Here is a 57,671-nt window from a genome sequence, read left to right on the forward strand (position 1 = left end):
GAATATATTCGTTTGGCAGATGATAAAAAATCTGCAGAAAAAATTGCTAAAAATACCTTTACTTTTGAAGAGTTTTTAGCTAATGAGTTAAAAAAAGAAAATATTGATCTTTCACTTTTTACTTCAGCGTCTAAAAACTTGAAAATTCACGGACATTGTCATCAAAAAGCATTGTCTGGAACTCATGCAAGTTTTCAAATATTGAATTTGCCAAAAAACTATTCTGTAGCCATCATGAATACTGGGTGTTGTGGAATGGCAGGTTCTTTTGGGTATGAAAAAGAACATTACAACGTTTCTATGCAAGTTGGTGAAGATACCTTATTCCCGAAAGTAAGAAATACACCAAAAGAAACAGAAATTGTAGCAGCTGGTACAAGTTGCAGACATCAAATTTTTGACGGCACAAAACGTATTGCAAAACATCCTATTACCATTCTAAAAGAAGCTTTAAAATAATTATTATGAGTAAAAAAAATAAATATGTAGCAGATGAAAATCGTTACGAAAAAATGAACTACAGAAGAACAGGAAATAGTGGATTACTTTTACCTGAACTTTCTTTAGGTTTATGGCATAATTTTGGAAAAAATGATGATTTTAAAAATGCGAGAAATCTTTTAAAATGTGCTTTTGATAATGGAATTACACATTTTGATTTGGCAAATAATTATGGTCCACCTTATGGATCTGCAGAAACTACATTTGGTAAAATCTTGAAAAAAGATTTCAAAAATTATAGAGATGAATTAATTATTTCTTCAAAAGCAGGTTATGATATGTGGAAAGGACCTTATGGAGATTTCGGTTCAAAAAAATATTTAACAGCGAGTTTAGACCAGAGTTTAAAAAGAATGGATTTAGATTATGTGGATATTTTTTACCATCATAGGCCAGATTACGAGACACCTTTAGAGGAAACTATGGGTACTTTAGATCTGATGGTTAAACAAGGTAAAGCACTTTATGTAGGCTTATCTAACTATCAACCAGAAAGAGCTGAAAAAGCTTTTAAAATCTTAAAAGATTTAGGAACTCCATGTTTAATTCATCAGCCAAGATATAGTATTTTTGATAGATGGGTGGAAAATGGTTTGCTAGATTTACTTGGTAATGAAAAAGTTGGTGCTATTTGTTTTTCTCCATTGGCACAAGGTATGTTAACGGATAAATACATTAACGGATTACCAAAAGATTCTAGAGCTGTAAAAGATGGACGCTATTTACAAACAGATAAGGTACTTGAAATGGTTCCTAAAATTAAAATGTTGAATGATATTGCTAAAAAAAGAGATCAAAATTTAGCACAAATGGCAATTTCTTGGATATTGAAAGATGATAGAATTACTTCCGTTTTAATTGGAGCTAGTAAAACCTCACAAATTTTAGATAGTTTAAAAGCAATTAAAAACACTAAATTTACAAAAGAAGAATTAGTAGAAATAGATACTATTGCTAGTTCATAAAATAGAATACTAAAAAAATAAATGAAAAAAAAGCCCTCCAAAATTAGCGCAATGGTTACCTTAATTATTGCTGGAGAGGCTATTTTTTTGCTACCTTTTATATTAATTCGTGTTTTTAAACCAGTTATAAGAGAAGTTTTTTTAATTTCTGACGCTCAAATTGGTGAAGCACAATCTTTATACGGTATTACAGCTGTAATGTCATATTTTTTTGGTGGCTTTATTGCAGATAAATGGGAACCCAGAAAACTACTATCTATTTCTATTATTTTAACAGCATTTGGTGGTGTTTTTATGACATTTATACCGTCTATAAATAGTTTAAAAATATTATATGCGTTTTGGGGAGTTTCTACTATTTTACTTTTTTGGGCTTCCTTAATTAAAGCTACAAGATTATGGGGTACTAAAAATAATCAAGGTTTATCTTTTGGTTTATTAGATGGTGGTAGAGGTTTATTTGCTGCTTCAATTGCATTATTTGGCGCCTCTATTTTAACATTTTTCTTCCCTAAAAAAGGAGTGGAAATTACATTTGAAAATAAATTAGAAACGCTACAATACATTATTGGTACAATTACATTTGTGGTACTGTTAGTTGGTTTTATTGTTTATAAAGTAATTCCAAAATCGGAGATAAAACAAAATAACAGCAAAGAATTTCAATTTAATTTTAAAGAAGCTTTTCTTTTAATGAAACAGCGCAAAGTTATATACCACTCAATTATTATTTTTTGTGCTTATTGCGCTTACAAATTAACAGGTGTTTATGGTACTTACGCAAAAGATGTTTGGAATTATAGTTTAGAACAAGCTACTTATTTTGCAGTTTTTATTCAATATTTACGTCCAATTGCTGCTATTTTAGTAGGATATTTAGCAGACAAACTTATTCCTTCTAAATTATTAATACCTGCTTTTTCCATACTAATTTTTGCCTCACTTACTTTAGGTTTGGGCTTTTTTTATGATGAACCCATTTACTTATCTTTTGTAACCTTTATTTTTATGGCATTTGGTACATATTCTCTAAGGGGTTTGTATTTTGCTATTATTGAAGAAACAAAAACACCACTACAATTAACAGGAACTTTGGTTGGTATTATTTCTGTAGTTGGTTTTACTCCAGATATTTTCATGTCGCTTTTTATTGGATATATGTTGGGAGAAAACCCAACAATTACGGAGTATAAAAACTTATTTAGCCTATTTTCTTTAATACCAATTATAGGTTTATTAGCTTCAATCTTGTTTCGTAAATCACTTTTAAAAGCTTTTTGATTTTTACCTAATTTATACAAATAATTTACAATTATATAGTATAATAATAGTACCTTTAAATTGTATTATAAATATTATTATTTTTGATTTTTAGTAAGAAACTTCTCCTCCAATTTTTCTTCCTATTCTTTATGAATAGCGTTGTGTCATATAGTCAAAATGCACTTAATTTTTCTTTACATCAAGATTTAAAACTTTTAGCTATTGGTGATAATAGAGGAAACGATGCAGGTACTATAAATTTTGTAGCTCGAATAAAGTATGAGGGTAAAGATAATAGCTTAGGATATTTTGTTTATGGATTGGAGTATGAAAATGCTTTTTTAACCACTAAATATACAAGATACGCAGCTTTTACAGGATTTACTTTTATGGATATTTTTAATGATTATAACTTACAGGTTACCCCAAGTGTTGGTATTGGAAATATTCACAGAGAAAACACCAATTTACTTAGTTTTTCTGCCTCTTTACAACTAGAATATTTTTTAAGCGAAAGAGTAAGACTTAGTTTTTTAAATCAAATTACAGAAAGAAGTGATTTAGAATTTTTATATGGTAAATTAGAGTATAGATATAGTTTTTTCTTTGGTATAGAAATTCAATTATTTAAGTTCAAACCAAAATATTAAGAACTCCAAAACTCACGCTTTTTATTTAACTCTTCTTCTTCTCTCATATATTCTTCAGCCTCTTTTGGTGATAAAACTTTTAAGAAAGATGGATGTTGTTCGATTGCGTATTCAATTTTACTCACAATATCTGCAACACTTTCATTTTCATAATCAATATCTAAAGGTTTTTTTATAACCATTGATTGTAAAACGTTTCTTTTTTTAATATTTAAACCTTTTTTATCAAAAGAACGTCTAAAACCATCAATAACAATAGGTACTACAATTGGTTTACACGTTTTTATAATGTGTGCTGTACCTCTTCTAATTGGTTTAAAAGGTGTTGTTGTACCTTGTGGAAAGGTTATTACCCAACCATCTTTTATGGCTTTGGAAATATTAGAAATATCAGAGTTTTTCACTTGCCTGTTTACATCTTTACCAGCACTTCTCCATGTTCTATCAATAGAAACAGAACCTGCATAAGCAAACAATTTTGGTAACAAACCTGCACGCATAGTTTCACCTGCTGCTACAAAGTAAACATTTAATTTAGGATTCCAGATATAACCGATATTTTTAATAGAATCGTCTCTACCACTTAATGAAGCATTAAAAACATGAAACATTGCTGCAACATCTGCAAAATAGGTTTGGTGATTGGAAATAAAAAGTACGTTATTATCAGGTAATTGCCTTATTATTTCTGAACCTTCAATTTGTAAGTTATTAAATTTACGATATCTTCTATGAGAAATTAGTCCAAAAATTCGAATGATCCATTTCTTTATAAATAAAATATGACCAAAAGGATTTCTTTTAAATAAAGGCATTATAAACTAGGTTTAATACTTGGTTAATGACAAATTTACGAAACAAATCGCAAAACTTAACACTTTAATAATTCTTTAATTTCTGAAAGCATCATTGCTGTAGCACCCCAAACTATATAATTGTTTAATTTAAAACAGGGCACGTCTATATTTTCCATATAAGATGTAGATAAATTAACGGTAGATAAAGAAGTGTCATTCAACAAATCTTTCACCAAAACTTCAATTGTTTTTTCTACTTCGTAATTCGTTGTTAAGTTGGGTCTTTTATCAGTAAAACCAATAAAAGGAGTTGCTAAAAAGTTACTTGGCGGAATAAAAACATCTGTTAATTCTCTTATAATTGTTATGGATTTTTGGGGTATACCAACTTCTTCAAAAGCTTCTCTTAATGCTGTGGTTTCTAAATCTGCATCTAATTTGTCTTTTTTTCCTCCTGGAAAACTAATTTGAGCTGAATGTGTGCCTTTATAAGTAGCTCTTTCTGTTAGTAAAAAAGTGGTTTCATTGTTTTCATTAGGATAAAATAATGCCAAAACTGCAGCTTTTCTGGGGTTGCTTGCTTTTATTTTATCGGCATCATATTGCAAACGAAGTTCTGGTGCTAATTTAAATTGAGCGTTTAAACCTCCTAACTTTAAAGTTTTTAATAAGTTTATTTTATTTTTGAATTGATTAAATTTCACTTGATTATTTATTTTTACTTAATTATATTTTTTTTGCAAAAAAAAGAATTCATTTTGGCAAGAATTTTGAACATGACATTGTATGAATGAAAAATACAAAAAATTATTAGCAAGTATTGTTTTAGATGCGATTGGTTTTATACCTTTTTTACCTTTTGATATTTTTTGGGCTCCAGTTTCTGGATATATTATGACCAAAATGTATAAAGGAAAAGAGGGTAAAATTGCTGGTTTTATTAGTTTTATTGAAGAGATTCTTCCTTTTGATTTTATACCTACTTTTACAATTATGTGGGTTTACAGTTATGTGATTAACAAAAGAAAGAACGAAACGTTGATTGAGAATTAATTCGGTTTTTTTAATACTATCTGTAATTAAAAAAGTGCGTTAGGGATTGAGCGACTTGTTTGAGCTCTTTTTTCTTTTTCAGAAAAAAAGCGAGTAGCGAAAGCCCGTTAAAACGCCCAAAGAAATACTATTCTTTTTCTGTTTTAAATAAAAAACCTAAACCTAACCTGCTTAAAAATTTCTTTTCAAATTCCCAAAAGAATTTAAATTGCCCAAATAACCAACCAACAATTGGTAGGGTTAATTGATATATTGGGAAAATTAATAAAATTCTTAATGGCCAATAAATAAACCCTGAAATTGTGTCGGGATTTAAACCTATAAAATTTGTAACTGGTTTTGCAACCCAAGCTGCAAATGAACCGTTAATTGCGAAAACTATCAAAATTGCTAAAAGAGACCAATTGCTTTCAATTCCCCATCTTTCTTTTAATTTTTCCATAACCTATTGAACTTCTTTTTTAGATTTTCTTAGCATTAACCAAATTCCAATTAAAACTAATGGAATACTTAAAACTTGCCCTGTGTTTAAAGGGCTGAAAAACCATTCTTCTCCTCTTTGTTGAACCTGTGGTTCTTTTAAAAACTCAATTACAAAACGTAAAGACCATAAAACTGTCATAAACAAACCAAATAAGAAACCAATATGTTGTTTTTTATCTGTTTTCCAGTATAAATACCACATTACAAAAAACAATGATAAATAACTAAACGCTTCATATAATTGTGTTGGATGTCTTGGTACAGTTTCGCCAGCTGCTTTAAATATTACTCCAAAGTCAGACCCAGTTTCTTTACCGTAAATTTCTGAGTTAAAAAAGTTACCAAACCGAATGAAAAAACCAGCTAAAGCAACCATTATGGCTAATCTGTCTAAAATAAATAACCAAGGCTTTTGCAGGTGTTTTTTAGCATAAAAATACAAGGCAATTGGAATTGCAATGGCTGCTCCATGACTTGCAAAACCTGTATAACCTGTAAATTTCCAACCTTCTGCTGTATTTTTAAATGGTAAAATAATTTCTAATAAGTGATTTTGGTAATAATCCCAACTATAAAAGAAAACATCTCCAAGACGCATTCCTACTAACATTGAAATAAATACATACATAAATAATGGATCCATTTTTTCTACTGGAATTTTATCTTCTATATATATTTTTTTCATTAGTCTTAGACCTAAAATAAATGCGGTCACAAACATTAGACTATACCAGCGTATTACAAAAAAACCTAAATCTATTCCTATAGAAGGATTCCACTCTATTGCTAAAAAACTCATACTCTTGTATTCAAGGTTTAAAATTTATAATTCAAAGTTAACATATAACTTCAATTCTTTGTTTATTATTTTCTTTTGTTCAACTTTTCCGGAACAGGATCATAACCACTACCTCCCCAAGGATGGCAGCTAAAAATTCTTTTTAAAGCCAACCAACCTCCAGAAAACAACCCGTGTTTTTGTAATGCTTCTATGGTGTAATGCGAACATGTTGGACTGTATCTACAAGTTGCTGGTGTAAATGGTGATATTGCTGTTTGATAAAAACGAACTAATAAGATAAATGGATATGATAGTATTTTTTTCAAATTAATTTATTGAAAAAGTAGTTCCTTCTTTACCATCTTTTAATTGAATTCCTAACTCAATTAACTCGTCTCTAATTTGGTCTGATAATGCCCAATCTTTGTTTTCTCTTGCTTCTTTTCTTAATTTAATTAGCAATTCTACAACGCCATTTATTTTTTCTGAATTGTCTTGTGAATTTTCATTCATTAAACCTAAAACATCAAAAACAAAACTGTGGATTATTGTTTTAAATTCCGACAAATCTTCTACAGTTAAACTTGCGTTTTTCTCTTTAATTTGATTGATTAATTTTACGGCTTCAAACAAATGAGAAATTAAAATTGGTGTATTAAAATCGTCATTCATGGCTGCATAACAAGCAGTTTTCCAATTTTGAACGTCAAATGTTGATGTTTTACCAGCTTCAATCTTTTCTAAAAAATTAACTGCTTCCATTAATTTGGCATGTCCTTTTTCTGATGCTTCTAAAGCCTCTCCAGAAAAGTCTAAAATGCTTCTGTAATTGGCTTGCATGTTAAAAAACCTAACTACAGATGCTGAAAATGCTTTTGGTAAAATATCGTTTTCTCCTGATAAAATTTCGTTCGGTAAAATAAAATTGCCTGTAGATTTTGCCATTTTTTGGCTATTTAACAACAACATATTTGTATGCATCCAATAATTTACTGGTTTTACACCAGAGCAAGTTTGCGATTGTGCAATTTCACATTCGTGATGAGGAAATTTTAAATCCATTCCTCCTCCATGAATATCGAAACTTTCGCCTAAATATTTTGTACTCATTACAGAACATTCTAAATGCCAACCAGGAAAACCATCGCTCCAAGGTGAAGGCCAACGCATAATGTGACGTTCTTCGGCTTTTTTCCAAAGTGCAAAATCTTGCGGATTTTTCTTATCTGATTGCCCATCTAAAGCTCTGGTATTATGAATTAAATCTTCTACTTTTCTTCCAGAAAGAATTCCATAATGGTTTGATTTGTTGTACTCTAATACATCAAAATATACAGAACCATTTACTTCATATGCCAAACCTTTTTCAATGATTTCTTTAATCATTTCTATTTGTTCCACAATATGACCTGTTGCTGTAGGCTCTATACTTGGTGGTAAAAAGTTGTAATTTTTTAAAACGTTATGAAAATCGACAGTGTAACGTTGTACAACTTCCATAGGTTCAATTTCTTCTAAACGTGCTTTTTTTGCGATTCTGTCTTCACCTTCATCTGCATCATTTTCTAGATGACCAGCATCTGTAATATTACGCACATAACGTACTTTATAACCTAAGTGTAACAAATATCTATACACAACATCAAAAAACATAAAGGTTCTTACATTACCTAAATGCGCGTTGCTATATACAGTTGGACCACAAACGTACATGCCAACATATCCGTCTGTTATAGGTTTAAATTCCTCTTTTTGTTTGGTAAGAGAATTGTATACTTTTAATTGATTTTCTTTGTAGCGTTCCATTAAAAAAAGTGACTATTTACAGTGGATAAAGATAGGCACTTTATAGAGAATAGAGAAATGGAATTTAAGTGAAGTTTTTTTTAAAATGACCAAGCATTTTACTTGATAACTATACTACTATATTCACCGTTAACTTTCAGCAAATTAGTTGTTTTGACATCGTTTTTAAATTTTTTTAAACGTTCGTTGTTTAATTTTACTTTGTTTACTTGGTATTTGAATTTTGAATGCACCTCTCCGAAATTAAGAATTGCTTCAGAATTACTTAAATTTAAAATGAATTCTCCAAAATTAGGATTGAAACTTCCAACAGTAATTTTACCGAATTTATCTGAAAAATTTACATCATTGTTTACTTTAATAATTTCTACTTCCGAAGAATTATTATTTAAAGTTGTATTGGTAACTGATGCTATTTTAGCATCAGTTACATTGTTTAAAAATAAAGTACAAGCGTTTAGACTGTTTATGTTTACTGGAGAATAATCTATTGTTAACTTACCTCCTATTAAATCGTTTGCATTAAAAGCACCGTATTTTACATTTCCAGAAGCTACTGTATTTGGTAATTTTACTTTACAGTGTCTTGTATTTAAATCGAAAGTTGCATTTTTTGGTGCTTTAATTTCCAATCGTTTTTTAATTTTTACTTTTTTTCCATTAATAGTTATATCATTATTATTAATATTATTGGAATTAAAACTGAATTTCATGTTTTTTAATGCCTCTCTTGCCTTTTCTAACCCTAATTTAATTTCTTCTTTATTGATGTTTTTCATTTCAAGTTTTGCCTTTTCTAAAGACAATTTTATTTTTTTCTTATCAATAACAGAAATATCTTTTTTCATTTTTTCAAATGATTTTTTCAGCTCTTCGTATTTATCACTTTTCTTAAATTTCTCCCATTCTTCTTTTGACTTGATAATAATGTGTTCATCATCATTATGATATTCAAAGTGATATCTTCCATTTCTTTTCATGTTTTCTTCTATTTCTTTCATTGAATCAAAATCAATGTCGAAATCAAAATCATAATCAAAATCGAAATCCATATTAGGAATTACAATTGCATCGATATCTGGCATGTTAATCTCTGGAATTTCGATATCAAAATCCATATTATTAAAAATAACAAAATCGTCTTTTAGTGCAAAAGAGTTGGTTCCTTTCGAGGTAATTTTCACTTTTTTACTATTTCCTAAGGCTTCAAAATTCCAGTTTTTAAAATACTTTTCTGCTTCTTCTTTTGAAATTCCTTCGATTTCTATAAATGCATTTACTTGAACTTCATTTTTGTTCCAAGTAGTTACATTAATATCTGTATTTGTGGCATTTATAGCAACTTTTACATCTTTATTTACTTTGAAATTTTCAGTAAATTTTTTATCAAACTTTTGCGCAAATGCTGTTCCTAGAAAGCAAATGGCTAAAAGTGTTAAAATTGGTTTATATGATTTGTGTTTCATTTTGTGTTTTGTTTAAATTTTTAAGTTCTTTTAATTGTTTTTTCAAACGTTGTAACAGCTGTAAGCGCAATTGTAAATTACTAATTAGTGCTTCTATTGTAGAATCGTTAACTCCTTTTGTACTGAGCTCTTTGGTTAACGATTTGTACTCTTTTGTTAATTCTCTAATTTTTGATAAATAGCCATCTATAATTTCTTTATTATCTTCTGTTAACTCTAACTGACTAATTTCTAAATTGATACTATTTTTATAATACTTTTCAATGGTTTCAAATTCTGGCGAAATGCTTCCTAAGCTGATATCTTTTGCAGGTTTTTCTACTAGTTTCGGGTTTTCTTTTGGGTAAAATTTAATTCCTAAACTAATTAGTAAAACAATGGATGCTGCAATGGACAGCCATTTAAAACTTTTCTTTTTTGGTTGTTGCTGATGCAATTCTGCCATCAATAATTTTTCGAATTTGTTTTGATGATTTGCAGATAACTCTACATTCGGCTCTTTATAATCTTTTAATTCTTCTCTAATATCTTTCTGCATAACTCATATTTTTTAATTGTTCTTTCAATATTTTTTTTCCTCTTAGCAAATGCGTTCTAGAAGTATTTTCTGTAATATTTAAAATTTTAGATATTTCTTGATGATCATACCCTTCTAACAAATAAAGTGTTAAAACCAATCTGTATTTTTCTTTTAAACTGTTTATTTTTTCTACAATTACATCTATAGAAATCTCAGAACTTACATTCCAGTCATTCTCTTCATCTTCTTTTTTATAAACTTCTTCGTTAATAGAAACCAACTCTAATTTATTTTTCTTTAAATAATCGATACTTTGATTGATTACTATTCTTTTTAACCATGCTCCAAAAGCAACTTCATTTTTATAGTTTTTTATATTTTTAAATGCTTTTATAAAAGCATCTTGCATTACATCTTCAGCCAAAAAACGATCTTTTACAAATCTGTTTGCAACTAAAATCATTCCTTTACAGTATAAGTTATATAGCTGCATTTGTGATTTTGCACAATTGTTTTTGCATAAATCAATAATAGGTTGATGTATTTGTTTGGTTGGTTTCATTAAAACTTTCTTACCTTAAAGACGATACATTTTGGGCTGTGTTGCATTTTAGTAAATATTTATTTCTAAATTTACAGAATTACTTTTTATAATGAGCAAAAAAAAATCTGCATTACAAGAAAACAAAGGAGTTTCTCAACCAGAAACTACTAGTAAATTAAGCGCAGAAAAAATAAAACTAAATAGAGGTAAACAAAATTCCGTTCAAGAATTTGTTACAAAAATTTTAGAAGGAAACATTACTTTTTTAAGCAAAGCAATTACGTTGGTAGAAAGTACAAATGCAAAACACCAGCAAAAAGCCAACGAAATATTAGAGCAGTGTTTGCCTTATGCAAACAAATCTGTAAGAATAGGTATTACAGGGGTTCCTGGTGTTGGAAAAAGTACATTTATTGAAGCTTTTGGAAAGCACTTAACTTCAAAAGGAAAAAAAGTAGCTGTTTTAGCTGTAGACCCAAGTAGTTCTGTAAATAAAGGTTCTATTTTAGGTGATAAAACTAGAATGGAACAATTAGTTACCGATAAAAATGCATTTATTAGACCTTCGCCTTCTGGAACTTCTTTAGGTGGTGTTGCTCAAAAAACACGAGAAAGTATTATACTTTGTGAAGCTGCTGGTTTTGATACAATTATTATTGAAACTGTTGGTGTTGGACAGTCTGAAACTGTTGTTCACTCTATGGTAGATTTCTTTTTATTGCTAAAATTAGCTGGAGCTGGAGATGAATTGCAAGGTATTAAACGTGGAATTATTGAAATGGCAGATGCCATTGTAATTAATAAAGCTGATGGTGAAAATGAAAAAAATGCAAAAATTGCAAAAGTAGAATTTAACAGAGCATTGCATTTATACCCTTTAAAAGAAAGCAAGTGGCAACCAAAAGTACTAACTGCAAGTGCACTTCATAACTTCGGGATTGAGCAAATAGACCACATGATTATTGATTATATTACTCTGACAAAAGAGAATAATTACTTTTATAAAAAAAGAAATGAGCAGAATAAATATTGGCTATTATCTACTATAGATCAACAATTAAAAGCTAATTTTTATCAAAATGAAAAAATTAAAATTGCTTTAGTAAAAGAAATCGAGAATTTAGAAAACGCTAAAACAACCCCTTTTAATGCTGCCAAAAAACTATTGAACCTATAGTTTTAAAGTTTAATTATTTTAAAAAATCACAAACTTCTTTGTAAAACTGTTTTGGGTTTTCAGCATGTGCCCAATGACCTGCTTTTTTAATTTCTGAAATTTTGTAATTAGGAAAATGTGCTTCAATTAATGGTATTTCCTGTTCTGTAATGTAATCTGATTTTTCACCTTTTAAAAATAAGGTTTCTTTTTCGTAAGTGGTAAAAGATGGCAATGCTTCACCAACTTCAATATTGTTATCTGTTAAAGATTGTAAGTTAAATCGGTAATCTAATTTTCCTTTTTCTTTCCAATAAACATTTTTTAATAAAAACTGGCGCACACCTAATTCGGGTATAAGTTCTGCTAATTTTTTATCTACCAAACTTCTGGTATTATCTACAGAAAAATCAACTGCATTTAAACCTGCCAAAATTGCATTATGGTGTGGCGCATATTGTCTTGGAGAAATATCTACAACAATTAATTTATCTACTAATTCTGGATAAGTAACTGCAAACAACATTGCTGTTTTTCCACCCATAGAATGTCCCATTAAGTACACTTCATTTAATTGATAGTATTGTATATAATTATGTAAATCTTCTACTAAAACTTCGTAGTTAAAAGTATCTGCATGAAAACTTCTTCCATGATTTCTTTGATCAATTAAATGCACTTGAAAATCTTCTGAAAATTGATTTCCTAAGGTTTTCCAATTATCACTCATTCCGAAATAACCGTGTAAAATCAATAATGGTTTTCCTGCTCCAATAATATTAGAATGTAAAATTTTATGAGACATTTTAACTTTTAAATTAAGAAGTTTTGAGGTTGAAATAAAATTATTTCTCTATTTTAAACGATGTAAATACATGTTTACAACGTTTTCTAATCCTAAATATAAACTTTCAGCTATTAATGCATGCCCTATAGATACTTCTGCCAAATTCGGAATGTTTTCTTTGAAAAACTTTATATTATCTAAACTCAAATCGTGACCTGCATTGATACCTAAGCCTAATTTATTTGCTAAAATTGCAGCTTCTGTATAAGGTTTTACAGCTTTTTTATTTCCTAAATCAAATTGTGTTGCAAATTCTTCAGTATATAATTCAATTCTATCAGTGCCTGTTTTTGCAGCTGCTTCAATTAACTTTAAATCAGTATCAATAAAAATTGATGTTCTAATATTGTTTTGCTGAAATTCTTGAATTACTTCTTTTAAAAAAGATTGATGTTCAATGGTATTCCAACCTGCATTAGAGGTAATTGCATCTACAGCATCTGGCACCAAAGTAACTTGTGTTGGTTTGGTTTCCAAAACCAAATCTATAAAAGATTTAATAGGGTTTCCTTCAATATTATATTCCGTTTTAACTACTGAAACCAAATCTCTAGCATCTTGATAACGAATGTGCCTTTCATCTGGTCTTGGATGAATGGTAATACCTTCTGCACCAAAACTCTCTATATCTGCAGCAACTTTTAGTAAATTGGGCACATTTCCTCCACGAGAATTTCTTAAAGTTGCAATTTTGTTAATATTTACACTTAACTTTGTCATTGTCTAAAATTAGACTGCAAAGATAACAGATTTAATCATTTTATCCTATATTCGTAACGAATGAACATAAACGATTACATATTAAATGAGATAAAAGCACTTAGCTTAAAAAACACTGTAAAAGAAGCAAAAAATTTGTTTGATAATTTTCCAATTACTCATTTTCCTGTAATAGAAGACAACAAACTATTAGGCTCTTTTGCAGAAGATGATATACACACTATTGAAAATAAAAAAGTAGAATTAGTTTCTTTTAATCATTTACTAAATTCTTTTTTTGCCGATGAAAAAGCCACTGTTTTAGAGCTTTTAAAAATTTTTGCAGATAATGATACCAATATTATTCCTGTTTTAAACAAAGAGAAAGAATATATTGGTTATTACGATTTGTGTGACGTTTTGGATGTTTTTTCTACAAGTCCGTTTATGATTGAAGATAGCGAAACACTTATCATAGAAAAAATTGAAAATGATTATTCTATGAGTGAAGTTGCTCAAATAGTTGAATCGAATGGAGGAAAACTATTAGGAATTTATATTTCTGAAAGAAAAGACCATTTTATACAAGTAACTCTAAAAATAATTACAGAAGATATTAATGAAGTAATGCATACTTTTAGGAGATATGATTACAAAATAATTTCTACTCATGAGAATGATATTTATTTAGAAGATTTAAAAAACAGATCAGATTATCTTCAGAAATATTTAGAAATGTAATTTCTACAAATAATTAATTTTACATTAGAAAAAAAACAAAAAGTTTGAAAAAAGTAGCAGTTTACGGACAGTCATATTCAATTTCAGCAGAAAAAGAAATTCAAATTTTATTGAATGTCTTAGAAGAAAATAATGTTGTTTGTTTTATTGAAAAAAAGTTTTACGACTTATTAATCGATGGAAACATCTTAAATAAAAAATATCCAACTTTTTCTCATTTTTCAGATTTAGATACTTCTTTTGAAACGATGTTTACTTTAGGGGGTGATGGAACCATTTTAAGAGCAGTAACCTATATTAGAAATTTAGGCATTCCTATTTTAGGCATAAATACTGGTAGGTTAGGCTTTTTAGCGACTATTAATAAAAAAAGTATCAAAGAAAATGTTGAACTTATTATAAATGGCGAATATTCTTTACAAGAACGAACTCTTTTAACCGTAAAAACATCACCTAAAACTAAAGAATTTGCTGAACTAAATTTTGCTTTAAACGAAGTAACAATTGCTAGAAAAAACACTACTTCTATGATTGGTGTTACCACAAATTTAAATAATGAATATTTAACTAATTATTGGGCAGATGGTTTAATAATAGCTACACCTACTGGTTCTACAGGATATTCTTTAAGCTGCAATGGCCCTGTAATTTCTCCAGATTCTAAAAACCTAATAATCACACCTATTGCACCTCACAATTTAAATGCAAGACCTATGGTTATTTCCGATGAAACTTCCATACAATTAGAAGTAGACTCAAGAGAAAAAGAATTTTTAATTTCTTTAGATTCCAGAATTACTTCTGTACCAGAAAACACCAAAGTTTTCATAGAAAAAGCAGCATTTACCATACAAAGCATAATTCCTAAAAATCAATCTTTTTTACAAACCTTACGCAGCAAACTTTTGTGGGGAGAAGACACTAGAAATGAAACCAATCTTTAACGGTTTTACTACAATAAATTTATAAAATAGTTGTTATTCAAAAAAGACTAAATATTAACTTTACAAAGCAAATTGAATTTCCTATATTTGCACGCTATTTTTTAGAATGAAAAACCGTATATTATTTATCATATTTATTAGCTTTTCTCCAATATTATTGGGGCAAGTGTATGAAATTGGACTCAGCTTAGGAGGTACAAATTATGTTGGCGATATTGGTAGAACTAATTACATCTACCCAAACAAACCAGCAGGCGCTTTATTTTTTAAATACAACTGGAATCCAAGAATAGCTTTACGAGGCACATACAGTTATTTACCAATTGAAGGAAATGACAAAAATGCAGATACCGATTTTAAACAAAATAGAGGTTTGAGTTTTAAAAATACAATTCACGAATTGGCAGTTGGTATGGAGTACAATTTTTACGAATTTGACATGTCATCAGAAGATAAAACCTGGACACCATACATCTTATTAGAGCTAGCTGCTTTTAACTACAAAACACCCGAATCTGAACCCCAACCAAGACAATATATTTATTCAAATAAAACATCTTATGCAATTCCGTTTGGAGTTGGCTTTAAGTCTAAATTATATGGTACATTAGCATTTTCTGTAGAAACAAAAATTAGATATACTTTTGAAGACGACTTAGATTATTCTACATCTAGAATACCTTCATTAGATTTTGAAGGAACAGGAAACGACTGGTACATGTTTACAGGTTTTTCTTTAATATACACGTTTGGAAGACCAGCCTGTTACACACAAGGTTTATAACTATGGATAAAAAACTACGCATTAACTTACAGAAAGTTCCAAAACACGTTGCCATTATTATGGATGGAAATGGACGTTGGGCAAAAGGGCAAGGAATGAATAGAATTTTTGGTCACAAAAATGCCTTAACAGCTGTAAGAGAATCTGTAGAAGCAGCATCTCAAATTGGTGTAAATGCAATAACTTTATATGCATTTTCTACAGAAAACTGGAAACGCCCAAAGTTAGAAGTAGACGCTTTAATGAGTTTACTCATCAATTCTTTAAAAAAAGAGTTACCAGGTTTTCAAGAAAATGGTGTAAAAGTTAACGCCATTGGAAACATAGAAACACTTCCAAAAAAAGCACAAAAAGTTTTAAAAGATGTTATTTTTGAAACCCAAAATAACACCAAAATTGTATTAACCTTTGCATTGAGCTATGGTTCAAGAGAAGAAATTGTTAATACTATCAAAAACATATCTAAAAAAGTTGTTAATAAAGAACTTTTAATTGAAGAAATTGACGAAAATACTATTAATAACCATTTATATACGTTTAATTTGCCGGAGGTAGATTTAATGATACGCACAAGTGGTGAACAACGTATTAGTAATTTCTTATTATGGCAAATGGCCTACGCCGAATTATACTTTACTGATATACTTTGGCCAGATTTTAGACAAGAGCATTTTTACGATGCCATTATAGATTATCAGAATAGAGAACGAAGATTTGGAAAAACAAGCGAACAAATTACAGAATAAATTTTTTATGAAATTATTTTCTGCCACAATAGTGTTTTTAGCACTAATTTTCACTTACAACACTAATGCACAAGTCAAAAAAGACAGTCTATTAGTTACACAGAAAGATACTATTACTAAAAAGGAAATAGCATTCGAAACTGGAAAAGAATACATTTTAGGTGGTATATCTGTAACAGGTCTTCAAAAATTTAGTGAAGAAACTGTAAGAGTGTTTACAGGTTTAAGATATGGGCAACCCATAAAACTTCCAGGAGATAAACTAACAAGCGCCATTAAGAAACTGTATGAAAGTAAACAGTTTAGTGATGTTGATGTATACTTAGCTAAAATAGATGGTGAAACTGTTTATTTACAATTCGATGTTAAAGAACTTCCACAATTAAATCAAGTAAAAATTACTGGTGTAAAAAAATCGAAAGCAAAAGAACTTATTAAAGAAGCAGAGTTAACATTAGGAAAACAAGTAACAGATAACTTAATTGTTACCACAAGAAACTACTTTACAAAAAAATATACCGATAAAGGTTTTTTAAAAACCAAAGTTTCTTTAGACGTAAAAAAAGATACTGCAGACGTAAACATTGTAAACATGTCTGTTTTTATTGACAAAGGAAAAAGAATAAAAATTAAAGACATTATTTTTACCGGAAACAAAGCCCTTTCTGGAAGAAAGCTTAGAAAAGCAATGAAAAACACCAAAGAGAAATTTTTTGGACGTTTTTGGAAAACATCAAAATATATTGAAGAAGATTATCAAGAAGATTTAGAGAGTATTTTAGATAAATATAGCAGATTAGGTTATAGAGATGCTCGTATTTTAAGTGAAGGTATTTCTTGGAATGAAGATAATACCATAAACATTAACATTCAGTTAGAAGAAGGAAAACAATATCGATTCGCAGAAATACTATTTGTTGGTAATAAAGAATATACAGATGAACAATTACAGCAAATTTTAAGAATTGATAAAGGAGATGTATATAATGGAGCTGTTTTAAAAGAACGTGTAAAAGGTGATGGAACACCTACATCTTTCGATATTGCTTCAGAATATCAAAACAATGGTTTTCTATTCTCTCAAGTAAATGCGGTTGAAACAAAAGTAGAAAACGACTCAATTACAGTTGAAATTAGAATTAGAGAAGACGAAAAAGCTCGTATTAAAAAAGTAACTGTTTCTGGTAACGATAAAACAAATGATCACGTAATTTTTAGAGAATTACGTGTAAAACCAGGAGATTTATTTAGTAGAAGAGAAATTATTAGATCTATTAGAGAAATTGGTCAATTAGGTTTCTTTGATCAAAACGTGGTTCCAGATGTAGTTCCAGATTATCAAAATAAAACAACCGATATTAATTTTAACGTTGTAGAAAAAGGTGGTAGCCAAATTGAATTACAAGGTGGTTATGGTGGTGGTTCTTTCATTGGAACACTAGGTTTATCTTTCAACAACTTTTCTATTAGAAACATATTTAATAAAGAAGCATACAAACCATTACCAATGGGAGATGGTCAAAAATTATCTTTAAGACTACAATCTAGTAGAACTTTTAACACCTATAGTTTCTCTTTTACAGAACCATGGTTAGGTGGTAGAAAACCAAAATCTTTATCTTTTTCAGTTTATTCATCAAATCAATTTCAGTTTGATTTCCAAACTGGAAATGTAGATAGAAATCAAAAATTAGGTATTGTAGGAGCCTCTATTGGTTTAGGTGAACGTTTAAAATGGCCTGATGATTATTTTCAATTATCACAAACCATTTCATATCAAAGTTTTAATTTAAAAAATTATGGATTTAGAGTAGGTTCAGACGTACTTAATAATGGATCTTTAAACAATTTATCATACAGTGCAAATATTTCTAGAAATTCTGCTGGACCAAGTTTAATTTTTCCAACTTACGGATCAGAATTTTCTGTAGGAGTAAAAGCAACATTACCATACTCTTTGCTAAACAATAAAGATTATTCTACCTTAGATCCTGCAGAAAAGTATAAATGGTTAGAGTACTATAAATTTAACGCAAAAGGTAAATGGTATACCTCTTTTACAGACAAATTAGTTTTAATGTCAAATGCAGAAATGGGGTATTTAGGTTTTTATAATTCCGAATTAGGTCAAAACCCTTTTGAACGTTACTTTGTTGGTGGTGATGGTATTGCACAATTTCAATTAGATGGTAGAGAAACTATTGGTTTAAGAGGATATGAAAATAACAGGCTATCTTCCATTGAAGGTGGTACAATTTATAATAAATTTCAGTTAGAACTAAGATATTCAATCACAGATTCTCCATCTGCATCTATTTATACTTTAGGTTTTTTAGAAGCTGGTAACTCTTATGACAATTTTCAAGAATTTAATCCGTTTCAAGTAAAACGTTCAGCCGGTTTAGGTATTCGAATATTTATGCCTGCATTTGGTTTATTAGGTATTGATTTTGCACATGGATTTGATCCATTACCTGGGCAGAATGAAAAATCTGGCTGGCAAACACATTTTATTATCGGAAGACAATTCTAGGAAAACTGTACATTTGTAATGTCAAAAGTTTTTTTGGCACGGTTTTTTCTAAACACTTTATACAAATGAGAAAAATATTTTTATCAATCGTTCTTTTACTTACTGTAAGTATTTCTTGGTCGCAGAGAAATCAAATTATTGCTTATATAGATATGGAATACATTCTAGAAAATGTTCCAGAATATTTAGAAGCACAAAATACTTTAGATGAAAAAGTTGTAAAATGGCGAAAAACCTTAGACAAAGAAGCTCGTTTTATCGAAGTTTTAAAAAGTGATTTGGCAAATGAAAAAGCAATTTTAACAAAAGATTTAATTGAAGAGAAAGAAGAAGAGATTGCTTTAAAACAAGATGAGCTTAGAAGGTTAGAATCTTTATATTTTGGCCCTAATGGTGATATGTTTTTATTAAGAAAGCAATTAGTTAAGCCAATTCAAGATCAAGTTTATAATGCCATACAAGGTATAGCTGCAAGAAAAAAATACGATTTCGTTTTTGATAAATCAAGCGAATTAGTAATGCTATATTCAAATAAAAAATACGATATTAGCGACCTCGTTTTAGCGACCATTGACAGAACAAGGTTAATAGACAATAAAAATGCGAAAAGAGAAGAAAAAAAGAACGCAACAAAAGAGCTAACGCCACAACAAAAACAAGCATTAGCAAAAAAAGAAGCAGCTGTTGAAAAACAACTTTCTGACAGAGAAGCAAAAAAGAAAGCTTTAGAAGAAAGAAGAAAAGAATTGATTAGAAAAAGAGAAGAAAAAAGAGAGCTTTTACGTAAGAAGAAAGAAGCGCTAAGAAAAAAGAAAGAAGATCAAAAGAAAGAACAAGAAAAAAAAGACGAGAATAATAATTAAATTAAAAACAAGAATGAAAAATTTTAAAACATTACTATTAATTGCTGTATTTACTTTGGGGGTAGCTGGTATTGCAAATGCTCAAAAAATAGGTCATATAAATTATCAAAGAGTAATTGATAACATGCCAGAAACAAGAGCATTGTTTGTTACTTTAGAAAAAGTGGGTAAATCACACCAAAGCGATATAGAAGGGTTGAGAAAAAAAATGGAGGCAAAATATCAAAAGTATTCTGCTGAACAAGCAACTCAAACTCCAGAAACTAACAAAAAAAGAGCTGAAGAAGTTCAGTTAGACAATGCTAGATATGAACAAGCAAGACAAACTGCTGCACAAGATATGCAAACGAAACAAGCAGAAGGTCTTAAGCCAATTGTAGAAAAAGCAGAAAAAGCAATTCAAGAGGTTGCAGATGCTAAAGGTATTTTATATGTTTTTGAAGAAAACTCTTTAATTGTAAAAAAGGGTGAAGATTTATATGAAGCTGTTAAGGCAAAATTAGGTTTATTAAAAGATAGACCAAAGCCAACAGAGCAAAAAAAATAAAAATATAAACTATTTATTTTAAAAAAACCTACTTATTTTTAAGTAGGTTTTTTTTATTTTTACAAGAATGGCTTTTAATAAATATCCTATTGGTTTTTTTGACTCTGGAGTTGGTGGAACTTCTATTTGGAAAGAGGTAATTTCTTTACTTCCAAATGAAGATACCATATATCTTTCCGATAGTAAAAATGCACCTTATGGTGAAAAATCAAAAGCTAAAATTTTAGAATTGTGTATCAAAAACACTAATTTTTTATTAAATAAAAACTGTAAGTTAATTGTAGTTGCTTGCAATACTGCAACCACAAATGCTATTGATTTTTTAAGAGCCAATTATAAAATACCTTTTATAGGTATAGAACCAGCAATTAAACCAGCAGCATTAACAACCAAAACCAATACGATAGGTATTTTAGCAACAAAAGGAACATTAAACAGTAGTTTATTTGAAAAAACGTCAAGTAACTACAGAGCAAACATTCAAATTGAAGAAATCATAGGAAAAGGCCTTGTTGAATTAATTGAAGGAGGTAAACTTCAATCTAACGAAATGAAAACCCTTTTGGAATTTTATTTGAAACCGTTGCTTAAAAAAAATATTGATTCTTTGGTTTTAGGCTGCACACATTATCCATATTTAATTCCTCAAATTAGAGAAATTGTTGGTCATAAAATAAATATTATAGATTCTGGTGAAGCCGTTGCTAGACAAACAAAAGCTATTTTAACAAAGTTTGATTTATTGCAACAAAACACTCAAAAAGCAAATCATACCTTATACATTAATAAAGAAAAAGAAGTTTTAGAACAACTTGTTTCTGATTTAAAATACAATGTTAAAGTAGTTGAGAAAGATTTTTAAAAACCTCCGTAAATAGAGTTTATGTTTGGACACGCAGCTGCTCTTGGTTCTCTAGTCCATAAATTAATACCCAAACCTATTTGATGAAAGCCCGAATTAGAAAAAACAATGTCGTTTAATTGTTTTGTATGTGTATAAGAAAACATAAAGTTTTTATAATTTAAACCAATAATTGGTGAAATATAAGAACTATTATCTATTCCATTTGCATCAAAATTTCTTCTGTAAGATAATGCTGCCCATATCTGTGTTTGAGAAAAAGTTTTGTATGCTTTTAAGTTAAAATCAGCAATTCTTTCTCCTGTACCTTCTCTAAACTGCAACATTATAGAAGGCTCTAATTGAACAAAGTTATTTTCTCCGAAATAATATCCAGCTGAAAAAATATAGTTTCTTAAATCTAAAGGTTCTTGAACATTTAAATTGTTTTTGGCTGTAAGCAATAAATTTTTAACGGTAAAATATGTACTTAAACCACCTCTATGATAAGCAACACTAAAGTCGGCATTATAATAACTTGTGCTTTCTACAATTGCAGCAACAGCAGGATCGCCTGTAAACGTTCTTTGATCTGATTGATTTTGAACAAAAGTAAATGCTAAACCAAAAGAAAGTTGTTCAAAAAAGCGTCCATCACTCATTTGTAAATGGTAAGCATAAGTTCCTTGTAAACCTTGTTGAGAATGAAAACCATTTTTATCGTTAAATAAAACCAATCCATAACCAGCATTAGACTCTTCACCGAATTTTGTATGAAAACTAACTGTTTGTAAAGCTGGTGCATTTGGTACACCTGCCCATTGTTGTCTTGCTGTAAAACGAAGTTTACTAGAATTACCAATTCCTGCAGCAGATGGATGCACTAAAAAAACATTATCAGACAAGTAATCTGTATAAATTGGTAAAGTTTCTTGAGCTTGATTTTTTATTGTAAAAAAAACAATGCTTAAAAGGCAAAATCTAATGTAAATTAACTTCATTAAAGTTAGATTGTTTTATAAGAATTCAAATATATTATTTTTATTGTTAGAAATACTTTTTACATTAAAGATTTAACATAGTTGTATAACAAAAAAATTGCTTTTTTATTGTAGTAAAAATAAATATCAAAGAAATAGAAAAATAATAATTAATGACAAATAGTAGTATTTGATCCAGCAAGATCCAATAATGGCGAAGGAGAAATGTAAGGAATTCCTAAACCTAAGCCTCTTAAAATAAATAGTGCACCTATAAAAACTACAATAACAGGAATTGCTTTTTGAATGTGTTTTCTAAAATTTCCTTTAGTAAAGTTACCTAAATAAACAACAGCTGTCATTAACGGTATTGTACCTATACCAAATAAAAACATATATAAGCTTCCTGACAATGGATTTGTTGTTGCCAAAGCTCCAAACAAAGCCATATAAACCAAACCACAAGGTAAAAACCCATTTAAAAAACCAATCGTAAAAAAAGTATCATTTCCTTTTTTCTTCAACTCCTTTCCTAATGCGTTTTTTACGTTAAATATGATTTTACCTACTTTTGATGATACATTAATTCGCTTAAATATTTTAGGAAAGAGAATAAATAAAATCATTAAAATACCAGCGATGATAGAAATTTGTTGCTGAAAACCAAATAGAAAAAAGCTTTTTCCTAAAAAACCAAATAACAAACCTATTAAACTGTAAGTAAACAACCTACCAAAATGATAACTTAAAATCTGAAAGAAACCTTTTGTTTTGTTTTTTCTATTTATTGGCAACATAAATGCAATAGGTCCACACATTCCCACACAGTGGAAACTGCCCAATAAGCCCAAAATTATTGCAGATAGAAACATTAGTAAATCAGTTCTTTTTTAAATAAATAGTCTTTATTTTTGTATTTCCAAGAAACTATCATGTTCCAACGACCATCTACTAAACGTTTCTCAGGCACGAGCAAATATGTTTTAGAAGTTGAAATAGGTATTTCAAAATCTAACTGTTTATTAGATGGTCTATACAGGAACACTTTTCCTTGAATATCTTTTGGAATAAAAGTTTCTGGAAACTCCACTTTTAAACCCTCTTTAACTCTTGTTACTTTTATATTTTCTTTTAATGAAGATGCGTTTTTTTGTGCATCAATTTCATTTTGAAACTTTAATTCTTTTTGATAATATTTTTCAGTAACCAAATCATGTGTAAACGATTTATCTGTACTCATGGTAATAACGAAATACAAAATAAAGCTGATAAAAGCCACAATTGCAACCACAATACCTGTTCCCCAGTTAAATTTCATATTTTAAACTTTTGTAATTTATGTCTTTGAGATTTCTCCAAACGTCGAAATGACATCAACAACATTTTATTAATAACTTCTTTCTTCAAACTTCATACTCCCAACTCCCAACTTCACACTTCAAACTCCCAACTACTTATAACTTCTTGGACCTAAAAAATTTGTTCTAGTGGTTTCTATTAATTTATCTCCACTATACACACCTATCTCTATTTTATCTTTATCGCTTTTTAATGCTGAAGCATTTAGCTCTATAAACAAAGTTCCTTCTGCTAACCCTTGCTTAGGTACTATGAAATTATGATTTGACACCAATTTAATTGTTCCTTTATGAGATAATAATTTGTAACTAACATCTTTAATGTCACTACTGGTTTTATTTATAACTTTATAGGTATAAACGTTGCTAATAATGTTATTTTCTTTTTGTTGATATAATTGTCCTGGTAATCTTAAAATATTTGCTTCTACATCATTTCTTAAAAACAACATACCAATTAAAACTCCTGTTAAAATAAATAATACTGCTGAGTAACCTTTCATTCTTACAGTGAACTGAAATGGTTTCTTTTTTGCAATATTATCTTCGCTAGCATATCTAATTAATCCTTTTGGCAAGTTTACACTTTCCATAATATGATCACATTCATCTATACAAGCTGTACAATTTACACACTCTAATTGTGTACCATTTCTAATATCTATACCTGTTGGACAAACTACAACACATTGTTTACAATCTATACAATCTCCTTTTCCAAGTGCTTCTCTATTTTCATTTTTTTTGAATTTAGACCTCCCTTTTTCTCTTTCACCACGTTTGTAATCGTAAGCCACGTTTATGGTTTTATTATCTAATAAAACGCCTTGTAAACGACCATAAGGACAAGCAATGATGCAAACCTGCTCTCTAAACCATGCAAAAACAAAATAGAAAACACCTGTAAAAATTGTTAAAGATATTAAGGTGCTAATATTATCTAAAGGGTTTCCTGTAATGTAACTTACAACGGTATCACCACCTATTAAATAAGCTAAAAAAACGTTTGCGATTATGAAAGAGATTAAAAAGAAAACAACCCATTTTAAAAGTTTTTTTCGAATTTTTTCTGCGTTCCAAGGTTGCTTACTTAAACGTATTTGTTTTCCTCTATCACCTTCAATTAAATATTCTATTTTTCTGAAAACCATTTCTAAAAAAATGGTTTGCGGACAAATCCATCCACAAAAAATACGCCCAAAAACTACTGTGAAAAGAATTACAAAAACTACACCAATAATCATTGAAACGACTAGTAAATAAAAATCTTGTGGCCAAAATGGAAAACTAAAAATGTTAAACTTTCTTTCTAAAACATTAAAAAGTAAAAACTGATTTCCGTTAATTTTTATAAATGGTGCTGATAGTAAAAAAGCCAGTAAAAAATAACTTACATAGGATCTATATTTATAAAATTTTCCACTTGGTTTTTTAGGAAATACCCAAGAACGTTTTCCTTGTGAATTTACAGTAGCAATACTATCTCTAAATTGTTCGTTCTTAGGTGTTTCCATTTTCAACTATTAAAAAAAAGATTTTTACTCTGCTTTTGTTGTGTCTTCAACCTTCTCTACTTCTTCTTCAGTTTTCTTAGGAGTTTCTGAATTTGGATCTACCCATTTTTCTCCTTGAGGTTCTTTCGCATTTGCAGGAGTTGTTCCTTGCAAAGAAATTACATAACTAGAAACCTTTGCTATATCTGCTGGTTTTAGTGTTTTGTTCCATGCAATCATACCTTTACCATCTCTACCTCCACTGTAAACAGTATTAAAAACGTTTTTAATACCACCTCCTAAAATCCAATATTCGTCTGTTAAATTTGGACCTATTTGACCTCCACCATCTGCTAAATGACAAGATGCACAGTTTAAATTAAATACTGCTTTACCTCTTGCTAAATCTTTTGCATCTGTTAAAAGAGTTACATTTTCAGCAGTAATTAAATCTGTTGCTGTTGCTTTGTATTTATTAACTTCTCTTCTTGCTTCTGCTACAGCTTTGTTGTATTCTACAATTTGATTATCGCCGTCTAAAACTTCATATCTTACTACATAAATGACTGCAAAAACAATGGTTGCATAAAACATATATACCCACCAAGGTGGAAGTGAATTGTCCAACTCTCTAATTCCGTCATAATTGTGATCTAAAACAATGTCTTCTTCTTGGTCAACTGCTTTAGCTCTTGTCCATTTTACCAAGAGTTTTTTTATCCAAAGATTTGGTTCTTCAGGTAAAATACCATCTTTTTCGTTTTGTAAATCTGTTGCTTTTTTAATTGCTAAAGTATTTACAAACTCTTTTAATACAATTACCAAAATAAAAGCTATTAAAGCTAACCAAACTAATGGATTTTCATAAACATCAAATGGGTTTTCGTACACCATAAACGACTTTGCAAGTGCTATAAATGTAGCAATCACAAAAATTACATATACTGTAGATTGAAAAGATTTTTTCATTTTAACTTTTTTTTAATGGTCTAGTGGTATGTTACTAACCTTATTAATATAATCTTTTTTTGCTGTGAATACCCACCAAAACAGAATCACAAAAAAACTGAAGAATATAAGTAATGATATCATAGGGTAAATTTCTATTCCTGTAATACTCTCTAAATGACCTTTTATAAACTTAAACATAGTTTCTAATTTTTAGCGGTTTTTTGTTCATCTTTTACTTTTATATCTGTTCCTAAACGCTGTATGTATGCAATTAAAGCTACAATCTCTCTGTTTTTCATTTCAACAAAAGCTTCACCGTTTTCATTGGCATATTTTTTATCTGCTTCATAGGTTTTTGCAAAATCAGGATCAGCATATAAGTTTTCTTCAATTTTTGCTCCTTGTGTTAACATATCTTTTTGAGCATTTTCAATTTCTTCTTTAGTATATGGTACACCTAAACTTACCATAGCTTCCATTTTATCTATTGTTTTAGATTTATCCAATTCGCTATTAATTAGCCACTTGTAAGAAGGCATTATGGAACCTGGAGATGTACTTTGTGGATCATACATATGGTTTAAGTGCCAACTATCTGAATATTTTGCTCCAACTCTATGTAAGTCTGGTCCTGTTCGTTTACTTCCCCATAAAAATGGATGGTCGTATACAAATTCACCTGCTTTAGAATATTCTCCATAACGTTCTACTTCACTTCTAAAAGGTCGTACCATTTGCGAGTGACATCCTACACAACCTTCTCTAATATAAATATCTCGACCTTCTAACTCTAAAGGTGTGTATGGTTTTACACTACTAATAGTTGGTATATTAGATTTTACTAATAAAGTTGGTACAATTTGTACTACACCACCAATTAAAATAGCAATGGTTGCATAAATTGTTAATTTTATTGGTTTTCTTTCTAACCAAGTGTGATAACCTTCACCTTTTGTTCTATATTTTGGAACTTTTTTTAAGGCTGGTGCTTCTGCTAATTCATCTTCTACTCCACTTCCAGATTTTACAGTTCTAACAACATTATATAACATTACAATAGCTCCAACTATAAACATACTTCCCCCTATAGCACGCATCCAATACATTGGAATGATTTCGTTTACAGTTTCTAAAAAATTACCATAAGTTAATGAACCATCTGGATTAAATTGTTTCCACATTGATGCCTGAACAAAACCAGCAACATACATTGGTAAAGCGTATAAAATAATACCTAAAGTTCCAATCCAAAAGTGAAAATTCGCTAAAGCTTTAGAGTATAATGTTGTTTTGAACATTCTTGGTATCATCCAGTACAACATACCAAACGTTAAGAAACCATTCCAAGCTAATGCTCCAACATGTACGTGTGCAATTATCCAATCACTGAAATGTGCTATTGCATTTACATTTTTTAAAGATAACATTGGACCTTCAAAGGTTGCCATACCATATCCTGTAATGGCTACTACCATGAATTTTAAAACAGGATCTGTACGTACTTTATCCCAAGCACCTCTTAAAGTTAACAATCCGTTTATCATACCACCCCAAGAAGGTGCTATTAACATCACAGAAAATGCAACTCCTAAATTTTGTGCCCATTCTGGTAAAGACGTGTATAATAAATGGTGAGGACCTGCCCAAATATAAATAAAGATTAAAGACCAAAAGTGAACAATAGATAACCTATAAGAATACACTGGTCTGTTTGCAGCTTTTGGTACAAAATAATACATTAATCCTAAGAATGGTGTAGTTAAGAAAAATGCAACTGCATTATGTCCATACCACCATTGCACAAGTGCATCTTGTACACCTGCATAAACTGAATAAGATTTTAAAAAACCTACTGGTAAGGCTAAACTATTAAAAATATGTAGTACTGCAACCGTTACAAAAGTTCCTAAATAGAACCAAATTGCAACGTATAAATGACGTTGTCTTCTTTGTAAAATTGTCCAAATCATGTTTACACCAAATGCCACCCAAACCAAAGCAATGGCTATATCTATTGGCCATTCTAATTCTGCATATTCTTTAGATGAAGTATATCCTAATGGAAGTGTAATGGCTGCTGCTACAATAATTGCTTGCCAACCCCAAAAGTTAAAATTACTTAAAAAGTTACTTGCCATTCTAGCTTTTAACAACCTTTGTAATGAATAGTAAACACCTGCATATATTGCATTACCTACAAAAGCAAATATTACTGCATTTGTATGTAATGGTCTTAAACGCCCAAAACTTAACCATGAAATACCATCTGTTAAGTTTGGAAATAAGAACATAAACGCAAGTAATAAACCTACACTAAAACCTACGATACCCCAAAATAGTGTTGCGTAGATGAATTTTTTTACGATTTTATTATCGTAATAAAATTGTTGCATTTCCATAATTTTAAATTTAATCTTTAGTTAATTTTTCTTGATTGACTTTTACTAGTTCATCATCAAACAGCATACGAACAGATGGCGTGTATGAATCATCATACTGTCCTTTTTTTACTGAATAAATAAATGCGATAAAGAATACAATTGCCACTAAAATACTTAGTGTTAGTAGTAGGTATATTACGCTCATATCTTGCCTGATAATTTATTACATCAAAAATACTATTGATGAGTTTATTAAAATATGACATTTATCATATTTCTTAATTTTTTGTTAAACCGATAATTCTAAAATGGTTTCATTTTTAATGCATCCATTAAATAGTCATAGAAAATAATTGTGTTTTCGGTTTATTTTCTAACAAATGAAAATCGAAAGCCATACAAATATTACGTACGTATGGTCTTGCTTTTTCTGGGATAGAAAGGAAGTTTTCATGTACATTAACCAAACCGTCTTTCTCCATTTCTTCTAATAACTTTAAATGATTTTCAACATTATTTATTTTCATATTATCAGCTTCCCATGAAGTGGAAAAATGACACATCATATTTAAAATATGTTTTCTTATAACTCTATCTTCTTCTGTTAATAAATGCCCTCTAAAAATTGGAATTTCACCTTGGTTTACTAACTTTTGATATTCCTTAACCGTTTTTACATTTTGTGCAAATGCGTACCAAGAATCGGAAATTGCAGACATACCCAAACCAATCATTAACTGAGTTTTATTTGCTGTGTAGCCCATAAAATTTCTATGCAATGTTTTATTAATAGTTGCTTTATACAAGCTATCTGTTTTGAGTGCAAAATGATCCATTCCTATTTCTTCGTATCCTAATTCTGCAAACAATTCTTTTCCGATTTCGTACAACTCTCTTTTTTCGTCGTTTTTTGGTAAATCGTCTTCATTAAAACCTCTTTGTCCTACACCTTTTACCCAAGGAACATGTGCGTAACTGTAGAATGAAATTCTATCTGGTTGTAATTCTTTTGTTTTATTTATGGTATGAATTACAGCTTCTTTGGTTTGAAATGGTAAGCCGAAAATTAAATCGTGACTTATAGATGTATACCCAATTTCTCTTGCCCATTTTGTTACTTGTGCTACAGCTTCAAAAGGCTGAATTCTATGAATCGCTTTTTGTACTTTTTCGTTGTAATCTTGTACGCCAAAACTAACTCTGCTAAAACCACAATTAAACAACGTTTGCAATTGTTCTTTGGTGGTATTATTTGGATGACCTTCAAAACTGAATTCATGATCTGGATGTTTTTCAGCAATTGAAAAAATACCATCCATTAAATATTTTAAATTTTCTTTTGAGAAAAAAGTAGGGGTTCCTCCTCCTAAATGCAACTCTTTAATTATAGGTTTTTCATTTACCAAAGCCACATATAGTTTCCATTCTTTTAAAACCGTTTCTATATATTCCTCTTCTACTTCGTGACGCTTCGTAATGTGCTTATGACACGCACAAAACGTACACAACCTCTCACAAAATGGTAAATGAATGTAAATACTAATTCCTTCTGAAGAATTACTTTCTATGAATGATTTTTGAAACGAATCAATCCAATCTTGTTTATTTATTCCTTCTTTATTCCAGTATGGAACTGTTGGATAACTCGTGTATCTTGGTCCTGGAATATTATATTTTTGAATGAGTGATTGCTTCATAATTATTTTATTTTATTTCCTAAAAAATTAGTAGAAACTGTAGTAAAAACAACAATACTTATAGAACTTAATGGCATTAAAATTGCTGCTACAACAGGCATTAATTGTCCTGTTACTGCAAAATACAACCCTATAACATTGTAGCATAAAGAAAGTAGAAAGGCATATTTTATAATTTTAATTGCTTTTTTTGATGCCTTGATATAAGTGCCAATTTTATTAAACTTTTCAGCATCTAAAATTCCGTCACAAGCTGGAGAAAATACGTTTATATTTTCTGACAATGCAATACCAACATCACTTTGAGCTAAAGCACCAGCATCATTTAAACCATCGCCAATCATGGCTACTTTTTTATTATCTCTTTGAAGTTTTGCTACAACGTTTAATTTATCTTCTGGTTTTTGGTTGAATAGCAAATTGGTTTCTACTGGTAAATTTTCTTGTAAATATTTTTTTTCACCTTCATTATCTCCAGAAACTACAGATAAATTATAAGTTTTTTTTAAGGATGAAAACAACGTTTTTACACCTTTTCTATAGGCATTTTTAAATATGAATTTCCCTTTATATTCGTCATTATAACTTATATGAACAGCTGTATCTAAAGTTGCTTTTTCGTTATTGTTTTTAACAAAAGAAGCTGCACCTAATTTTAGTGTGTTTTCTTCATAGTTTGCACTTATTCCTTTTCCAACAACTTCATTATACTGAACAATGGCAACAGTTTCAACTGCATTAAAAGTATGGTACAAAGTTCTACTTAATGGATGATTTGAAGCTCTTAAAGTACTTTTTAAAATACTTTTTTCTTGCTGATTTAGAGGAACTCCTTCATAATTAATGGTACTTTCTTTATTCGTAGTTAAAGTTCCTGTTTTATCGAAAATTAGTGTATCTATTTTCGCTAATTGCTCTATTACAGTGGCATTTTTTAAATAGAATTTCTGCTTCCCAAAAATACGCAACATATTTCCTAAAGTGAAAGGCGCCGCCAATGCTATTGCACAAGGACAAGCAATAATTAGAACTGCTGTAAACACATTTAATGCTTTGCTGGCATCGAAAAACAACCAATATGCTGTGGAGAAAAATGCAATTAACAAAACAGCAATTGTAAAGTTTTTGCTAATATTATCAGTAATCGTTTTAAAATGCGATTTGTTGTCTTTCTGAAAAACATCGTTACTCCACAACTGTGTCAAATAACTCTGCGAAACAGAGGACAAAACCTCCATTTCTATGACTCCAGAGAGTTGTTTACCACCTGCAAATAATTTATCACCAGATTTTTTGTGAATTGGATTTGCTTCACCAGTTACAAAACTGTAATCTATTTCTGCATTTCCATTGATTAAAATTCCATCTACAGGAATTAATTCTTGGTTTCTAATTAATAATCTGTCACCTTTATCAACATCATAAATCTGAATATTTTCTTCTTTACCTTCCGAAGAAATTTTAGTTACTGCAATAGGAAAATACGATTTATAGTCTCTTTCAAAAGATAAAAAATTGTAGGTTTTTTGTTGAAAAAATTTGCCTAATAATAAAAAGAAAACCAACCCTGTTAAACTGTCGAAAAAACCAGTTCCTAAATCGAAAATAATTTCTATAGAACTTCTTATAAATAATACAGAAATTCCGAGTGCAATAGGAACATCAATATTTAAAATTTTAGAGCGTAAACCTTTGTAAGCTGAAACAAAATAGTCTTTACCAGCATAAAAAACAACTGGTAATGAAAAGAAAAACATTAACCATCTGAAAATATTTTTATATTGTTCTAACCAAAATTCTGACACTTCAAAATACTCTGGGAATGATAAAAACATTACATTCCCGAAAGCGAAACCTGCAACACCTAACTTGTAAGTTAAACTTCTATCTACCACCTTTTTTCCTGCTTCGTAATCTTCTAAACTAATATATGGTTCGTAACCAATAGAACTTAATAATAATACAATTTCTTTTAAAGATGTTGTTGTTGAATTATAAGTTACTCTTACTGTTTTTTTAGGGAAATTTACTTGAGATGATGATATTTTGGAGTTTAATTTGTGTAAGTTTTCTAACACCCAAATACAAGAACTACAGTGTATGTGTGGAATATACAAGGTTACTATTTGTGTATTTCCATCAGAAAATTCTAACAGTTTTTGTACAATTTCTTCATTATCAAGAAAATCATATTTACCCTGAATTTCTGAAGGAATAGCTCCTGGATTGTCTTGAAAATTGTAATAACAAGTTAAATCATTTTCTGAAAAAATTTCATAAACAGTTTTACAACCATTACAACAAAAAATTTTTTCATCGAATTTAATTAAATCATCATCACAAGAATCACCACAGTGATAACATTGTGTAGATTTCATATTTACTCTTTTGCCTTGTGCAAATTTCCGATAAGAGTTACTTTTAAAACATGATATTTATCAGGTTTTTAATATCTTTGATATGAATATAACTTGATATTTTCATGAGCAAATGCGAACAATGTATTATTAGACAGTTTAATTCTTTTAAGTACCTATCTAAAGAAGAGTTATTAAGATTATCTTCATGTAAAACTTCTAAAATTATAAAAAAAGGAGAGACTATTTTCGAAGAAGGAGATCACTTAAATGGACTTTTTTGTATTAAAGATGGTGTTTGTAAGGTTTCTAAAATGAGTGAAAATGGTAGAAATCAAATTATAGATTTAATCCAAAAAGGCGATATTATTGGAGAAAGAAGTTTGGTTTCTGACGAAACTTCAAACTTAAAAGCGGTTGCTTTAAATGATATGGAAATTTGTTTTATTCCAAAAGAAGAAATCATCAGAGATTTGTCAAAAAACCCCAATTTTACAATGGGGGTTTTAAAAGATTTGGCAAATAACTTAAAAAAAGCTGACAACGTAATTGTTGACATGGCTCAAAAAACAGTGAAACAAAGACTTGCTGAAACACTTATAAAGTTAAAGGAAAAATTTGATTTAAATGAGGATGGTATTATAAACATACAGCTTTCTAGAGAAGATATTGCCAATATTATTGGAACAGCTACAGAATCTGCCATTCGTTTGCTTTCTGACCTTAAAAAGAAAAAGATAATTGAATTTAAAGGAAAAGAAATTAAGATTTTAGATATTAAAGGATTGGAAAAAATTGCACATGGTTTTTAAGCTTGTTTTTTGTTTAAAATGAATACCCAATCGCAAAATTAAAAACGGGCTCATCTACTCTGAAATCCCAACGTTTATCTTCATCTAAAGCTGGGTCATGAAAAGGTGCTGCTAAATCAAAACGAATAACAAATCCTTGAACATCTATTCGCAATCCAACTCCTGCTCCCATACCCAATTCATTTATAAAATTAGAAGTAAATTTATCTTTTCCATTGAATGCTGGGTTTGATTCTGAATTCCAAACGTTTCCTGCATCCGCAAAAACTGCACCTTTAAAGAACGAATATATTGGAAAACGATACTCGATATTTGCCTCCAAACGAATGTTTCCTGTTTTATCGAAAAAAGTTCCATTTGTTTGAGGATCATTTTTTTCATTATAAGTTCCTGGTCCTAAAGAACGAATTTGAAAAGCTCGTACACTGTAAGGACCTCCAGAAAAATATTGCTTCACAAAAGGAACTACATCTGAATTTCCATACGCATAACCATAACCTGCAAAAAGTCTTGCTGCGATAGTTTGCTCCATATTTCTGCCAAAATTATAATGGTATCTAAAATCTACGTCTGCTTTGGCATATTGTGCATATTGCAAACCTAAAAATTCTTTTGGTTTTCCTGCTTCTGTTTCTTTTGCAAACAAACTTATGGAATTACCTGCCACATCTACTGTAGAATTTGCAAAAAATTGATGTGTTTTATTGGCATTAACCATTTCATTATACGTAAAGGAAAATGTAAGTCCAGAAATAAACTGTTGGTCGAAACTACGTTGTAAAAAAGGATTTTTTTGTAAAATTTCGTCAAATGTTTCTGTAGTATTTGAAAGTCTTGTATAATTTACAGAAACAGGGTTAATTTCATAGGTTATGTATCTGTTAGCATTCCAAACATAACCGAAAAACAAATTTCCAGATAATAAGGTGTATAATTTACTTCTACTTAAGTACGTAGCACTTAAACTTGTTTTTGTTTTGGGAACTGAATATTCGAAAAAATCTTCTTTAAAAGAAAAAGGTGCAATTACTCTTGGAAAAATTAGTTCTGTTTTTAAACCTAATTCTAAGCTGCTTAACCCTAAATTATCTCCACTTGCAATTTGTGTTTCGTAACCAATATTTGAACTTATATTTAACGTTTCTCCTCCTTTAAATAAATTTCTATTACTGTAAGTTAAACTTAACTTTGGGCCAGCAAAATTATTAGATTTTGTGACTGCTTGTAACTCTGCTCTTATGGCGCGTTTTGTTAATGGAGAAAGAAATATGTTGGCTTCTAATGCTCCTAAACTATCTGTTAAAACAGTATCTATTTCTTTGTACTGAATATTTACATATTTGTAGGCTCCAATGCCAGATAAACGTCTTGCTGTATTTTTTGAGGTAATTGGATTGTAAAATTCGCCCTCTTTTAAGGTTATAAATTCGTCTAAATACTTTGGTTTAAAATAAACTGAATCTTGAAAATAATTTTTGTTTTTGTAACGGTTTGCCTTGGTTTTTGTAGTATCCTTTAAATCGTAATCTGGGTATATGTTAATTTGTTTTATTTTATAGGGTACAGTAGCTTCTTTGGGTACTTCTGCCTTCATTTTTAAAAATAAATCGAATTTTTTATTTTTATATTGATTGGTATCTGATTCAAAAAGTAAAAAGTTGGCGTTGAAATTATAATATCCTTTTTTCTTTAATTCAATATCTAATCTTTGTCGTTCTTGTTTTAGATTTGATAAACTAAATCGCATATTTTTTTTAAATGGAGAGCTTTTTGATGCCTCTAAAACATCCTTATAAATTGGCGAAACCATGCTATCTATTTGATAGGTTTCCATTCTGTATGGTTCTGGTACTTTTAAACTATAAGTTATAGAGGCTTCTTTTTCTTTTTCTGTGAAAGAAGATGTAATTCTGCTGTAGAAGAAACCATGATTTTCGAGTCTGTTTCTAAGAATTTCTTGCATTTCATACGTCTCTACATCTGACTGATAAACTGGTTTTTGCCCAAATTGCTTAAATAACCATTTATTAACAAATCCAGGATTTTCTTTTTGATTTTTATAGTAATAGTATAAACCCAAATGCATCCCTAAAAATTTAGTATTTGGTTTTGGTCGTAAAACGGTTTTTAAATCCGTTTTTAATTCACTTACTTTTTGTACAGTAGAATCTGCCTCTAAATTAATTGTAGCTCCAGTATATAAACGTTTTTCTTCTGGGATGTATTTTTTTATGCTACAAGCATATAGCATTGTAATTAAAAAAAGTAAAAATGTAAAATATGTAGCTGTTTTTTTCAAAATTTAGTTCTTTTTCTTGTCAATACTTTTTTTGGTATTATTTTCTTTTACCTCTTTTTCTTTTTTATTTTTTTCTTCTTCTTTTTTACTTTGAGAGCGCAAAATTGCATTCCAAAGTTCGTTGAATTCATTGAATTCTTTTGTGAAAATTAATGCGATACCGCTTACAATTGTTTGACCATCTATTACATTTTCAAACTTACTTTCTCGAAACCCTTTTAAGCGATACCTACCATCTTCAGTAATTTTATATTCTAAACTTACATTACCTATTAATGGTGAATTTTCTTCTGTAGTACTACTTCCTTGTACATCTACTTCACTTCCAACTCTTACTGTTAACCTATCATTAAATAATTTTTTTTGTGCTGCAATGTCTAATTGAGTTCTATCTGTTGGAGCATCACCTTGATAATCTGTAAAACTATTTAAACCAAAATCTAACTCTATACCAGAACTACCTAAGAGTTTGTCTGAGTAAGCATTTAATTGTCCGGAAATTGCGTCGTTTAAATTATTTCTTGCCACAGTTGCAAAACCACCAGAACTACCATCACTTCCTGAATCTGGATAAAATCTGTTTAATACTAATAACGAAAAAACTTGCTTGTTTAATTCTGCTTCTTGCTGGTTTACTTGTTGAACTCGACCGTAAACTTGCCCTCCAATTGCTCCACGTTCGTCTTCTGCCATGTCTAAAGCAAAAGATATTTTTGGTTGTAATAATTCACCATCAATATTTAAATAAACTTGAAATGGTAGTACCTGTTTGTATTTGCTTTTTACTGACGCATCAGCGTCAGAAATTTGTGATGCCATTAGTGCTGATGCAGCTGTTTCTACTTTATAAATTGCTTTTACATCTAATTTTGCGTCAAAAGGATCACCAGACCAACTTACACGACTTCCTGGAGCTATAGAAAACTTTCTATCAACTAAATTGTAAAGATTTAGTTCGTAATGACCATCATATATTTCATAACCTCCTGTAAAATTAATTCTTCCATTTGGAACCATTGTAAAGTTAAAATCACCATCTCCCGAAACTTTAAAATTATCACCAGTATTTTTATTTATAACAACTGTAACTGCTGCTTTTTTATCGATTTTTAAATTTGCAGAAATATCAAAACCAGTAATTGTAGCTGTTTGTTCTTCAGTTCTTGTTAAAATTGCATTGGGTTTTTCTCTATTTACAAAAGCAACTACACCATCTCTTTCTTCAATATTTGCATAGGTTGTTGGCATTACGTAAGTAACATTTGTACCTTCACCTAATTTTAGTTTTGCGTTTAGTTTTGGAATTTGTAGATCGCCTGTTAGTTTTGCGTTTACGTTGAATGTTGCTATTCCATAAAAAGATTCATTATCTTCTTTTGTTGCGTTTAACATTCGAAAGTTTTTAGCATTTAGATTTAAGTCGAAAGTTGGATTTAAAAAACTTTTTGTGCCTATTTTTCCTGATAAGGTTAAGGTGTTTTTTTTCGCATCTAAAACTGTAAAGTTTTTTAGCAATAGCCCACTATTATCTACTTTTAAAGTTTCGTTTTTTAATAAAAATTTTGTGTTTAGCTTTGAGATGTTAAAACCTGCGTTGTTAAAGTTTAGCTCACCATTATATTTTGGTTCGGAAGTTGTACCTGTTACTTTAAATTTACCTGAAAAACTGCCATCTGTTTCTTTGATTTCTCCTAAAGAAAAAGTATTTAAGGCTTTCATTTTAAATTCATTTATAATTAAATCTAAATTCAAATTAGCTTCGGAATTACTCACTAAATAATCTCCTTCTAAATTTAGGTTTACATCACCATCTTTTAAGGCTGCATTAAAGTCGTATTTGCTATAACCCAAAGATTTAGCATTTATGTTTAATGTGCCTAAATTTGTTTTTAAAACTTCTAATTTGGTAACTTTTAAATCTGCAACAATACCTGCATCTTGAAAAGGATCTTCTAAAATAAAATCACCATTTAAAATTCCTGTGGTAATTTCGGTTTCTGGGTTCAGGTAATTAAAAACTTCATTTATATTAAAATTCTCATACTCAATTGCAATATGAGTTTTACTAATATTTGGTAATTTATCGGTGATTTCTATGGACTGATTTCCTTTTTGTATTTTAAATTCTTGAAATTCTAAATTATTATTTACCAATACAATTTCATTGTTTTTGGGAATTGTCCATTTTTCTTTATTTAAAATTAAGCTATCATTATTAACTGTAAATCTTAATCTTTCTCTATTACCTGTAATTTTTGTGTTTACATTCATTAAGGTTTTACCTTTATGTGAACCTGCAAAATTTAATGATAACTCGTTATTATTTTGGTTACCTGTAATATATGTTCTTGGCACATCTAATGGACCAGCAGTTATGTTTTTAAACCCTAAATTGAAATTAAAATTGTCTTTATCTGTATTCATAGAAAACACTAAACTATCTAGCTCATTGCCACTATAATTTATGTGTGGGGCTGTAATATTTGCTTTTAATTGTCTTTCTTTTTCATTAAAATTCACAGATACATCAATGGTATCTATGTCTTTTACATTTACTAAAAAAACATCTTTTAATAATGATGTTTGAGATATTTTACTTTTTAATTTTAAATTTACTGGATTTTTAATAGAATCTACTACTTTTTCATCTCTATAAAAATAACTACTTATGTGACGTTCTAATGCTTTGGAAAAAGTTTGTGGATCTGTGTTTGATTCTAGCTTAAAATCAAGCATTTTATTTTTTACAGATACAGAAGTTGTATCTTTATTTACGTATCCATTTGCTTGAATTGATCCTAAAAGATAAGTTCTATTATCATATACAATTACACCGTTAATAATGTTTCCATCTATTTTATATTGTTCTGAATTCCCTTCAAAATCTACAGAAATATCCATTCCTGTTTTTACGTTTCTGTTCATTAAACCTAAAGCTTGTAAATCTGCCCCAATAACATCTAACTTTACAGAAGCTTTTGATGCTATAGAATCTAATGAAACGTCTCCATTTAGTGCTATATTTAGGTTTGTATCTTTGTATTTTGATGTTATGTTTCCTTCTCCATTTTTAATATCACCATTAATAACTAAGTCTTTTATTGCATAATTATTTAAAGTAAATTTAGATACGTTTGCTTCTAAGGTTGCATCTAAATTATTTACAGTTTTTCCACTTCCTTTTGAATTTAGTGTTAAGCTTAATTCACCAAATTGGGGATTGTTTAATAATTCATTTACCTTATAATTATCAATTTCTACAACTGCATCATAGCTTAGTGTATTACTATTGTTGAAGTTACCTTTAATTTTTGCAATTCCTTGAGTGGTTTCAATTTTTAATTTGGTTGAAATATTTTCTAGAGAACCAGAAATATTACCTGTAAGTAAAACGTCTTCTGGCAACTGAACTCCTAATTCTTTTTCACTTATAAACTGATTGATATCGCTACGTTTTGTATTCGCTTTTAAGTTTGGAATATTTACAGATAATTTGTTGGGATTTGTAATGTTTTTAAAAGTACCAGCTGTAGAAAGTGTTGTATATTTTCCCCAATTTATTTTTGCACTTTGTAAATTAACTGCTGCCAAATTACCTTTAGCTTGTATGTTTCCAGAAATTAATTTATTGCTCGCTTTTTTTAGATAAATATTTTCTTTTAAAGAAGGCTGAAATTTAAAAATCTCTTTTAAAGATGCCGTAAATGAAGGAATATTTACATTAACTTTTGTTTTTTCAGGTGTTTTTAATAGTTGATTTAGTGATACATAATTTAATGATACATCCCCAGAAAGCCTATTTTCATTTAGTTTAAAATTGATATTGTTTAAATTCATTGTTGAGTCTGTTGCTTCAAACTCAAACGCTAATTGATTCAAATTTAAACCTGAAGCTTCCTCAAAATTAAATTGCTGTAAATCAGCACCTGCTGTATTCTCTTTTAAATAAAAATCTGTACCTTTTACAGTAAAATTACGAAACGAAATTGCTTTTGGATTAAATGTATTTTTTTGTGGTTTTGCATTATTTTCAAAATAACCGATTTTATTATTACTTAAGTTTATTTCGCTAATATTTACATTAACACTAGGCCATTCTATTGCTAGTTCTTTTGTATTGTTTTTAGTACTTAAAGGTTTATTTAAAAAGGTATTAAGTACTATTTTGGAGTTTTTTAGCTCAACTTTTTCTATGTCAATTTCTTTTTGTGCTAAATCTATTTGAGAGTTTTCTATAGAGAAATCTGTAATATTTACGTCAGAATTTAATTTATCTATTTGTGATTCGTAATACGCTTTAACATTTTTAATCTTTAAATTTTCTAAAGAAAACTTTGGTAATGGAACTTCTGTAGTATCTGTTAATTGAGACGGTTTTTGAATAAACTTTATTGTTGAATTTTGTAGCTTTATATCGTTGGCATCAAAAATCATATTTTCTAGATCTGTTTTTTGCATTTCTGCAGCCAACTCTCCAATTTTAAAATGACTGTCTATTCCTAAAACTTCATCATCATATAATACATCAATATTTTTGAAAAGCAAATCACCCAAAACAACATCAACAGGTTTTGTAGTATTATCATTCACTGATGCATTTCTGTTTTCTGAAGCAAAAGCATCAATTAAAAATTGAAAATTATAACCCGAAATGGTATCTTTTCTAACAATGTTTGCTTTAAAGGTTTGTAAATCTAGATTATCTACACCAACTGCAGTTCCTCTAATCATTTTCCAAAGAGGAATATTTGCTTCTAAGGTTTTAGCGTACACTAAAGTATCACCTTTTTTATCTTCTAAATACAAGCCATTTAACTGCACACCTCCATCAAAAGTTATAAAAAGTTTTTCTATTGCTACTTTTGTATTTGTTTTATCGGAAACGTAACCAACAATTTTGTCTACAATAATATTTTGCCCCCAAGAACTTCTAATAAAAAGTACTACTAAAAATAAAAACAAGAGAATACCTGAAAAAACCCTCAATGTTCTTCTTAAAAAACGATATTTTCTTTTTTTTTCTTTTTTTGCAGACATTTAATAGCTTGATTATTAAGACTGCAAATTTACGTTAGTAAAATGAGTCAATTTATTTTTATTAACTATTATTTTAACTCTTACAGCACAAAAAAACCTCAACAAAATGTTAATATTTTTATTTTAGTTTTGGTTTTATTTCAATATTTGAGCCTATATTTGGTAATATCTTGCAATATAACAAGAATTATCACTTCGATTCACGCGAAATATTACTTACTCTTTAAAAAAAACTATAGAACTTAATTTGCAAGCAAAAGTAAAATATATTTACTCTCTAACTTTATGCTTCAAGGTAGTTTTAATCGTTTTGATTTTGGCGCATAATATATTTTTGATGGTCAATTTTCTTTGGTATTTTGTTAGCTTTAAATCCTATAAAAAAGTTCCAAATAATCCCTTTATAACTTTTGTAAGTACTTTTGCTGGTATGAAGTGGCAAGGTTTTCGTTTTAGATATTCTTACAATGCAAATACAACACAAATTTTAAATACTGGAAAGAACACACGAATTTTTTATATCTTATGACTTTGCCATAAGTAGAAGGTATTTAGACCGCTTTAAATGTGTTTCTTATTTTTAAAATAAAAAGAAAACAAAGATTTTTAAAATAAAAAAAGCTCTTCAAAATTTGAAGAGCTTTTTGCGGTCTGGACGGGACTCGAACCCGCGACCCCCTGCGTGACAGGCAGGTATTCTAACCAGCTGAACTACCAGACCGTTGCTTTTAGCGGTTGCAAATATATAATAGATTTTAATATCTACAAACAAAAAAATGATTTTTTATTTAATTTTTTTTCTACTAATTAAATATTTTGTGAGAATTTGGTTGAATCCTGAATGAATATCTACAGGAACATAATCAATTTTATATTGCAAACATTTATTTTTCAATTCTTTAAAGTAATTCTCTATAATTTCTTTGTATTTCTCTTGAACATTCTCTGCATAAACATTTATTTCTTCTCCGGTTTCTAAATCTACAAATTTTTTCGGTGCATTGTCAAAATTGAAATTCAACTCAGTTTTTCCATCAAAAGTGTGGAATAAAACAACTTCATGCTTGTTATATTTTAAATGACGTAATGCTTCAAATAACGCTTCATCATTTTTTGAAGTTTGAAACATGTCTGTAAAAACAAAAATTAACGAACGTCTGTAAATTTTTTCAGCAATTTCATGAAGATATCTATAAGTGTCTGTAGTTGTCTTTGAATCTGAAACCAACAACTGCTCTAATTGATTTAATAACATTTTTCTATGACGCTCACTTCCTTTTTCTGGAGCATAATATTCGTAAGTGTCTGAGTAAATACTGAGACCTACTGCATCTCGTTGCTTTTTAAATATTTCCATCAAAGCAGCTGCTGCAACTGCAGAAAATCCTACTTTATTTAAAGAATCTACTGTTTGCTTTTTTACTATTGGATAATGCATTGAGGCTGAATTATCTATAATTATATGACAACGTAAATTTGTTTCTTCTTCATATTTCTTAGTATACAGCTTCTCTGTTTTAGCAAATAATTTCCAATCGATATGGCGCGTGCTTTCTCCTTTATTGTACAATTTATGTTCGGAAAATTCTACAGAAAATCCATGAAAAGGGCTTTTATGCATTCCTGTGATAAAACCTTCTACCACTCGTTTGGCAAGTATGTCTAAATTTTTAATTTCTGAAGATTGTACATTTGATAAATCCATATTATTTTTTAATTTCTTGCGCTCTTAAAAGATCATCTGTAGTTTGTAGTAATTTTTTTTCTAAAATAGGATTGTAATTTGGATTTTCATCTAAAAATTCATTTAAAATTTCAAACGCTTCTTTTGATGAGTAATTTCCAATAGAACTTGCCAACCATCCTTTTGGAAAGAAAATATCGCCCGTTAATTGCACCTCTTCTAATTTTTCTAAGATAGACTTTAAATGTTTTGTTGATGTTTGTTGTCTTAAAGGGTGATGAATGTTATTTAAAGCGCTTTGTACCCAAGATTCTTTCTCTCGGTTTTCTTTTTGTAAAAGCGATTTCATAAACGTATCTCTCACGCTTTCGTCATTTGAAAGCGATGGTAACAACCATTTAAAACGCTCTAACCTGTCAGGATTTGAAATTCTAGTTTGTTGTTCTTCTAATATTTCTATTGATTTTGGATGTTTGAAAATTGCCAATTTCATTGCCAAAGAAGTGTAATCGTTTTCATTTAAAAAAAGATTGTCAATTTTCTTCTTTTTATTCCAAATATTATAGAGATTTGAACACCCAATTGGATTAAAAGCCACAGATTTATATAGTCCAAATAATGTTTTCTTGATGTTTGATGACAAATCTTTTTCTAACATAATTGAGATTTCTTTTTCAATTTTAATTTGAGCAAAATACCTTTCTTCATCATTTAAAAATGTCCAAAATATATGCTGAATTCTACCAGATAAATAACCTGTAATTAATTCGTTTTCTTCTTTATGGATTGCCTCCAAATACACATTATAAGTTTCTAATGGAGTTATTACTCCATTTAGCATATTCTCGTACAAATTAATAAATTGGTATCCTCTTGAAACTTCATCTTTGATATCTTTATAAGTATTTACCTGATTTTTGTATACGGGAAAAACGCCATAACCAAATCCGTTTGTGTTGTATAAAACTTGTCCGGGTTTAAAATCTTTAGTAGCTGAAGTAATATCAAAAGATTTACCCATGTTTTTTATGTTGATGTTTTTTACATATCCTCTTTCGTCTATCAACTGAATTTTAAAAGATTGCGTCCAAATTTTATCTAAACCGTCTTCTGCTTTTTGATGGATGATAAACTTTGTTACATTTCCTTTATCATTCAATTCAATTTCTTCATAAAAAATGGGTCTTCCAGATGAGTTCACCCAAACATCACTCCAATTTTTAATATTACCTTCTGATTTTTTATCTAAAATAGCAACCAATTCACTCCAATCTGCATTTGAGTTTTTATAAGTTTTAATGTATTCTTGAATTCCTTGTTGAAAAACCTCTTCGCCTAATAAATATTCTAACTGACGCATCATTATTGGCGCTTTATTATAAATTATTCTTCCGTATAAAGAGCCTGCATTTTTTAAGTTTCCTAAATATTGACGAATAGCATTTGTACCTTTTGTTCTATCTTCTGAATAAGCACTTGGGTAATGCGTCATCATAAAACTTAAACTGTGGTTTATTTCTGGAAAAACAGGATTCATAATTTTATCTGCCATAAAATTGGCAAAAACTTCTTTCATCCAAACATCGTTAAACCATTTCATGGTTACCAAATCACCAAACCACATGTGTGAAGTTTCGTGAGCAATTAATTTTGCTCTGCTTAATTTTCTATTTTGAGTGGCATTTTTATCTAAAAATAAAGATGATTGCCTGTATTGAATTGCTCCTACATGCTCCATTCCACCATATTGAAAAGGTGGAATTGCGGCAAAATCCATTTTTTGAAAAGGAAATTTTTCTTGTGTGTAATTTTCTAAAAATGTTAATGAATTTTGATGAATTTTAAAAACCTCACTTACACTTTCATCAATTTTTTCTTGGTTATTTTCTCTGTATAAAAATCTCATATCAAAAGCTCCAGGATTTTTTATTTCTTCTGTAAATTTTCCAGCTAAAAAAGAAAACAAATACGTGCTCATTAAATCGGTTTGAGCGAAAGTGTGCTCTGTAAAACCATCAACTTCTATGGCACTTTCTTCAAAACCGCCACACATTACTTTCCAATCATTTGGCGCAGTAATTCTTAATTTATAATTGGCTTTTATATTTGGCTGATCAAAACAAGGGAATAGTGTACTGGCTCTATCTGGAACTAGCAAAGTGTACAAAAATTCTTCATTTCTATTTAAAGATGTTTCTCCGGCATTAAAAAATATTTCTATTGAATTTTTACCAGAATTCAATAATTTTTTATCGATAATTAAATGCTCATTTTCGTGTTTTATTTCTGATGTATTGCCATTAACTCTCAAAGATTTTAAATACGATTTATCTTCATTAAAATCTAAAATCAAATCATTTTCAAGATTATTTAAAGATAATTCTAAAAATAGTTTCGAGGAAATTGGACTTGTTTTTTCTTTGGGAATTTTAAAATCTAATTGATATACAATATCCGAAATTTGTTGTTTTCTTAATTGTGCCAATTCTAAAGAAATTCCTTTTTCAAGAACTGCTTTATTCTCATTGGTTTTATTGCAAGAGATAAGAATTAGTAAGCAAAATAGGTATGATAAATTCTTCATTAAATTTTATTTTATATTAAAATTCTGCAAAAAAAGCAGTATTTGTTCTTTTTACAATCGCAAGAAATAACATTGTTATTATTTAAAATAGAGTTTCACTAAAATAAAAAAAGGTTTAGCATTCGCCAAACCTTTTCAGTATTATAAAATATTAATTATTACTACAAAGCAGCATCAATTTTTCCTGTATAAGTGTTTTTTGGAGCAACTCCAACTTGTTTATCTACAACTTCTCCGTTTTTAAATATTAAAACAGTTGGTATGTTTCTAACACCATATTTTGCAGCAAACTCTTGATTCGCATCTACATCTACCTTACCAACAACAGCTTTACCTTCATATTCTGCATGAATTTCATCTACGATTGGTCCAACCATTCTACAAGGTCCACACCAAGCAGCCCAAAAATCTACTAATACTGGTTTGTCTGATTTTAATACTACTTCTTCAAAATTTGCGTCTGTTATTTCTAATGCCATTTTTTATATTTTTAGTTTATTACTTCAAATTTGTAATACAAAAGTAATCAATTTATTTGCTTTCTATATTTTTGAAAAATTACTTTTTACTATTTATCTATCAATAGTCTTTATGCAAATAAAATAAAACTTTAACTATTAATGTGAGTTTTAATCTTAAAATAATAATAAAATATTTAAAATAATTCTGAAGCTATTGCATGAATATTATCACTTTTACCCATTGAATAATAGTGCAAAACAGGTACTCCTGCAGCTAACAATTCTTTAGATTGTTGGATTGCCCATTCAATACCAATTTGACGAACATCTTTGTTAGTTTTACAATTTTCGACAGAAGATATTAGGTTTTCTGGTAAATCAATTTTAAAAACTTGCGGTAATAATTGTAAATGACGTTTTACTGCAATTGGCTTAATACCTGGAATAATTGGCACATTAATGCCTATGTTTTTTGCAGCTTCAACAAACTCAAAATACTTTTTATTATCAAAAAACATTTGTGTTACAATATAATCTGCACCAGCGTCTACTTTTTCTTTCAAACGTTTTAAATCGGTTTGTAAAGAGGGTGCTTCTAAATGTTTTTCTGGATAGCCTGCCACACCAATACAAAAATCTGCTTTGTTTGAAGCTTCTATAACATCATGTAAATATTTTCCGCAGTTTAAATTTTGAATTTGTTTTACCAAGTCTGTTGCATACACATTTCCACCTTCATTAGGTTTAAAATATTTTTGATGACTCATAGCGTCTCCTCTTAAAGCCATTACATTATCAATTCCTAAATAATGACAATCTACCAAAACATATTCTGTTTCTTCTTTGGTGAAACCACCACACAACACATGTGGTACAGTATCTACGTCATATTTATGCTTGATTGCAGCACAAATACCTACTGTTCCAGGACGCATTCTGGTAATTTTTCTATCTAATAATCCATTACCTTTATCTATATAAACGTATTCTTCTCTTGAGGTCGTTACGTCAATAAAAGGCGGATTAAACTCCATTAACGGGTCTATATTATTATATAAATCTTGAATATTATTACCTTTTTTAGGCGGTATAATTTCAAATGAAAATAATGTTTTTCCGTTTGCTTTTTGTATATGTTCTGTAATCTTCATTATGCTGAATTTGTTTCAGTAATTTAGAAGAAATAAGCAATTATTAATGCAGTAATAGTTAACGTAAAAAGTTTTAGAAAGAACAATAACTCTAACCTATATTTTCTCATTTCGTTTATTTTTTCTGCAAAATTCTTATTTCTATTTTTATGTATTGTTAGTTAAAATAAAATAAATTGTTAATTTATTATGATTCTTTTATTCTTCGGCTAAAATTGGATGCAACCATTTTCTTGCCTTTTCTTTTGTGATTCCTTTTCTTTTTGAATAATCTGTTACTTGATTGTCTGTGATTTTACCCAAACCAAAATATTTTGCTTCTTTGTTGGCAAAGTAATATCCAGAAACTGCTGCTGCTGGCCACATTGCTAAACTTTCTGTAAGCTTTACTCCTATTTGATTTTCAACATCCAACAGATTCCAAATCGTTTCTTTTTCTAAATGATCTGGACATGCAGGATACCCAGGTGCAGGACGAATTCCTTTGTAACTTTCTTTGATTAAATCGTCGTTTGTTAAAACCTCGTCTGAAGCATATCCCCAATGTTTTGTTCTAATTTGTTTGTGCAAATATTCTGCAAACGCCTCAGCAAACCTGTCTGCAATGGCTTGTGCCATAATTGCATTGTAATCGTCTTCTTTTGCTTTGTATGAATCTGCTAATTCTTGAGCTCCAAAAATAGCTACACAAAAAGTACCTATATAATCTGTTTTATTACTTTCTTTTGGGGCAATAAAATCTGCCAAAGCGATATTAGGTATTCCTTCACGTTTTTTTAATTGCTGACGTAAGGTTCTAAAAATAGCAACTTCTTTGCCTTTTTTCTGAACAGAAATATCATCTTCATTGATTGAATTGGCTTCAAACAACCCAAAAATTGCTTTTGGTTTTAAAGATTGATTTGCAATAATTTCTGCAATCATTTGTTGCGCTTCCTCATACATGATTGAAGCTTGTTCGCCTACTACTTTATCTGTTAGAATATCTGGAAATTTTCCATGTAAATCCCAACTTCTAAAAAACGGACTCCAATCGATAAAAGGCACTAATTCTTTTAAGCTTAATTGCTCTAAAGTTTGAATTCCTAATTCTTTTGGTTTTACAATTTCTGAAGTTTCCCAATCAATTTTATACTTACGTTTACGAGCTTCATCAATAGAAATATATGATTTTTCTTTACCGCGCTTTAAAAACTTGGTTCTGAACTCGTCGTAATCTTTTTTTAATTTTGCTGTATATAAATGACTAGATTTCTTGTTTAACAAATCACCAACAACTGTTACTGCTCTTGATGCATCATTTACATGAACTACTGCATTTTTGTATTGGGTATCAATCTTAACAGCTGTATGTGCTTTGGATGTTGTAGCACCACCAATTAACAACGGAACCTCAAAATTTTGACGCTGCATTTCTTTCGCCAAATACACCATTTCATCTAAAGAAGGTGTAATTAATCCGCTTAAACCAATAGCATCTACACGTTCATCTATAGCAGTTTGAATGATTTTTTCTGGTGGAACCATCACTCCTAAATCTACAATCTCGTAGTTATTACAAGCCAATACCACACTTACAATATTTTTACCAATATCGTGCACATCACCTTTAACAGTTGCCATTAATATTTTTCCAACAGGTTCTGATTTATCGGATTTAGCTGCCTCAATAAACGGATTTAAATATGCAACTGCTTTTTTCATGACACGTGCAGATTTTACCACTTGTGGCAAGAACATTTTTCCTGCGCCAAATAAATCGCCAACCACATTCATCCCAATCATTAAATGACCTTCAATCACTTCAATAGGAGCTGTAGCTTCTTGTCTTGCTTGCTCTACATCTTCTATAATAAACGCATCAATTCCTTTAACCAAAGCGTGGGTAATTCTGTCTTGTAACGGATTTTCTCTCCAAGATAAATCTGCTGTTTTCTCTTTTGAAGTTCCTTTTACAGTTTCTGCAAAATCGAGTAAACGTTCTGTGGCATCTTCTCTTCTATCTAAAATTACATCTTCTACGTGTTCTAATAAATCCTTTGGAATATCATCATACACCTCCAACATTGCAGGATTTACAATTCCTATATTCATCCCATTTTGAATAGCATAATACAAGAAAACTGTGTGCATTGCTTCTCTAACAGTATTGTTTCCTCTAAACGAAAACGATACGTTACTTACACCTCCACTTACAGAAACATTAGGTAAATTTTCTCTTACCCATTTTGTAGCTTCAATAAAATCGATAGCATTTCTTTTGTGTTCATCCATTCCTGTTGCTACAGGAAATATGTTTAAATCAAAAATGATGTCTTCACTAGCAAAACCAACTTTGTTTATCAAAACATCATAAGAACGTTTTGCTATTTCTATTCTGCGTTCGAAATTATCTGCTTGTCCAACTTCGTCAAAAGCCATTACAATGACTGCTGCTCCATAACGTTTTATTTGAGTGGCTTCCCAAATGAATTTTTCTTCTCCTTCTTTTAAAGAAATAGAGTTCACCACACATTTACCTTGAACCACTTGTAAACCGGCTTCTATGATTTCCCATTTTGAGGAATCAATCATAATAGGTACTCTACAAATATCTGGCTCAGCAGCAATTAAGTTCAGAAAACGAACCATGGCTTCTTTACCGTCAATTAAACCATCATCAAAGTTAATATCTATAATTTGAGCGCCACCATCTACTTGATGTCTTGCAATATCTAACGCTTCATCAAATTTTTCTTCTTTTATTAGGCGTAAAAACTTACGAGAACCTGCAACATTTGTTCGTTCCCCAACATTGATAAAGTTGCTATTTTCATTTAAAACCAAAGGCTCTAAACCAGACAGTTTCATATATCGCCTTTCTTGGTTGTTGGTTGTTGGTTGTTGGTTGTTGGTTTTACTCATCTCTATAACTTTTTATAATAATTGATAAAACCATTTAATAGTTTTTTACTTGAAATTACTTTTTCCAAAATACTTTTTAATTCTTTTTCTGAAATATATTCTAAATCAAAAGATAAATACAATTGTGTTTCAACTTCTTGCAAAGATCCTTTAGCTATGTATAAAAAATGAATTGTTTCTTTATTTGATTGTCTACCAATTCCTTCTGCAATATTTGATGGAACAGAAACTACACATCTTCTTATCTGATTACTTAATCCATACAATTCTTCATTAGGATAAGATTTTGTTAATAAGTACACCAACTTCACTAATTCTCTCGAATATTTCCAAACATCTAAATCTGTATAATTCATGTTTTTAGTTACTGGTTTTTGGTTGAAGGTTTATAGTTATTTGTTTATAGTTGATGGTTTGTGGTTTATGGTTTGTGGTTGATACTAACAACCAAAAACTAAAAACCACCAACTAGCCTTGGTTTATATTTAGCAGCGATATTTGCAATTACTTTTATATGCTCTGGACTTGTACCACAACAACCTCCAATAATATTGATTAAATTTTTCTTTAAATATTCCTCTATCTGCTCTCCCATTTCTTCTGGAGTTTCATCATATTCACCAAAAGCATTTGGTAATCCTGCATTTGGATGTGCAGAAATTGCAAACTCAGTTTTATTCGCAATTGCTTCTAAGTGAGGTTGCAATAAATTGGCACCTAGTGCACAATTGAATCCTACTGATAATAATGGAATGTGGGAAACAGAAATTAAAAAAGCTTCTGCTGTTTGCCCTGATAATGTTCTCCCTGAAGCATCAGTAATAGTTCCACTTAACATTACAGGTATTTCAATATTACGTTCTTCTTTTACTTGCTCAATAGCAAATAAAGCAGCTTTTGCATTTAAAGTATCAAAAACCGTTTCTACCAATAATAAATCTGCACCTCCATCTAATAAAGCTTCAGTTTGTTGCTTGTAGGCAATACGTAATTCATCAAAAGTTACTGCTCTATAACCAGGATCATTTACATCTGGAGACATACTTGCTGTTCTGTTTGTTGGACCAATTGAACCTGCAACAAAACGTGGTTTGTGAGGTTCTTTAGCTGTAAATTCATTGGCAACTTCTCTGGCTATTTTAGCTGATTGATAATTTAATTCGTACACCAAATCTTCCATTTGATAATCTGCCATTGCAATAGTAGTTCCAGAAAAAGTATTGGTTTCTACAATATCTGCACCTGCTTCAAAATACTTAGCGTGAATGGTTTTGATAGCTTCTGGCTGTGTAATAGACAATAAATCGTTGTTACCTTGTAATGGAGTTGGATAATCTTTAAAGCGCTCGCCTCTAAAATCTTCTTCAGTGAATTTATAAGCTTGAAGCATTGTACCCATTGCTCCATCTAAAATTAAAATTCGTTCTTGTAATGCTTTGTAAATGTTTGACATTTTTTGATTTTTTTATCAATATATGTCATCAGGAAAGGTGTTTTTTTCGCTGTTATCTTTCAAGCCAAAGCTTGTAGAATGTAGCACCTTTCTCATAAGTGAGAGGTTGCCAAGGCTTCAATGGGTCTAATCCCTCTGCCTTTCGTGATAACGTAAATCAATAAGATTATGAACTATACTGCAAATAAACGGATTATTTTTTTATTTGCAGTATTTTTTATGCTGAACTTGTTTCTAAATTATAAAATTCTATACTTTTTCAAAAAGAGCTGAAGATAAATAACGATCTCCTCTATCGCAAATAATTGCAACGACTACACCATTATCTAATTTCTCTGCAACTTTAATGGCGGTTGCCACAGAACCTCCACTACTCATTCCTGCAAAAATACCTTCTTCTGCAGCTAATCTTTGTGTCATTTCTATAGATTCTTCTTCACTTACTTCTATTACTTCATCAACTTTATTTCTATTGAAAATTGCTGGCAAATATTCTTCAGGCCACTTTCTAATTCCTGGGATTTTGGCTCCATCTTTAGGTTGAGCTCCGACAATTGTAATATTTTTATTTTTTCCCTTCAAGTAATCTGAAACTCCCATAATTGTTCCAGTGGTTCCCATGGCAGAAACAAAATGTGTTACTTGACCTTCTGTATCTCTCCAAATTTCTGGTCCTGTTGTTTTATAATGTGCTTTAGAATTATCAGTATTATCGAACTGATTCAACCTAAAGTATCCTTTTTTGTACTTTAATTTTAAAGCATAATCAATTGAACCTTCCATACCCAATTCTTGTGGAGTTAAATGCACTTTTGCTCCGTAAGCACGCATGGTTTTTACTCTTTCAATCGTAGAGTTTTCTGGCATTACCAAAACCATATTTACGCCTAATACTTTTGCCATTAATGCTAAAGCTATACCTGTATTTCCACTAGTTGCCTCAACCAAAGTGTCACCTTTTTTAATATTTTTTCTTCTTAAAGCTTCAGAAATCATATTATAAGCAGCTCTATCTTTTACGCTACCTCCTGGATTATTACCTTCTAACTTTAATAATAAAGTAACTCCATCTTTTTTGAAAATATTTTGAGCTTCTACCAAAGGCGTATTTCCTACAAAATCTATAATACTTTTCGTTTTCATTTTATTTTCTTTTTGTAATAAAATTATTTGACTCAACTGTAACTATGGTATTTGGTGATACTGTTTCTGTAATGCAAACATTTGCTCCAATGATTGAATTTTCTCCAATTACAACATCACCACCTAAAATTGTTGCATTTGCATAAATAATTACATTATTTTCTATAGTTGGATGACGTTTTGTAGACGCCATACTTTTTTTAACTTGAATTCCTCCTAAGGTTACTCCCTGAAAAATAGTTACATTATTTTTTATGATAGTGGTTTCTCCAATTACAATTCCTGTTGCGTGATCTATAAAAAACGAGTCACCAATTTCTGCTCCTGGATGAATATCTGTACCTGTTGTACTATGTGCAAACTCACTCATCATTCTTGGTAAAACAGGAATTTTTTGTTTTAACAATTGATTGCTTAATCTATACACTGCAATGGCATAAAAACCAGGATATGCTAAATATACTTCACGTAAGCTTTTTGCTGCAGGATCTGATTTTAGAGCTGCAAAAGCATCTAAATCTAATTTTCTTCTAATTTCTGGAAATGAATTTTCAAAAGCTGCCCAAGAACAATCTTCATTATTAATAGCTAGTCTTTCTAAAATTTTAAAGAATTTATTTTTAGTTGCTGCACCTTTTTCTTGTTGATAATTTTTATCAAAAAGACAATTTATTAATTCTTTTGTAAAAATTTCTACAGCATCTCTTAAACACATGCTATAATTTTCTACGGAAACCTTTTGTGCTACTTCTTTCATTTTTATTACGATTCTGGCGCTAATTCTACTTCTAAACCATCAATTTCTGGCGTAATTTGAATCTGACAACCCAATCTACTATTGTCTTCCACATGAAAAGCTTCTGCTAACATTGCATCTTCATCATCAGACATTTCCGGTAATTCGTGGTCTGATTTCACATAACATTGACACGAAGCACACATTGCCATACCTCCGCAAATACCAATGGTTCCTTCTTCTGCCAATTCGTACGAACGAACAACTTCCATTAAATTCATTGCCATATCTGTTGGTGCAACAATATCGTGAGTTACGCCATTTCTGTCCGTTATTTTAAGATTTACATCCTGCATTTTGCTACTACTTTTTAGTTCTGTCTGCAAAGTTACGCAAACCTATCAAGAAATTTTTATTGAATTGCTTTAACAACTGCTTTTGGTGCTTCTTTTCTTGTTCCATCAAAGCCATCTACACCACCAACTGTAGTATATTTCATTACATATTTTTTATCTGGAAAGATTCTTTTGTACGCACTTTGACACATTAAAGTTGCTTCGTGAAAGCCACATAAAATTAATTTTAATTTTCCTGGATATGTGTTTACATCTCCAATTGCGTAAATTCCTGGTATGTTTGTTTGATAATCTAAAGCGTTATTTACTTTAATGGCATTTTTCTCTATTTCTAATCCCCAATTTCCTATGGGTCCTAATTTTGGTGACAATCCAAAAAGTGGAATAAAATGATCTGTATCTATAATAAAACCGTCTTCTCCTTTTTTCTCCACCACAACTCCTGTTACTTTATCTGTTCCTAAAATTCCTTTTACTTCTGCAGGTGTAATTAAGTTGATCTTTCCTAAGTTTTTTAATTCCTGTACTTTTTCAACAGAATCTAAAGCACCTCTAAATTCATTTCTTCTGTGAATTAAAGTAACTTCCGAAGCTACATCTGATAAGAAAATTGCCCAGTCTAAAGCAGAATCTCCTCCTCCAGAAATCACCACTTTCTTATCTCTGTAAAGCTCTGGTTCTTTAATGATGTATTCTACCCCTTTATCTTCGAAATTGATAATGCTTTCTATCAATGGTTTTCTAGGTTCAAAAGAACCCAATCCACCAGCAATTGCAACAATTTTTGCATGGTGTTTTGTGCCTTTATTTGTTGTTACAATAAATGTACCATCATCTTGCTTATCAATCGTTTCTGCTCTTTCTCCTAAAGTAAAACCAGGCTCAAATTGCTTGATTTGCTCCATTAGATTTTTTGTTAAATCTCCTGCTAAAATTTCTGGATATGCTGGAATATCATATATTGGTTTCTTCGGATAAATTTCTGAACATTGCCCACCTGGTTGTGGTAAAGCATCAATTAAATGACATTTTAGTTTTAATAAACCTGCTTCAAAAACGGTAAATAATCCTGTGGGTCCTGCTCCAATAATTAGTATGTCTGTTGTAATCATCTTATAAAATTTTGCTTTTAGCTATTTGATTTTAGTCACTCGCTAATTGCTAACTGCAAAAAACGAAAGACTAATAACCTTTTTATTTTTCCACTAAACTCTTCGTGAATTCGTTTAGTTTTTCTACTTTTTCTTCAAAGTTTCCTTTGATGGTTTTTCTATATTCGTTTAAATTCTTCACTAAATCGTTGATGTTTTCTGGAATTACATCTTCAAAAAACTGACGTAATCTTTTGGCGGTTGTTGGTGATTTTCCATTTGTGGAAATCGCAATTTTTACATTTCCTTTGGTTACAATACCTCCCATATAAAAATCGCAATAGGGAGGATTATCAGCAACATTTACCAAAATATTTCTTTCTTTACAATCTTTGTAAACTTCAATATTTACAGCTTCTTTATCTGTGGTTGCAATGACAATATTTTTGTTTGATAAATATTGTTTTTCATATTCATCAACAATCATTTTTATTCCGAATTTATTTGCCAACTCTTGGGTTTCTTCTCTAAAAAATGGAGAAACCATGGTTACTTTCGAATTAGGACTCGATTTCAACAAAAAAGACAATTTTTCTAATGCTACAAATCCTCCACCAACAATTAACGTTTCTAATTGTTGCGTTTTTAAAAAAATGGGATATAATTCGTTTTGTTCCATTATGAAGCAATTAACTCTTTTGAATACTCTTCTTGTACATTCGCCAAAATTGCTCTATGATTTACCACTTCACCCAAAACAATAATTGCAGGATTGCTTAATTCCTGTTCTTTAACCACCTCTAAAATAGTATCTACAGTTCCAATTCCTACTTTTTCGTTGCTTCTTGTTCCATTTTGAATGATAGCAACTGGTAGATCGTTTTTATTTTCTTGTTGAAATAATTTAATGATTTCTGACAATTTTCCCATTCCCATTAAAACTACAACTGTTGCATTCGATTTTGCTGCCAAAGCAACATCATTTGATAATTTATGTTCTTTGGTAGTTCCTGTAATTACCCAAAAACTTTCGGCACTTCCACGTTTTGTTACTGGAATATTTTGATACGCTGGAACCGCCAATGAAGATGAAATACCTGGAACCATTACAGTTTCTATTCCAAAACTTGCTGCAAATTCCATTTCTTCTGCTCCTCTTCCAAAAATGAAAGGATCTCCACCTTTTAAGCGAACTACATGTCCGTGTGTTTTTGCTCTTGCAACAATTAACTCGTTAATTTGTTCTTGCTGATATCTGTAACAACCTCTTCTTTTTCCTACAAAAATTAGTTCGGCTTCAGGATTTATAAAATCTAATAGTTCTTCATTTACCAAAGCATCATACAAAACAACATCTGCCTTTTTTAAAACTTTAACTGCTTTTAATGTGATTAAATCTACATCTCCAGGACCAGCTCCAACTACTGTTAAGATCCCCCTTTTATCCCCCATTTCGCCTTCGCTCAATGCAGGCTTCAGGGGAAATACAGACTCTGTTATTTTTTTATTATAATTATTCATTTTCTAACTAATTTATTTCAAACATATGCTCGCAACAGTCTTGCAGTCTTATGTCATAAGTCTTTTCTGACTTGATTCTTGATTCTTGATTCTTGATTCTAAAATTTAACTATTAACCTCAACAGTCCTAAACGCATCTGCTTTTTTATAAAATGATTTTGCATCATTTAAATAATTTTCTGCAAACGTTTTGGTTGGTGCTTCTTTTTTAATTTGATACACTAAATCTTCGAAAGAACCATTCAATTCAAACTTATTTGTGTCTACAAAATGCTTCTGAAAATCAGAAATAATTCCTGCTTGTGTATTTGTTTTTATATTTTCGGTTATCAATAGTGCTTTTGCTGTGTTTACCAAAGATGTATATGCGTGATAAATACTATCTGAAAACTGATTTTCGTTTAAAGCTTCTTCTGAATTTGTGATTTTTTCTTCACTTTCAAATAAAAGTGTTGCTATTAAATCGATTACAACTCCTGCACATTCTCCTACTCCAATTGCTTTTACGTAATTTTCTGAATGTCCCCAATCGATAAAATCGCTTGGTTCTAAATTGGTGGTATCTTGCAATCCTTTTAATAAATCGTAGAAATAAGTTTTTCCTTGTCTGTCGTAATATTCTAAAAAAGTCTCTTTTTCTTGCTGATTTTCTTCAACATCATTCAATAAAATACGTAATGCTTCTGGTCCTCTTTTACTTGGTACTTTTACCAATTTGTCTGAAAAACGACCTTTTCCATCACCTAAAATTCCTCCACCAATTAAAATTTGTAATGCTGGTGCTTGTAAATTCCCAACTTTAATTGACATTCCTTGAAATCCAATATGTGCCATATTATGTTGCCCACAAGCATTCATACAACCACTAATTTTAATGGCAATTTCTTTGTTATTTAAGTAATTCGGATATTCTTCTTCCAATACTTTTTCTAATTCCACTGCAATTCCTGTACTGCTTGAAATTCCTAAATTACACGTATCTGTTCCTGGACAAGCTGTAATATCTGCTGTAGAATTATAACCTGCTTTTGCGAAACCTAATTTTTGCAATTCAACATAGAAAAATGGTAATAATTCTTCTCTAATATGACGAATTAAAATATTCTGACGTAACGTCAAACGGATTTCATTTGCTGCATATTTCTTCACCAAATCTGCCAACAATCTAGCTTTTGGTGTATAAAAATCTCCTAAATGTATTTTTAAACCAATGGCAAATAAACCTTCTTGCTTTTGTGGAATTACATTAGTTTCTTTCCATTTTTTATAAGTAACTTCATCTTCTATTTTTACTGAAGGAATTGCTATTTCTTGAAAAACGATTGGTTGTTCGAAAGCAGTTGTATCAACTTTAAACCTTTTGTTTTCTAACGCATTTACTTCATCTGCAACTAACTCTAAAAAAGCTTCAACACCTAAATCTTTTACCAAAAATTTTAATCTTGCTTTTGCTCTTTTTGCACGTTCTCCAAATCTATCGAAAATTCTTAAAACTCCTTCGATAGTTGGTATTAAAACATCTTCTTCTAAAAATTCGTAAATAACATCTGCATGTCTTGGTTGTGAACCTAAACCACCACCTAATAAGACTTTAAAACCTTTTTTTGTGATTCCGTTTTCAGTTTTTACTTTCGCAATAAAACCTAAATCGTGAATAAAACTAATCGCTGTATCATCATCAGTACCTGAAAA

The 57,671-nt window shown here is 29.8% G+C and carries 52 protein-coding genes, 1 tRNA gene and 1 riboswitch (2 of these 54 only partly in view); of the genes, 15 read left to right on the top strand and 38 right to left on the bottom strand.

What is annotated here, in order from left to right; translation table 11 throughout:
• The 4 genes from FDT66_RS01240 to FDT66_RS01255 all read left to right on the top strand — a co-directional run.
• Positions 1 to 459, top strand: the 3' portion of a protein-coding gene (locus FDT66_RS01240) for an FAD-binding and (Fe-S)-binding domain-containing protein (protein WP_138534331.1). Its footprint begins 2,439 nt before the window's first position; only the last 459 of its 2,898 coding nucleotides appear in the window; its start codon lies beyond the left edge, outside the window; it ends in the stop codon at positions 457 to 459.
• Positions 460 to 464: 5 nt separating this feature from the next.
• Positions 465 to 1,466, top strand: a complete 1,002-nt coding sequence (locus FDT66_RS01245) for an aldo/keto reductase (RefSeq protein WP_138534332.1) — start codon at positions 465 to 467, stop codon at positions 1,464 to 1,466.
• Positions 1,467 to 1,487: 21 nt separating this feature from the next.
• Complete coding sequence (locus FDT66_RS01250) at positions 1,488 to 2,747, top strand: MFS transporter (RefSeq protein ID WP_138534333.1); 1,260 nt, start codon at positions 1,488 to 1,490, stop codon at positions 2,745 to 2,747.
• Positions 2,748 to 2,890: 143 nt separating this feature from the next.
• Entirely contained in the window at positions 2,891 to 3,379 is a 489-nt protein-coding gene (locus tag FDT66_RS01255) for a hypothetical protein (RefSeq protein WP_138534334.1), read from the top strand.
• Here the strand turns inward: FDT66_RS01255 and FDT66_RS01260 are convergent.
• Positions 3,376 to 4,194, bottom strand: a complete 819-nt coding sequence (locus tag FDT66_RS01260) for a lysophospholipid acyltransferase family protein (RefSeq protein WP_138534335.1) — start codon at positions 4,192 to 4,194, stop codon at positions 3,376 to 3,378. The two genes, FDT66_RS01255 and FDT66_RS01260, sit on opposite strands and share 4 nt — an antisense overlap.
• 56 nt (positions 4,195 to 4,250) lie before the next feature.
• The gene (locus FDT66_RS01265) at positions 4,251 to 4,880 is read right to left on the bottom strand and encodes an NUDIX hydrolase (RefSeq protein ID WP_138534336.1); all 630 of its coding nucleotides are present in this window, start codon (positions 4,878 to 4,880) and stop codon (positions 4,251 to 4,253) included.
• An 82-nt stretch (positions 4,881 to 4,962) separates the two neighbouring features.
• On the opposite strand from FDT66_RS01265, the gene FDT66_RS01270 reads away from it, so the two are divergent.
• Positions 4,963 to 5,229 carry a hypothetical protein gene (locus tag FDT66_RS01270; RefSeq protein WP_138534337.1) on the top strand — a complete coding sequence of 89 codons (267 nt, stop codon included), beginning with the start codon at positions 4,963 to 4,965 and terminating at the stop codon, positions 5,227 to 5,229.
• A 127-nt stretch (positions 5,230 to 5,356) separates the two neighbouring features.
• Here FDT66_RS01270 and FDT66_RS01275 read toward each other — a convergent pair whose 3' ends face one another.
• From FDT66_RS01275 to FDT66_RS01305, 7 genes are all read right to left on the bottom strand, one after another.
• Positions 5,357 to 5,671 (bottom strand): DUF6787 family protein, encoded by a 315-nt coding sequence (locus FDT66_RS01275; protein WP_138534338.1) that lies wholly within the window; start codon positions 5,669 to 5,671, stop codon positions 5,357 to 5,359.
• A gap of 3 nt (positions 5,672 to 5,674) precedes the next feature.
• Positions 5,675 to 6,511, bottom strand: coding sequence for a prolipoprotein diacylglyceryl transferase (gene lgt / locus FDT66_RS01280; protein ID WP_138534339.1), 837 nt, complete (start codon positions 6,509 to 6,511; stop codon positions 5,675 to 5,677).
• 65 nt (positions 6,512 to 6,576) lie between these two features.
• The gene (gene yidD, locus FDT66_RS01285) at positions 6,577 to 6,819 is read right to left on the bottom strand and encodes a membrane protein insertion efficiency factor YidD (RefSeq protein ID WP_138534340.1); all 243 of its coding nucleotides are present in this window, start codon (positions 6,817 to 6,819) and stop codon (positions 6,577 to 6,579) included.
• Position 6,820: 1 nt separating this feature from the next.
• Complete coding sequence (gene cysS, locus FDT66_RS01290; RefSeq protein WP_138534341.1) at positions 6,821 to 8,299, bottom strand: cysteine--tRNA ligase; 1,479 nt, start codon at positions 8,297 to 8,299, stop codon at positions 6,821 to 6,823.
• A gap of 98 nt (positions 8,300 to 8,397) precedes the next feature.
• Positions 8,398 to 9,765: a hypothetical protein gene (locus FDT66_RS01295; protein WP_138534342.1), complete on the bottom strand. Its 1,368-nt coding sequence runs from the start codon at positions 9,763 to 9,765 to the stop codon at positions 8,398 to 8,400.
• Positions 9,746 to 10,303: a hypothetical protein gene (locus FDT66_RS01300; RefSeq protein WP_138534343.1), complete on the bottom strand. Its 558-nt coding sequence runs from the start codon at positions 10,301 to 10,303 to the stop codon at positions 9,746 to 9,748. The genes FDT66_RS01295 and FDT66_RS01300 overlap by 20 nt, the downstream gene beginning before the upstream one ends.
• Positions 10,287 to 10,847, bottom strand: a complete 561-nt coding sequence (locus FDT66_RS01305) for an RNA polymerase sigma factor (RefSeq protein WP_138534344.1) — start codon at positions 10,845 to 10,847, stop codon at positions 10,287 to 10,289. Before FDT66_RS01305 ends, FDT66_RS01300 begins: the two co-directional genes overlap by 17 nt.
• Before the next feature lie 91 nt (positions 10,848 to 10,938).
• Here FDT66_RS01305 and meaB point away from each other — a divergent pair, with 91 nt between their 5' ends.
• On the top strand, positions 10,939 to 12,006 hold the full coding sequence (meaB, locus tag FDT66_RS01310; RefSeq protein ID WP_138534345.1) for a methylmalonyl Co-A mutase-associated GTPase MeaB: 1,068 nt from the start codon (positions 10,939 to 10,941) through the stop codon (positions 12,004 to 12,006).
• Positions 12,007 to 12,019: 13 nt separating this feature from the next.
• Here the strand turns inward: meaB and FDT66_RS01315 are convergent, their stop codons facing one another.
• Together FDT66_RS01315 and FDT66_RS01320 are read right to left on the bottom strand one after the other, a co-directional pair.
• Complete coding sequence (locus FDT66_RS01315) at positions 12,020 to 12,790, bottom strand: alpha/beta fold hydrolase (protein ID WP_138534346.1); 771 nt, start codon at positions 12,788 to 12,790, stop codon at positions 12,020 to 12,022.
• A 48-nt stretch (positions 12,791 to 12,838) separates the two neighbouring features.
• Complete coding sequence (locus FDT66_RS01320; protein WP_138534347.1) at positions 12,839 to 13,552, bottom strand: pyridoxine 5'-phosphate synthase; 714 nt, start codon at positions 13,550 to 13,552, stop codon at positions 12,839 to 12,841.
• Between the two features lie 60 nt (positions 13,553 to 13,612).
• Here FDT66_RS01320 and FDT66_RS01325 point away from each other — a divergent pair, with 60 nt between their 5' ends.
• The 8 genes from FDT66_RS01325 to murI all read left to right on the top strand — a co-directional run bounded on the left by FDT66_RS01325 (position 13,613) and on the right by murI (position 21,551).
• A complete protein-coding gene (locus FDT66_RS01325; protein ID WP_138534348.1) occupies positions 13,613 to 14,272 on the top strand; it encodes a CBS domain-containing protein in 660 nt (219 codons plus the stop codon).
• 44 nt (positions 14,273 to 14,316) lie between these two features.
• The gene (locus tag FDT66_RS01330; protein WP_171032289.1) at positions 14,317 to 15,216 is read left to right on the top strand and encodes an NAD kinase; all 900 of its coding nucleotides are present in this window, start codon (positions 14,317 to 14,319) and stop codon (positions 15,214 to 15,216) included.
• A gap of 106 nt (positions 15,217 to 15,322) precedes the next feature.
• Positions 15,323 to 16,000: a type IX secretion system protein PorG gene (gene porG / locus FDT66_RS01335; RefSeq protein ID WP_171032290.1), complete on the top strand. Its 678-nt coding sequence runs from the start codon at positions 15,323 to 15,325 to the stop codon at positions 15,998 to 16,000.
• A gap of 2 nt (positions 16,001 to 16,002) precedes the next feature.
• Positions 16,003 to 16,746, top strand: a complete 744-nt coding sequence (locus FDT66_RS01340) for an isoprenyl transferase (protein WP_138534350.1) — start codon at positions 16,003 to 16,005, stop codon at positions 16,744 to 16,746.
• 7 nt (positions 16,747 to 16,753) lie between these two features.
• Complete coding sequence (gene bamA / locus FDT66_RS01345) at positions 16,754 to 19,279, top strand: outer membrane protein assembly factor BamA (RefSeq protein WP_138534351.1); 2,526 nt, start codon at positions 16,754 to 16,756, stop codon at positions 19,277 to 19,279.
• Positions 19,280 to 19,344: 65 nt separating this feature from the next.
• Positions 19,345 to 20,142, top strand: a complete 798-nt coding sequence (locus FDT66_RS01350) for an OmpH family outer membrane protein (RefSeq protein WP_138534352.1) — start codon at positions 19,345 to 19,347, stop codon at positions 20,140 to 20,142.
• A 13-nt stretch (positions 20,143 to 20,155) separates the two neighbouring features.
• Positions 20,156 to 20,689: an OmpH family outer membrane protein gene (locus tag FDT66_RS01355; RefSeq protein ID WP_138534353.1), complete on the top strand. Its 534-nt coding sequence runs from the start codon at positions 20,156 to 20,158 to the stop codon at positions 20,687 to 20,689.
• A 67-nt stretch (positions 20,690 to 20,756) separates the two neighbouring features.
• Entirely contained in the window at positions 20,757 to 21,551 is a 795-nt protein-coding gene (murI, locus tag FDT66_RS01360) for a glutamate racemase (protein WP_138534354.1), read from the top strand.
• On the opposite strand, the gene FDT66_RS01365 is transcribed toward murI, so the two are convergent.
• The 10 genes from FDT66_RS01365 to FDT66_RS01410 form a co-directional block, all read right to left on the bottom strand.
• The gene (locus FDT66_RS01365) at positions 21,548 to 22,531 is read right to left on the bottom strand and encodes a PorP/SprF family type IX secretion system membrane protein (RefSeq protein WP_138534355.1); all 984 of its coding nucleotides are present in this window, start codon (positions 22,529 to 22,531) and stop codon (positions 21,548 to 21,550) included. The two genes, murI and FDT66_RS01365, sit on opposite strands and share 4 nt — an antisense overlap.
• A 149-nt stretch (positions 22,532 to 22,680) precedes the next feature.
• Positions 22,681 to 23,382, bottom strand: coding sequence for a sulfite exporter TauE/SafE family protein (locus FDT66_RS01370; RefSeq protein ID WP_138534356.1), 702 nt, complete (start codon positions 23,380 to 23,382; stop codon positions 22,681 to 22,683).
• The gene (locus tag FDT66_RS01375; RefSeq protein ID WP_138534357.1) at positions 23,382 to 23,828 is read right to left on the bottom strand and encodes a FixH family protein; all 447 of its coding nucleotides are present in this window, start codon (positions 23,826 to 23,828) and stop codon (positions 23,382 to 23,384) included. Before FDT66_RS01375 ends, FDT66_RS01370 begins: the two co-directional genes overlap by 1 nt.
• Positions 23,829 to 23,960: 132 nt before the next feature.
• A complete protein-coding gene (gene ccoG / locus FDT66_RS01380) occupies positions 23,961 to 25,382 on the bottom strand; it encodes a cytochrome c oxidase accessory protein CcoG (protein WP_138534358.1) in 1,422 nt (473 codons plus the stop codon).
• A gap of 24 nt (positions 25,383 to 25,406) precedes the next feature.
• A complete protein-coding gene (locus tag FDT66_RS01385; RefSeq protein WP_138534359.1) occupies positions 25,407 to 26,330 on the bottom strand; it encodes a cbb3-type cytochrome c oxidase N-terminal domain-containing protein in 924 nt (307 codons plus the stop codon).
• Between the two features lie 12 nt (positions 26,331 to 26,342).
• Entirely contained in the window at positions 26,343 to 26,510 is a 168-nt protein-coding gene (locus FDT66_RS14140) for a CcoQ/FixQ family Cbb3-type cytochrome c oxidase assembly chaperone (RefSeq protein WP_138534360.1), read from the bottom strand.
• A 5-nt stretch (positions 26,511 to 26,515) separates the two neighbouring features.
• A complete protein-coding gene (gene ccoN, locus FDT66_RS01395) occupies positions 26,516 to 28,711 on the bottom strand; it encodes a cytochrome-c oxidase, cbb3-type subunit I (protein ID WP_138534361.1) in 2,196 nt (731 codons plus the stop codon).
• A gap of 10 nt (positions 28,712 to 28,721) precedes the next feature.
• Positions 28,722 to 28,898: a cbb3-type cytochrome oxidase assembly protein CcoS gene (ccoS, locus tag FDT66_RS01400; protein ID WP_138534362.1), complete on the bottom strand. Its 177-nt coding sequence runs from the start codon at positions 28,896 to 28,898 to the stop codon at positions 28,722 to 28,724.
• Positions 28,899 to 29,025: 127 nt separating this feature from the next.
• The gene (gene hemN, locus FDT66_RS01405) at positions 29,026 to 30,390 is read right to left on the bottom strand and encodes an oxygen-independent coproporphyrinogen III oxidase (protein WP_138534363.1); all 1,365 of its coding nucleotides are present in this window, start codon (positions 30,388 to 30,390) and stop codon (positions 29,026 to 29,028) included.
• A 2-nt stretch (positions 30,391 to 30,392) separates the two neighbouring features.
• A complete protein-coding gene (locus FDT66_RS01410; RefSeq protein ID WP_138534364.1) occupies positions 30,393 to 32,768 on the bottom strand; it encodes a heavy metal translocating P-type ATPase in 2,376 nt (791 codons plus the stop codon).
• 104 nt (positions 32,769 to 32,872) lie between these two features.
• Between FDT66_RS01410 and FDT66_RS01415 the strand changes: the two genes are divergently transcribed.
• Positions 32,873 to 33,559: a Crp/Fnr family transcriptional regulator gene (locus tag FDT66_RS01415; RefSeq protein ID WP_138534365.1), complete on the top strand. Its 687-nt coding sequence runs from the start codon at positions 32,873 to 32,875 to the stop codon at positions 33,557 to 33,559.
• 13 nt (positions 33,560 to 33,572) lie between these two features.
• On the opposite strand, the gene tamL is transcribed toward FDT66_RS01415, so the two are convergent.
• The 17 genes from tamL to FDT66_RS01500 form a co-directional block, all read right to left on the bottom strand.
• On the bottom strand, positions 33,573 to 35,858 hold the full coding sequence (tamL, locus tag FDT66_RS01420; RefSeq protein ID WP_455430483.1) for a translocation and assembly module lipoprotein TamL: 2,286 nt from the start codon (positions 35,856 to 35,858) through the stop codon (positions 33,573 to 33,575).
• Between the two features lie 3 nt (positions 35,859 to 35,861).
• A complete protein-coding gene (locus tag FDT66_RS01425) occupies positions 35,862 to 40,895 on the bottom strand; it encodes a translocation/assembly module TamB domain-containing protein (RefSeq protein WP_138534366.1) in 5,034 nt (1,677 codons plus the stop codon).
• A gap of 647 nt (positions 40,896 to 41,542) precedes the next feature.
• Positions 41,543 to 41,616 (bottom strand) — tRNA-Asp (locus FDT66_RS01430).
• Between the two features lie 63 nt (positions 41,617 to 41,679).
• Entirely contained in the window at positions 41,680 to 42,600 is a 921-nt protein-coding gene (locus tag FDT66_RS01435; RefSeq protein WP_138534367.1) for a DUF58 domain-containing protein, read from the bottom strand.
• A 1-nt stretch (position 42,601) separates the two neighbouring features.
• Entirely contained in the window at positions 42,602 to 45,163 is a 2,562-nt protein-coding gene (locus tag FDT66_RS01440; protein WP_138534368.1) for a M1 family metallopeptidase, read from the bottom strand.
• A gap of 161 nt (positions 45,164 to 45,324) precedes the next feature.
• Positions 45,325 to 45,642, bottom strand: a complete 318-nt coding sequence (gene trxA, locus FDT66_RS01445; protein WP_088355373.1) for a thioredoxin — start codon at positions 45,640 to 45,642, stop codon at positions 45,325 to 45,327.
• Positions 45,643 to 45,818: 176 nt separating this feature from the next.
• Complete coding sequence (metF, locus tag FDT66_RS01450; RefSeq protein ID WP_138534369.1) at positions 45,819 to 46,775, bottom strand: methylenetetrahydrofolate reductase [NAD(P)H]; 957 nt, start codon at positions 46,773 to 46,775, stop codon at positions 45,819 to 45,821.
• A 198-nt stretch (positions 46,776 to 46,973) separates the two neighbouring features.
• Positions 46,974 to 49,679, bottom strand: coding sequence for a methionine synthase (gene metH / locus FDT66_RS01455; RefSeq protein WP_138534370.1), 2,706 nt, complete (start codon positions 49,677 to 49,679; stop codon positions 46,974 to 46,976).
• Positions 49,680 to 49,681: 2 nt separating this feature from the next.
• Positions 49,682 to 50,035 carry a four helix bundle protein gene (locus FDT66_RS01460; RefSeq protein WP_138534371.1) on the bottom strand — a complete coding sequence of 118 codons (354 nt, stop codon included), beginning with the start codon at positions 50,033 to 50,035 and terminating at the stop codon, positions 49,682 to 49,684.
• 98 nt (positions 50,036 to 50,133) lie between these two features.
• Positions 50,134 to 51,132 (bottom strand): homocysteine S-methyltransferase family protein, encoded by a 999-nt coding sequence (locus tag FDT66_RS01465; RefSeq protein ID WP_138534372.1) that lies wholly within the window; start codon positions 51,130 to 51,132, stop codon positions 50,134 to 50,136.
• Positions 51,133 to 51,181: 49 nt separating this feature from the next.
• A riboswitch (SAM riboswitch) is annotated at positions 51,182 to 51,286 on the bottom strand.
• A gap of 95 nt (positions 51,287 to 51,381) precedes the next feature.
• The gene (cysM, locus tag FDT66_RS01470; RefSeq protein ID WP_171032291.1) at positions 51,382 to 52,275 is read right to left on the bottom strand and encodes a cysteine synthase CysM; all 894 of its coding nucleotides are present in this window, start codon (positions 52,273 to 52,275) and stop codon (positions 51,382 to 51,384) included.
• A gap of 1 nt (position 52,276) precedes the next feature.
• A complete protein-coding gene (gene epsC / locus FDT66_RS01475) occupies positions 52,277 to 53,032 on the bottom strand; it encodes a serine O-acetyltransferase EpsC (protein ID WP_138534373.1) in 756 nt (251 codons plus the stop codon).
• Between the two features lie 5 nt (positions 53,033 to 53,037).
• Positions 53,038 to 53,367, bottom strand: coding sequence for a 2Fe-2S iron-sulfur cluster-binding protein (locus FDT66_RS01480; RefSeq protein ID WP_138534374.1), 330 nt, complete (start codon positions 53,365 to 53,367; stop codon positions 53,038 to 53,040).
• Positions 53,368 to 53,423: 56 nt separating this feature from the next.
• Positions 53,424 to 54,479 carry an NAD(P)/FAD-dependent oxidoreductase gene (locus tag FDT66_RS01485; RefSeq protein WP_138534375.1) on the bottom strand — a complete coding sequence of 352 codons (1,056 nt, stop codon included), beginning with the start codon at positions 54,477 to 54,479 and terminating at the stop codon, positions 53,424 to 53,426.
• Positions 54,480 to 54,561: 82 nt separating this feature from the next.
• Positions 54,562 to 55,137 (bottom strand): precorrin-2 dehydrogenase/sirohydrochlorin ferrochelatase family protein, encoded by a 576-nt coding sequence (locus FDT66_RS01490; RefSeq protein ID WP_138534376.1) that lies wholly within the window; start codon positions 55,135 to 55,137, stop codon positions 54,562 to 54,564.
• The gene (gene cobA, locus FDT66_RS01495) at positions 55,137 to 55,910 is read right to left on the bottom strand and encodes a uroporphyrinogen-III C-methyltransferase (protein ID WP_138534703.1); all 774 of its coding nucleotides are present in this window, start codon (positions 55,908 to 55,910) and stop codon (positions 55,137 to 55,139) included. Before cobA ends, FDT66_RS01490 begins: the two co-directional genes overlap by 1 nt.
• A 174-nt stretch (positions 55,911 to 56,084) precedes the next feature.
• Positions 56,085 to 57,671: the 3' portion of a HEPN domain-containing protein gene (locus FDT66_RS01500; protein WP_138534377.1), read on the bottom strand. Its footprint extends 516 nt past the window's final position; 1,587 of the gene's 2,103 nt are visible here — the last part of the coding sequence; its start codon lies beyond the right edge, outside the window; its stop codon occupies positions 56,085 to 56,087.

The sequence above is a fragment of the Polaribacter aestuariivivens genome, from assembly GCF_005885675.1.
Taxonomy (GTDB): Bacteria; Bacteroidota; Bacteroidia; order Flavobacteriales; family Flavobacteriaceae; genus Polaribacter; species Polaribacter aestuariivivens.

Coding starts and splice junctions, on each gene's coding strand:
- FDT66_RS01245 (WP_138534332.1), top strand. CDS start 465: ATGAGTAAAAAAAATAAATATGTAGCAGATGAAAATCGTTACGAAAAA.
- FDT66_RS01250 (WP_138534333.1), top strand. CDS start 1,488: ATGAAAAAAAAGCCCTCCAAAATTAGCGCAATGGTTACCTTAATTATT.
- FDT66_RS01260 (WP_138534335.1), bottom strand. CDS start 4,194: ATGCCTTTATTTAAAAGAAATCCTTTTGGTCATATTTTATTTATAAAG.
- FDT66_RS01270 (WP_138534337.1), top strand. CDS start 4,963: ATGAATGAAAAATACAAAAAATTATTAGCAAGTATTGTTTTAGATGCG.
- FDT66_RS01275 (WP_138534338.1), bottom strand. CDS start 5,671: ATGGAAAAATTAAAAGAAAGATGGGGAATTGAAAGCAATTGGTCTCTT.
- lgt (WP_138534339.1), bottom strand. CDS start 6,511: ATGAGTTTTTTAGCAATAGAGTGGAATCCTTCTATAGGAATAGATTTA.
- cysS (WP_138534341.1), bottom strand. CDS start 8,299: ATGGAACGCTACAAAGAAAATCAATTAAAAGTATACAATTCTCTTACC.
- FDT66_RS01295 (WP_138534342.1), bottom strand. CDS start 9,765: ATGAAACACAAATCATATAAACCAATTTTAACACTTTTAGCCATTTGC.
- FDT66_RS01300 (WP_138534343.1), bottom strand. CDS start 10,303: ATGCAGAAAGATATTAGAGAAGAATTAAAAGATTATAAAGAGCCGAAT.
- FDT66_RS01305 (WP_138534344.1), bottom strand. CDS start 10,847: ATGAAACCAACCAAACAAATACATCAACCTATTATTGATTTATGCAAA.
- meaB (WP_138534345.1), top strand. CDS start 10,939: ATGAGCAAAAAAAAATCTGCATTACAAGAAAACAAAGGAGTTTCTCAA.
- FDT66_RS01315 (WP_138534346.1), bottom strand. CDS start 12,790: ATGTCTCATAAAATTTTACATTCTAATATTATTGGAGCAGGAAAACCA.
- FDT66_RS01320 (WP_138534347.1), bottom strand. CDS start 13,552: ATGACAAAGTTAAGTGTAAATATTAACAAAATTGCAACTTTAAGAAAT.
- FDT66_RS01325 (WP_138534348.1), top strand. CDS start 13,613: ATGAACATAAACGATTACATATTAAATGAGATAAAAGCACTTAGCTTA.
- porG (WP_171032290.1), top strand. CDS start 15,323: ATGAAAAACCGTATATTATTTATCATATTTATTAGCTTTTCTCCAATA.
- FDT66_RS01340 (WP_138534350.1), top strand. CDS start 16,003: ATGGATAAAAAACTACGCATTAACTTACAGAAAGTTCCAAAACACGTT.
- bamA (WP_138534351.1), top strand. CDS start 16,754: ATGAAATTATTTTCTGCCACAATAGTGTTTTTAGCACTAATTTTCACT.
- FDT66_RS01350 (WP_138534352.1), top strand. CDS start 19,345: ATGAGAAAAATATTTTTATCAATCGTTCTTTTACTTACTGTAAGTATT.
- FDT66_RS01355 (WP_138534353.1), top strand. CDS start 20,156: ATGAAAAATTTTAAAACATTACTATTAATTGCTGTATTTACTTTGGGG.
- murI (WP_138534354.1), top strand. CDS start 20,757: ATGGCTTTTAATAAATATCCTATTGGTTTTTTTGACTCTGGAGTTGGT.
- FDT66_RS01365 (WP_138534355.1), bottom strand. CDS start 22,531: ATGAAGTTAATTTACATTAGATTTTGCCTTTTAAGCATTGTTTTTTTT.
- FDT66_RS01370 (WP_138534356.1), bottom strand. CDS start 23,382: ATGTTTCTATCTGCAATAATTTTGGGCTTATTGGGCAGTTTCCACTGT.
- FDT66_RS01375 (WP_138534357.1), bottom strand. CDS start 23,828: ATGAAATTTAACTGGGGAACAGGTATTGTGGTTGCAATTGTGGCTTTT.
- ccoG (WP_138534358.1), bottom strand. CDS start 25,382: ATGGAAACACCTAAGAACGAACAATTTAGAGATAGTATTGCTACTGTA.
- FDT66_RS01385 (WP_138534359.1), bottom strand. CDS start 26,330: ATGAAAAAATCTTTTCAATCTACAGTATATGTAATTTTTGTGATTGCT.
- FDT66_RS14140 (WP_138534360.1), bottom strand. CDS start 26,510: ATGTTTAAGTTTATAAAAGGTCATTTAGAGAGTATTACAGGAATAGAA.
- ccoN (WP_138534361.1), bottom strand. CDS start 28,711: ATGGAAATGCAACAATTTTATTACGATAATAAAATCGTAAAAAAATTC.
- ccoS (WP_138534362.1), bottom strand. CDS start 28,898: ATGAGCGTAATATACCTACTACTAACACTAAGTATTTTAGTGGCAATT.
- hemN (WP_138534363.1), bottom strand. CDS start 30,390: ATGAAGCAATCACTCATTCAAAAATATAATATTCCAGGACCAAGATAC.
- FDT66_RS01410 (WP_138534364.1), bottom strand. CDS start 32,768: ATGAAATCTACACAATGTTATCACTGTGGTGATTCTTGTGATGATGAT.
- FDT66_RS01415 (WP_138534365.1), top strand. CDS start 32,873: ATGAGCAAATGCGAACAATGTATTATTAGACAGTTTAATTCTTTTAAG.
- FDT66_RS01425 (WP_138534366.1), bottom strand. CDS start 40,895: ATGTCTGCAAAAAAAGAAAAAAAAAGAAAATATCGTTTTTTAAGAAGA.
- FDT66_RS01435 (WP_138534367.1), bottom strand. CDS start 42,600: ATGGATTTATCAAATGTACAATCTTCAGAAATTAAAAATTTAGACATA.
- FDT66_RS01440 (WP_138534368.1), bottom strand. CDS start 45,163: ATGAAGAATTTATCATACCTATTTTGCTTACTAATTCTTATCTCTTGC.
- trxA (WP_088355373.1), bottom strand. CDS start 45,642: ATGGCATTAGAAATAACAGACGCAAATTTTGAAGAAGTAGTATTAAAA.
- metF (WP_138534369.1), bottom strand. CDS start 46,775: ATGAAGATTACAGAACATATACAAAAAGCAAACGGAAAAACATTATTT.
- metH (WP_138534370.1), bottom strand. CDS start 49,679: ATGAGTAAAACCAACAACCAACAACCAACAACCAACAACCAAGAAAGG.
- FDT66_RS01460 (WP_138534371.1), bottom strand. CDS start 50,035: ATGAATTATACAGATTTAGATGTTTGGAAATATTCGAGAGAATTAGTG.
- FDT66_RS01465 (WP_138534372.1), bottom strand. CDS start 51,132: ATGTCAAACATTTACAAAGCATTACAAGAACGAATTTTAATTTTAGAT.
- cysM (WP_171032291.1), bottom strand. CDS start 52,275: ATGAAAACGAAAAGTATTATAGATTTTGTAGGAAATACGCCTTTGGTA.
- epsC (WP_138534373.1), bottom strand. CDS start 53,032: ATGAAAGAAGTAGCACAAAAGGTTTCCGTAGAAAATTATAGCATGTGT.
- FDT66_RS01480 (WP_138534374.1), bottom strand. CDS start 53,367: ATGCAGGATGTAAATCTTAAAATAACGGACAGAAATGGCGTAACTCAC.
- FDT66_RS01485 (WP_138534375.1), bottom strand. CDS start 54,479: ATGATTACAACAGACATACTAATTATTGGAGCAGGACCCACAGGATTA.
- FDT66_RS01490 (WP_138534376.1), bottom strand. CDS start 55,137: ATGGAACAAAACGAATTATATCCCATTTTTTTAAAAACGCAACAATTA.
- cobA (WP_138534703.1), bottom strand. CDS start 55,910: ATGGGGGATAAAAGGGGGATCTTAACAGTAGTTGGAGCTGGTCCTGGA.